This window comes from Plesiomonas sp. (genome assembly GCF_051650925.1).
Lineage (GTDB): Bacteria > Pseudomonadota > Gammaproteobacteria > Enterobacterales > CAMTGL01 > Plesiomonas.
Window position 1 is genome coordinate 1 of record NZ_JBOFRH010000188.1, and the last position, 46,001, is coordinate 46,001.

The window sequence follows — 46,001 nt, forward strand, 5'->3', positions numbered from 1 at the left end:
AGCAATGGCGCAGCATGGCTACAGTCAGCTAATGGTTGTTTGGGTAAAGCGTTTGTCGGAAAAATGCTGCCATACGCGCTGATCAGTGCGGTACAAGGGGCACTGTTTTTATGGGGCGTATTTGGTTGGTTGGACTGGCCGATTGAGGGCAGTATTCCAGTAATCCTATTGGCGCAGTGGCTGATGATTGGTGCCTATGTTGCTATGGGAACGCTGCTGTATTGCACTAGTTTTCACTATGGCCGAGCAGCCAGTACTGCGGCAGCCTACTCCGCGCCGGCATTTGCCTTTATGGGGGTGACCTTTCCGGCGGCTAATATGCCTAGTTTTGCAAAATTTTGGTCAGACATGTTGCCAATATCACACTACATTCAGGTGCAAATTCAGCAGGTAAATTATGCCGCATCGTGGGCGGTATCATGGCGTAGCATGTCTGATTTGCTGTGGTTTTGGTTGGTGATCCCGCTGGCATTGTTACTGTTGCGTGCTCGCTTACGTAAACTGGGGAGTCTGCAATGACATTGGGCCAAATTTGGCGGGAAGAGGTGCGTGCGCTGAGTAAAAATGCGGCCATTTTAATGACCGTTTTTGTCGGGCTGATTTTTTACTCGGTGCTCTATCCGCAGCCCTATTCACATCAGGTGGTTACCAGCATGCCGGTGGCGGTGTGGGATAGTGATCACTCAGCCTTAAGTCGGCAGTTTATCCGTATGGTTGAGGCAACACCACAAGTTGAAATAACCCATAATGCAACCTCACAGCAAGAGGCTGATCAGTGGCTGCAAAGTGGTGAGGTGCATGGCTTATTGGTTATCCCACAGCATTTTTCCCGTGATGTATTGATGGGAAAAAGCCCAGTAATTGCCGCTGCCGGTGATGCCAGTTATTTTCTTGTCTATTCATCCATTATCGAAGGGATTGCGCGTGCAGCCGGCACACTTGGCGCGCAGGTTAAGGTGACCAAAGAGCTGATGCAGGGTACACCTTATCAGGGAACGCTGGGAACTGCGTTACCGTTACGGGCACAAACTGAGGCGCTGTTTAACCCTTCTATTGGCTATATTGCCTATATTGTTCCTGCGGTATTTGTATTGATTTTACATCAGACATTACTGATTGCGGCGGGCATTCAAACGGCTGAATATAAAGAGCGGACACTCGGTGGTGAACGCGGTTACTGGCAAACTGTATCACCGTGGAAACTGCTGTTGGCGCGCGGTCTGGTTTTTGTGCCGTTGTATCTGGTGGCGGCTATGTACTATCTAGGGACATGCTTTGATTACTACAATGTGGTACGGCAGGCGAACCCGTGGATATTGCTGCTGCTTTGTACTCTGCTATTTTGGACGACCTACTGCTTTGCGGTGATGATTACATTTTTCATGACTAGGCGGGAAACGCCAACCCAAGCGGTATTGCTCTCTTCACTGCCGATGGTGTTTACCGCCGGATTTGTGTGGCCGATTATTGCTATTCCTGAGCCCATTATTTGGCTAGCGCGTTTAATCCCCGGTGTGAATGGTATTGAACTGATGGTGCAATATAACCAAATGGGGGCATCATTAAGTGAAGCGTCTGATCCGTTATTGCGTTTAGGCATACAAGCGGTGGTGTATACCGTTTTGGCAGGATGGGTGTTGTTGCACAGCCAGCGTTTAGCGGTGAATAAGGTTGTTAGCGTGTCGGCTGAAAAAGCGGTTTAACACTCAAATCGTAAGTGATCATCAAAATAAAACCCCACAGTAGAGTCATTATGCTGTGGGGTTTTTTATGTTTAATCGCGTGTTATCGGTGCGGCGTGGTGTATTTTACCGCTATTTCGTACCGTTATTTTGTACGGGCGATACCGGTAATGCGACACCACTCTTCACGCTCGGCAATCGGATCGAGGGCAAACTGGGCGCGGTAAGCATCGGCAACTGATTCAGCTTGTGACTCTAAAATTCCCGACAAGCCTAAATGACCACCGGCTTTTGGCAGTACGCTGATCAGCGGGGCCAGCTCACGCAGCGGGCCGGCCAGAATATTGGCAACCACAACATCACCTTGCAGATCGGCAGGCTGATCGTGCGGCAAATACAGTTCAAGGCGTTCAGATACACCGTTCCGCTGTGCGTTATCACGGCTGGCAGTGATAGCTTGTGGATCAATATCAATGCCGATGGCACGGGCAGCACCGAGTTTCAGTGCGGCGATGGCCAAAATGCCCGAACCACAACCGAAATCAATAATGGTTTTGCCTTCCAGATCCAGCCCATCAAGCCACTCAAGGCACAGCGCGGTGGTTGGGTGTGTACCGGTACCAAATGCTAGACCCGGATCGAGCATCACGTTGACGGCATCAGGTTCTGGGATATCGCGCCAGCTTGGGCAAATCCATAAACGGCGGCCAAACTGCATTGGGTGGAAATTATCCATCCATTCACGCTCCCAGTCTTTATCTTCGAGCTGCTCGATTTTATGCACAAAATCGGCAGGTAAAAGCGGGCTGGTGGTGAGTTGTTGCATGACGTCGGCCATGTTCATTTCGGCATCGAATAGCCCCATGACATCAGTATCGCCCCACAGACGGGTTTCACCGGGTAGCGGTTCAAACACCGGCGTGTCGTGGGAATCCATGAAGGTGACGGAGACAGAGCCGCAATCCATCAGCAGATCGCCAATGGCTTCGGCTTGTGCGCCGGTCGTGTTCAGTTTCAGTTGAATCCAAGGCATGCTGAGTACTCTCGGTTGATCCACAGCGTGATGGTGTGGATGAAAATGGTGTGAATAAAAAAGAGTTCTGTGGAGAAAAAACCGTTTGGATAGCCAGTACAAAAACTGGCTGGTATATCCCTAAGAATAACATGGCTGAGGTATGGCACTCATCTTATCGCCAGTCCGTCAGCCATGTTATTCGGTTTAACGCTTTAACTCTAACTCTCTGCCTGTATGCGCATCTGTTTACGCTGGTGGCATTCGGTCAACATATTTCCGACTAAAAAGGCCAACAGACCGAAAATCAAGGTTGGTACAATCGCGTGCAGACCCAGAGGTTTTGCCCCGATTAGATTCATGACCACATAGCAGCTACCGCCAGCGATCATCGAGGTCAGTGCGCCGCCTGCATTGGCACGATCCCAGTACAAACCAAACACCAGTGGCCATAAGAACACCGCTTGCAGGCCGCCAAAGGCGAGCAAATTTAGCCAGATGATCATTTCCGGTGGCTGCCATGCTGCCAGAATTAGCAGAACGCCTAAAATCAGGGTGCTCAGGGTAGAAAGACGCGAGATCCGCCGCTCATTTTGTTCATCCTGTGGGCGTAAACGCAGGTAGAGATCTTTGATCAGTGTGGCGGAAGATTGGATCAGTTGCGCATCAATGGTCGACATAATTGCAGCCATCGGTGCGGCTAAAAAGATCCCCGCGGCAATTGGTGGTAATACTTGAATCATCAGTGTCGGGATCACCTGATCTGGAATGGCTAAATCGGGTAATACTGCTCGTCCGAGTGCGCCGGTTAGGTGCATGCCGAGCATCAGAATACCAACAATGATAGTGCTGACAATCATGCCAAAATGCAGTGCTTTGCTGTCTTTGTAAGCCATGCAGCGCACGGCTGTGTGCGGCAGGCCGATAACACCAAAACAGACCAGTACCCAGAATGAGGCCATAAAAGGCAGATCGAGCATACCGTCAGGGCCGTGGGCACTGATTAAGTCGGGATCAATGGCACGTAAAGTGGTCACGGCATGGCTGATCCCGCCGGCTGCATGGATCACGGCAAACAGCAGGATCACAGTACCGATCATCATCACGATCCCCTGTAGGGCATCGGTCATCGCGACGGCGCGAAATCCACCAAACATGGTGTATAGGCCGACGGTAACGCCGAAAATCAGCAGGCCATCAAGATAGGGGATCCCCACGGCTGTCTGTAGCAGGCGGGCACCGCCGATAAACTGTACGGTCATTGCGGCAAAAAACGCGATCAGCATGCTGGCACAGGAGATCCAGACCACTGTTTTATTTTTGTAGCGTGCGTACAGTAAATCATTCAAGGTCAGGGCATTATATTTACGCGATAAAATGGCAAACTTTTTACCCAGCACGCCCAGTGATAACCATGCTGCGGGCAGTTGGATCATCGCCAGCAGCACCCAGCCTAACCCGTATTTGTAGGCGGCACCTGGGCCACCAATAAAAGAGCTGGCGCTGGTGTAGGTGGCGGTCAGGGTCATGGCGAGCAAAAAACCACCCATAGAACGATTCCCGACATAATATTCGGTCAGGAAGTTGCCTTTACTGCGCTGAAAGTAGGCATAAATGGCGACGGCAAATACCAAAACAAGATAGCCGACGAGGGGCAGAATAATTTCACTCTTCATCGGAACGCTCCAGTGAAATATCGCGATAAATGTGTTTCACCATTAATCCACACAACAAAATAAAAAACAGCGGCAGTAGCAGGCAGGCCATTTCAAACCAGTGCGGTAAGCCGGTAATGCCCAATTGGTTGCTTGGCAAATAGGCAAACAGTGACCAACAGACAAGGTAAGCAATGGTAAGCCATAATGCCCAGCGCGCTTCACGGTGAGCTTGTTTGAAGCGATGATCGTGCATGATCCGCAATGTCTCCATCACAGCTAACATTAAAAAAAGGCGGCAATTGTAGCGCAGATTACGAAAGGGATAAAAAAAAAGGCCGGAATGATTTCCGACCTGGATATTGGTGAACCCTATTTACTGCAAACCGAGTTTCTTTTCCAGATAGTGGATGTTAGTTCCACCCTGTTGGAAATGCTCGTCAGCCATAATACGTTCTTGTAACCCGATGTTGGTTTTGATCCCATCAATAATGGTTTCAGACAGCGCGTTACGCATACGTGAAATGGCAATTTCACGGGTTTCGCCGTAGGTGATCAGCTTACCGATCATGGAGTCATAATACGGCGGTACGGTATAACCGGTGTAAATATGAGATTCCCAGCGTACACCAAAACCACCCGGAGAGTGGAAGTGGGTAATTTTACCCGGTGAAGGTAAAAAGGTTTCCGGATCTTCTGCGTTGATGCGGCACTCAATGGCGTGGCCGTGAACATGCACATCAGATTGCTGAATAGAGAGCGGCATACCTGCGGCAATACGCAGTTGCTCTTTAATCAGATCAACACCGGTAATCATTTCAGTCACCGGATGTTCAACCTGAATACGGGTATTCATCTCAATAAAGTAGAATTCGCCGTTTTCATACAGAAATTCAAACGTTCCGGCACCACGGTAACCAATTTCGATACAGGCATTGGTGCAGCGTTCACCGATATTACGGCGAACTTCTGGCGTGATACCCGGAGCAGGTGCCTCTTCGACCACTTTCTGGTGACGACGCTGCATTGAGCAGTCGCGCTCAGCCAGATAAACAGCATGGCCTTGACCATCAGCAAGCACTTGGATTTCGATATGACGCGGATTTTCCAAGTATTTTTCCATGTAAACCATGTCGTTATTGAAGGCAGCTTTTGCCTCCGCACGGGTCATGGTAATGGATTGCGCCAGCTCTTTTTCACTGCGAACAACGCGCATACCGCGACCGCCGCCGCCGCCCGAAGCTTTGACAATGATCGGGTAACCAATGCGTTTGGCGATGGCTTTGTTTTTATCCATATCATCGCCCAGCGGGCCATCAGACCCCGGAACACAAGGTACACCGGCAATTTTCATGGCGCTGATCGCGGAGACTTTATCCCCCATCAGGCGGATGGTTTCTGCGCGTGGCCCGATGAAGATGAAGCCTGAGTTTTCCACTTGTTCGGCAAAATCGGCATTTTCTGACAAAAAGCCGTAACCTGGGTGGATGGCTACTGCACCGGTAATTTCAGCCGCTGCAATGATAGCCGGCACATTCAGGTAGCTTTTGGTTGACGGTGGCGGGCCGATGCAGACCGTTTCATCGGCCAGCAAGACGTGCTTGAGCTCACGGTCTGCCGTTGAGTGTACGGCAACAGTTTTAATACCGAGCTCTTTACAGGCACGCAAGATCCGCAGCGCAATTTCGCCGCGGTTAGCAATAACAATTTTATCCAACATGGCCACTCCTTGTTATTCGATGATAACCAGAGGCTCATCAAATTCCACTGGTTGACCGTTTTCTACCAGAATCGCCTTCACCACACCGGCTTTATCGGATTCAATCTGGTTCATCATTTTCATAGCTTCAACGATGCACAAAGGATCGCCAACGGCAACGGTCTGGCCAACTTCGATGAATGACTTTGCATCAGGGCTTGGTGTGCGGTAGAACGTACCTACCATGGGTGAGCGCACAACGTGGCCAGATACCGCTTCGGCAACTGGCGCTACAGGTGCAACAACCGGTGCAGCAGGCTGCGCCGCAGGTGCTTGCATTGGGTAAGGGGCATAGTGTGCCGCTGGTGCCGCGGTAATATTGCGGCTGATGCGAACCGACTCTTCACCTTCTGAAATTTCCAGCTCAGAAATACCTGACTCTTCAACCAGTTCAATCAATTTTTTAATTTTACGAATATCCATTAGCGTGGTTCCGTAGTGTTGTTAATTTTATGACAGACGGCGGATTGCCGCGTGTAACGCAAACTCGTACCCATCAGCGCCTAAACCGCAAATCACACCGACTGCGATATCAGACAAATAAGAGTGATGCCGGAACGGTTCACGTGCATGTACGTTGGACAAATGGATCTCAATAAATGGGATCGCAACACCGAGCAGCGCATCGCGTAGAGCAACGCTGGTGTGTGTGAATGCCGCCGGATTGATCAGGATAAAGTCTTGCTCACCGAGAGCCTGATGGATCTGCTCTATCAGTGCCGCTTCAGAGTTTGACTGAAAGTGGGTGAGCTGGACATTCGCCTGTGCCGCTACGCCGCTTACGTGCTCCACAATCTGTGCGAGTGTGCGCGAACCGTAGTGCGTAGGCTCCCGTAATCCTAGTAAATTAAGGTTTGGGCCATTTAAGAGCAATATACGACGATGTTGCGCCATTATGCTGACTTCTCCGGCAAACATGCTGTGATAAAACAAAATACGCTGATTTACGTGGATATACCAGATTAGACGTGCAAGTACACGTTTAAGTCGTGAGTAATGTGAACATTATAATGATATCGGCTCAATTGGCAGCAAAATACTGGTCTTATCAGCGAAGATGCTCTGATAATAACTAGAGCTATAACTCTAATTTTGCCTTTTCAGCCTATCTGCCGACAGGTATTTTTGGGGATGATGCGCGCTTGCGCATGGCCGATTTTTGCTGCCATGTACGCCGGACTCGCCACAGGAGCAACAGTAGCGCAATCAGCAGGTAGATAATCGGGCGTGGAGAAAGCACTTTGACTGACCACACGTAGTGTATTGGTGCAGCAATTGCCACCAGATAAACGCCAAAATGCAGTTGTTGCCAGTGGCGGCCAAGGCGAATTTGGGAGAAACGGTTGGAAGTGATCGCCAGTAACAGCAAGATAAGCCAACTGGCAGCACCGAGTACAAGATAAGGGCGTTTAATGATTTCACTGGCAAAGAGCGGTAGATCCCAGCCTAACTCCAGTGCTGCATAGGCCAGTAAATGCAAGCTGGCCCAAGCAAAACACCATAAACCCAGCATACGGCGTAACCGCAACAGCAGTGGTGCATGTAACAGGGCTGCTAGCGGTGAAATCAGCAGAGTCAGATAGAGCATCTCCAGCGCTGAACGGCCGATACCGTGCAACAGACCTTTGACTGGATCTGCCCCCAGTAGCCCGTGGCTGAGTTGATAATAGAGCCAGCCAATGACCAGCAGGTTATAGCCATGTAATGCCAGCTTTAGGCCGTTAATCTGCACCGGTTTGAGTTTTAGCCGCCATTCCATCAGAAGTTTTTCCGTAAATCGAGGCCCTGATACAGACCTTCAACCTGTTCGGCATACCCGTTAAAAGGCAGGGTAGGCTGGCGTTTGATATCTAACAACCCGCCGCTGCCGATGACCCGCTCACTGCCTTGTGACCAGCGAGGATGATCAACGGTCGGATTGACGTTGGCATAAAAACCGTACTCTTGCGGTGCAATTTGATTCCATGTTGTGGGAGGTTGTTTTTCGAGTAAACGGATATGCACAATGGATTTAATGCTTTTAAAACCATATTTCCACGGAACAACCAACCTGATTGGTGCGCCATTTTGCGGTGGTAACGTTGAACCGTACAAGCCGACCGCCAACATCGTCAGCGGGTGCATCGCCTCATCAATCCGCAGGCCCTCGACATACGGGTACTCAATATTACCGCCGATACCGGCATTGGCTTGACCTGGCATCTGAGCAGGATCATACAAAGTCTGAAACGCGACATATTTAGCTCGGCTGGTGGGTTGTACTGCCCGTAACAGCGCGCCAAGCTCAAAGCCTATCCACGGGATCACCATTGACCATGCCTCTACACAGCGCAGACGATAAATGCGCTCTTGTAGCGGAAAACGCGTCAGCAGATCATTGCTATCAAATACTTGTGGTTTCTCCACTTCGCCATCAATTTTTAACTGCCACGGCGTAGTGACCAGTTGCTGGGCATTGGCCTGCGGCGCGGCTTTATCCAGCCCAAACTCATAAAAATTGTTATAGCCGATTACTTTAGCTTCCGGTGTCAAAGCCAGCCCGTTCTGGTACTCGGCGGGTCGGCTAAAGTTCAGTGCTGAACGTGTGGCTGTGGCAGCAGATACCGGTTTATCTGCAAAAATATCGAGCAATGAAGCTTGTGCGCTGATGGGCAAACTGAGCGCCGTGGTGGTGATCCCCAGCGCTTTTAAAACATCACGGCGTGAATAGTAGAGGTGCTCAGGCGTGACATGTTGCTCGGTCAGGTGATCAGGGGCAATGCGTCGGATCAGCATAACAAATCTCCGGTTAACGTAAGGGAAAACCAACAGGTGTGGCCATGCCAATCAGCAAATACGTACTGTGCATACGGCAGTTATCGTTATGCAGATAAATTAACCGTTTTAATGTGTGCCGGTAAAGTTATTGTAGGTGTTATTTTGTGAAATTGTTTTAAATAAGTTATCGCTATAAAAGCAATAAAGCGTATTTATTTTGGAAGGATGCAAGCAAAGGATAAAACAAAAGACAAAAGCTTATTTACGGCGGGTGATAATTTTTCCGCATGGACTGAAGAGAGAGAAGAGAAAAGCTTAGAGAAATAAAACAATAAAAGGGATCAGAGAAGAGAAAAAAGATAAAAAAAACGGAGGCAAATGGCCTCCGATAAAATCAAACTGACTTAATTGCTGATAATTGTAAGTCTTTACGCATTAGATTCGTTGATATAGCGCAATATATTCAGACAATATTGTATTCATGGTCGATAAATATAAAACAGAGTGTTTTTATTTTGGCGTATCGACTGCAATATTATTGGCAATATTCACCAGCACGCGACCGGTAATTTGATTTGCCAAGAGTCGAGCGGCATAGTCTGGGGCCTGCTCAAGCGTAATTTCATGCGCTACCTGTGGGTAAAATGCCCGTGGCAGCAAAGTAGCTAAACGCTCCCACGCCGCAATACGCTGGGCATAAGGTACGTTGACAGAATCAACGCCTTGTAAACGCACGTTACGCAGAATAAATGGCATTACAGAGGTTGGTAAATCAGCGCCTCCTGCCAACCCACAGGCCGCAACGGTTGCACCGTATTGCATTTGTGCCAGCATGCTGGCGAGTGTTTGCGAGCCAACAGTATCAATTGCCCCCGCCCAGCACTGCTTTTCTAGCGGGCGTGATACCGCACTCAGTGTTTCGCGCGTAATTACCCGATGTGCGCCGAGCGCTTGCAGGTAAGCGTGGTTATCAGCCCGCCCGGTGACGGCAACCACCTGATAACCTAGCAGACTCAACAACTGCACGGCCACGCTACCAACCCCGCCGCTCGCGCCGGTAACGACTATCTCACCCATTGAGGGTGTAATACCGCCTTGTTCGAGAGCCATTACACACAGCATGGCGGTTAGCCCAGCAGTGCCGATAATCATGGCATCTCGCCCGCTTAGCCCGCTGTGTAAGGGAACAAGCCAGTCGGCGTTAACTCGTGCCTGCTCAGCTAATCCACCAAAGTGCTGTTCACCAACGCCCCATCCAGTCAGTACCACCTCATCGCCAACTTGATAGCGGGTATCTGCCGAGCTAAGTACCGTACCGGCAAAATCAATACCGGGGATCATCGGAAACTGGCGAATGATTTTTCCACTTCCGGTAATAGCCAGTGCATCTTTATAGTTCAGGGAAGACCATTGAACCTGTACTGTCACATCTTGTTCAGGTAAGAAAGAGCTATCAACCTCGGTGACCGTAGCCTGCGTGCGTTGCTGATGCTGTTCAAGAATAAGGGCTTTCATGCGGCGGACTCTCTTGGTTGGGAAATCAGTGATTACTGTATAATTCAATAATAATGAATGGCAAATTTATGCATAAAAAAACGTTATTTCGCTAAATTAAAAGAAGTCTCATTTCGATAGTCAGTAAACCTAGAGAAAAACCGTTATTTACTGCACAATAATAACAATACGGATCGTGCTGTAACGGGGTGCTCGTTACGTACTGTTCGCTCTCTCTTTTTTGATGTGGCCGTGCAACGTAAACATGGTTTGTTAAAGCGGGCAACGGCTGCAATGACACACGCCAACACAACTATTATGGAAGAACAAGGATGCGTTTTACCACTCGGTTTGTGGCATTTGTTACCTCATTTGTCGGTTTGGCCGTGGTTGTTATGCTTATTGGCGGTACTATCGGTTTTCGGCAGCTGGCCGAAGATCAGATAACCCACCGTTGGCAAACCGTGGTCACTGTGGTGGATCAGAAGACACATGAGCATGGGCCTTCTGATCTTAAAAACTGGTTGCCGCCGATTTTGATGGCCGCACAAGTGCGCTCATTAGTCATCACTGACGGAAAAAATGTGCTGTACCAGTATGATGGTAAAAGTCTCCATCACCTGCCCAATGATCTGTTGGTTCACTACAGCTACCCATTGCTGCTTGAACCGGGGTTAACCGTTAATATTACGGCCGCCGATCCGCTGGTGGACTACACCTATTCGATGGTTTCAATGTCATCTATCTCACTGGCTGCTGGGTTAGTGCTGATTGGCCTTATTTTGGGGCTAAACTGGCTGCGCGAACAGTTAATTGGCGCTGAAATTCTCGAAGATCGTGCTAGGCTGATTCTCAATAAAGGGATTGAAGATATCCCGCAGCGTGATCCCCGTGAATGGCCGCAATCGGCCAGTATTGTGCTCGACAGGTTGATGGTGGAGTTACAAGATGCTCGCCAAGAGCGCAGTCGCTTCGATACTTTTATCCGATCTCACACCTTTTTAGACCAGCTTACTGGCGTGTCTAATCGCATGTTTTTTGATAATCAGCTCTCAGCCTTATTGGATGAGCCTGACAGTCAAGGCAGCGTGATGGTCGTGCGTTTGGCCGATATTGATGTATTGCGCCATGATTTGAGCGATAAGGTGGCTGATACCCTGATTCAGGATTTGGTTGCTCAGCTTTCCACATTTGTACTGCGTATTCCAAATGGGTTATTAGCCCGCTATTTTGACGGTGATTTTGCCGCTATTTTACCGCAACAAAATATCAAAGAGGCAGGGCAGTTAGCCGAACAGATATTAAAAATGGTGCAGCAACTGCCTTTACCACATGGTGTGTATTCAGATGCATTTTTGTTTATCGGTATTGTCGGCTTTCATCAGGGTGACATGTTAGAAAACGTGATGGATGAAGCTGAAATGGCGGTACGCTCGGCCTCTTTACAGGGCACTAACAGCTGGTTTGCTAGCAGTAAGTCGGTGGCTGATGATCAGCCAAGCCGTGGTTCAGTGCGCTGGCGAACCTTGTTGGAAAATGCGTTGTCACAGCATGCACTGCACCCGTTTACCCAGACTATTTTTACCCGTGATGGCGCGTCAGAACAGGTTGAATTGTTTGTCCGCATTCGTGATGAACAAGGTAACTGGTTGCGTTTGGTTGAATTTATGCCAATGGTCAAGCAGTTAGGATTAGCCGAACGATTTGATCGTGAAATTATGTTGATGGCTATCCAATTGCTCGCCAAAATACCTGCGCATGAAGGTGTAGCCATTAGCCTGACTGTTGATGCATTATTGCGAAAATCGTTCCAATATTGGCTTCGTGATCTGCTAATGCAACAGCCCAGAGAGATCAGACAACGATTATTTTTGGAACTTGCAGAGGCAGATTTGTGTCAACATATCGATAGATTACGTGTTCCGGCCCGTTTTCTAAAAGGTATGGACTGTAAACTTGTTATTAACCAAGCAGGTTTAACAGTGGTTAATACGTTTTATATTAAGCTTTTGCAGATTGATATTATTAAATTACACCCAAGTTTGGTGCATAATATTCATCAAAGACCTGAGAACCAGTTATTTGTTCGTAGCTTAATTGGTGCATGTGCAGGAACATCGGCACGATTATACGCAGTAGGTGTACAATCTACACAAGAGTGGGCAAACTTACGTAAGTTAGGTGTTTATGCGGGGCAAGGGCTGTTATTCTCACCGGTTAAACCGGTGGTTGAGCGCAGCTTGTTACCGTTTCGCCGTCATCAGCCCTGACCACGTTGAGTGGCTATAACTGTGCTTGGTTACTGCATTGTTGTTAAGTGGTTATGAAGATGGTGTGTGAATATAACGCTAAGTAGCGTTGCCTGCACCAGCCGGTAGCCGGTACCGACAGTGGTAAAATAGTTAAATAAATATGATTGGTGAGGATGACCGCATTATTCTCATCGGAATTGCGTGATCAACCCCCTGTAGTCTTGAGCAGCTCAGTGGTGGTTGGTAGAGTAGCCCGAATTTTCCGGGTAGAGTTTTCAGGATTGGCCGTTAGTTATGTTTAAAAAGTTTCGTGGCATGTTTTCTAATGACTTGTCCATTGATTTGGGTACTGCAAACACCCTGATCTATGTGAAAGGACAAGGCATTGTATTGAATGAACCGTCGGTGGTTGCGATCCGCCAAGATCGTTCCGGTTCAGCTAAAAGCGTAGCAGCGGTCGGGCATGAGGCCAAACAAATGTTGGGCCGTACGCCCGGCAATATTGCGGCTATCCGTCCGATGAAAGATGGTGTTATTGCAGATTTCTTCGTTACCGAAAAAATGTTGCAACACTTCATCAAACAAGTGCATAGCAACAGCATGATGCGTCCAAGTCCGCGCGTACTGGTGTGTGTGCCTGTTGGTGCAACCCAAGTTGAGCGTCGTGCTATCCGTGAGTCGGCATTAGGTGCTGGTGCACGTGAAGTCTTCTTGATTGAAGAGCCGATGGCTGCTGCAATTGGTGCCGGTTTGCCGGTATCAGAAGCGACCGGATCAATGGTGATCGATATCGGTGGTGGTACCACTGAAGTGGCGGTTATCTCACTTAACGGTGTGGTGTACTCCTCTTCTGTGCGTATTGGTGGTGATCGTTTTGATGAAGCCATTATCAATTATGTGCGCCGTAACTACGGTTCATTGATTGGTGAAGCAACCGCAGAGCGCATCAAGCATGAAATTGGTTCGGCGTATCCGGGCGATGAAGTGCTAGAGATTGAAGTCCGTGGCCGTAATTTGGCAGAAGGTGTACCGCGCAGCTTTACACTGAACTCCAATGAGATCCTCGAAGCGCTGCAAGAGCCGTTGAGTGGTATTGTTTCTGCGGTGATGGTTGCCTTAGAACAGTGTCCACCAGAACTTGCGTCTGATATCTCTGAGCGTGGAATGGTGCTGACCGGTGGTGGTGCGTTATTGCGTAATTTAGAGCGTTTGCTGACCGAAGAGACCGGTATTCCGGTTGTGGTAGCAGAAGACCCGCTGACCTGTGTGGCACGCGGTGGTGGTAAAGCGTTAGAAATGATCGATATGCATGGCGGCGATCTGTTTAGCGAAGATTAAGCCGAGTTATCGGGTGGCAAGTGATTTGCCACCCTCTGCATACCGAGGGTTAACACAACATCATGAAACCGATTTTTGGTCGGGGTCCATCCCTACAGTTACGTCTTTTTCTTGCTATTATCGCCTCAATCAGTTTACTGATTATGGATAGCCGCGTGATTACCTTTAGCAGCGTGCGCTCTTCACTCGACACGCTGGTCAGCCCGTTACACTATCTTGCCAATTCACCACGCCAACTGCTTGATACCCTGTCTGAACGTTTAGAAACAAAAGAGCGCCTGATCCTCGAAAACCGTGCATTGCACCAAGAGTTACAGCGTAAAAACAGCGATCTGTTGATGCTCAGTCAGTTTAAGCATGAAAATAAACGCCTGCGCGAGTTGCTCGGATCACCGCTGCGCAGTGATGAGCGTAAAATGGTGACACAGGTATTAACGGCAGATACCGATCCTTACAGTCATCAGGTGGTGATCGATAAGGGATCTGATCAGGGCGTATATATCGGGCAGCCGGTGATCAGCGATAAAGGGGTTGTCGGACAGGTGATCTCGGTTGGTAAGATTTCTAGCCGTGTGTTGCTGATCTCTGATGCGACACATGCCATTCCTGTGCAGGTTTTGCGCAACGATATCCGGGTGATAGCTAGCGGCACTGGGCGGCGTGATGAGCTGCAACTTGAACATATCCCAAGCTCTACCGATATCCGTGCCGGCGATATGCTGGTGACATCGGGTCTAGGTGGCCGTTTTCCAGAAGGCTATCCGGTAGGGATTATTAAATCATTTGAAGTAGATAGCCAAAATGCATTTGCCGTGGTGATTGCAACACCAACAGCACAACTAGAGCGTCTGCGTTATCTGCTGCTGCTGTGGCCAAACAAAAGTGAAACGACACCACCGCCAACAGCTGATGATGTTCGTGCGGCCGCGCGTGAGCGTTTGCCAGATATTTTACCGCCATTACCTACGCCGGCTACAGCAGACACTGATGCCCAGCCACTGCTCCCAGCGGCAAATCCGGCGATGGTGGGTAAGGTTAATTCGGTGACTGCACCTGCTATTGCACCGGCAGCTACTTCAGCTGGTGGGGTGGTGAAAAAAACAGCTGTACAGAGTAAGCCTGTGGTGAATCGTTCACCGACAACGAGTGCAACACCAACATCTTTGGCTCCGAGGAAAGTACAGTGAATTTTTACCGTGCACGCGGGCAAATTATTATCGCCTTATCCTTTTTAATTGCACTGGTGTTGCAGATGATGCCGTGGCCACTGGAGCTTGATGCTGTGCGTCCTTCATGGCTGGCACTCGTGCTGGTTTACTGGGTGGTGGCATTACCCCACCGGGTTAATGTAGGCAGTGCGTTTGTGGTCGGGCTTTTGTGGGATTTGGCACAAGGTTCAACCTTAGGTGTGCATGCGCTGGCTTTGTCACTGCTGGCCTATGTCGTGGCATTTAATTTTCAATTGTTGCGTAATTTGGCCTTATGGCAACAGGCATTGGTGATCTTGATGTTATCCCTTGCCTGTAAATTAATTATTTTTTGGGCTGAGTTTTTGGTATCGGCCGTGCAGTTTCGTCCGGAAATGTTATGGGGCAGTGTGGTCAGCGGTATTTTGTGGCCATGGTTATTTTTACTGCTGCGTAAAGTACGCCGTCAGTGTAGCGTGCGATAAGAGGTATTATGATTTATTTAGCATCAGGATCACCGCGCCGGCATGAGTTATTAGCATTATTGGTCGCAGAATTTACAGTTTTGCGACCTGATGTACCTGAAATTTATGACTTTTCTGAATCGCCACAAGAATATGTGGTACGGTTAGCAAAGGATAAAGCGCTTGCGGGTGTAGCGATGGCTACCCATGATTATCCGGTTATTGGTGCTGATACCATTGTGGTCTTAGATCAACAAGTGCTTGAAAAACCGCGCGATAGCACACATGCCGCCGTAATGCTGCGTGCGCTATCAGGAAAGACACATCAGGTGATGACGGCCGTTGCCGTTGCCAACCGTCAGCAAATAGTTGACTGCTGTGTGGTGACTGATGTGACATTTCGCGCATTAACGGATACAGAAATTGCGCACTATATTGCGTCAGGCGAACCGGCGGATAAAGCGGGCGCTTATGGCATTCAGGGATTAGGTGGGCGTTTTGTGGCTCACCTGTCAGGCAGTTACCATGCTGTGATGGGCTTACCCTTAATGGAAACCGATCAGTTGCTGGCCCGTTTTGACGTGAAGCGTTAACACTCAACGCCGCCATCATGCGAAACGGGAGCAAACAAGATAAGAGTTGAGGAATTACCATGACGGCTGAGCTATTAATTAATGTTACGCCAAGTGAAACCCGTATCGCGATGATAGAGGGCGGCGTATTACAAGAAGTTCATATTGAACGCGAAGCCAAACGTGGCATTGTCGGCAATATTTATAAAGGGAAAATCAGCCGCGTATTACCCGGTATGCAGGCTGCATTTGTTGATATCGGCTTAGATAAAGCGGCTTTTTTGCATGCTTCCGATATTGTTCCACACACTGAATGTGTGGCTGATAACGAACAAAAGCAGTTTCGGGTACGTGATATTTCCGAATTAGTGCGTCAGGGGCAAGATCTGATGGTGCAGGTGGTGAAAGACCCACTAGGCACTAAGGGTGCTCGCCTGACTACCGATATTACACTGCCTTCGCGCTATCTGGTTTTTATGCCGGGTGCCAGTCATGTTGGTGTTTCGCAGCGAATTGAAAGTGAAACCGAACGCGATCGCTTAAAATCGATTGTGAGTGCATATTGTGACGATCTGGGCGGATTTATTATTCGCACCGCAGCAGAAGGCGTGGGTGCCGGTGAGCTAGAGCAAGATGCTGCCTTTTTGCGCCGCTTATGGAGCAAAGTGCTTGAGCGTAAAACCCGTTTGGGTAGCCGCAGTACTTTGTATGGTGAGTTAGCCATTGGCCAGCGTATTTTGCGGGATTTTGTGGGGACTGAACTTGATCGTATCCGAGTTGATTCCCGTCAAACCTTTGATGTGCTGACTGAGTTTACCCGTGAATATGTGCCGCAACTGACCGATAAGTTTGAGTTGTATAGCGGTCGTCAGCCAATTTTTGATCTGTTTGATATCGAAAATGAGATCCAGCGGGTACTTGATCGAAAAGTACAGCTTAAGTCAGGCGGTTATCTGATTATTGATCAGACTGAAGCGATGACAACCATTGATATCAACACCGGTGCATTTGTTGGACACCGTAATCTTGAAGAGACCATCTTCAATACGAATGTTGAGGCAACACAGGCGATAGCCCGCCAGTTACGCTTGCGTAATCTAGGTGGCATCATCATTATCGATTTTATTGATATGACCTGTGATGATCATCGTCGGCGGGTATTGAGCTCATTAGAGCTGGCGTTGAGTAAAGATCGGGTGAAGACCAACATTAACGGTTTTACCCAGCTTGGTCTGGTTGAGATGACGCGTAAGCGCACCCGTGAAAGCCTAGAGCATGTGTTGTGCGGAGAATGCCCGACTTGTCAGGGGCGCGGTACGGTGAAAACAGTCGAAAGCGTTTGCTATGAGATCTTGCGTGAAATTGTGCGGGTTCACCACGCCTATGATGCCGATAAATTTTTGGTGTATACCTCCGCTGCTGTTGGAGAGGTGTTGCGTGGCGATGAGTTTCATGCGCTTGCAGAGTTGGAGTTATTCATCGGTAAACAGGTCAAGATCCAGACTGAACCTTTGTATAATCAAGAACAATTTGATGTCGTCATGATGTGACGGAGCTTGCTGTGAAGCAACGAACACGATCCACTCTCGGGTTATACACTGTTGCCGGTGTGGTAATCGTATTCGCTTTGTTACTCAGTGCGTTGCGTTTTTCCCTGCCCTACATCAATCACTGGCGTGCGCCTATTGTGGCGCACTTACAGCAGGCAAGTCATCTACCGCTGCAAATTGGTCAGCTTTCGGCTCGCTGGAAAGAGGGCGGGCCGCAGCTCGTGTTAGATGATATTACCCTGTCTACGCCAACGTTAAATGTCAATGTTGGCCAGATGATGCTGCAATTAAATGTGTGGCAATCACTCTGGCAACAGCGTTGGCAATTTAACGAACTCACCTTTTCAAATGCTGATATCAATCTGAATGCAACCTTAGATGGTCGCACTTTTGAGCAGCGCCAGCCTGCTGATGAGGCGCAACTGCACCGTATCGGTGATTTGGTGTTTGAGCAATTGACTCGCTTTGATCTGCGTAACAGCCGGTTGGCCTTTTTAAGCCCGAACGGTGAACGTATCCGTTTGGATGTTGAGCAGTTACGCTGGCTAAACCGTAAAACCCGCCATCAGGCTGAAGGGGTTATTGCACTGCGCGGCGATGAGCATACCTATGGTCGGCTTGATCTGCGGCTGGATTTGTATGATGGTGAACGACGATTGGCGCGCGGGCAAGTTTATCTTCAGGGAAAACAGCTGAATATTCAGCCGTGGCTGACGGAAAAACTCGAAACGGTTACCGGTTTGCGCTCGGCTCAGGTGAGCGCTTCAGTATGGTTGGATATTGCCAACAACGATCTTCAGCAGGGTGTTATTCAGCTCGATGAGGGGTTGAGCCGTTGGAGTGATGCTTCAGCACAGCATACATTGGGCTTTTCGCGTTTACAGATGAACATCCGCCGCTCCGGTGAGATATTACAGGCGCAGATCCCCGATTTGGCACTCAATTCTGACGGCATCCGTTGGCCACTCAGTTCACTCTCATTTTCACTTAGCCCGACACTGTTTACCTTGCAATCGGGCGCACTTGATCTGGCGCGGATCACGCCGTTTTTATCATTTATGTCGATGCTGAGTAAGCCTACGGCGCACGTGTTGCAGCAAATTGCTCCGCGCGGGCAGATAGATCAGGTGCAACTTAGCCTACCTCGGGCAAATTCAGCAGCGTTCAGTCCAGCGCAGATCAGTGGTGATGTGCAGTTTAGCAATCTGGGGTGGCAGCAGTGGGGAGCATGGCCGGGGATCAGTACCGTATCAGGCCGCTGGCGTGGATCGCTGGCAAGATCGCAATTGCAGCTCAATACTGAAAAGGCACAATTTACCTATCCGGAACAGTTCCCTGAACCGATTACGCTACTCAACAGTGCGCTAACACTTGATCTGAAATCGGATACCGAAGGCTGGTCAATCTGGAGTACACATACAGATTTGCGCACGCCATATTTGCAGTTAAACGGGCAATTTCGTCTGAACTGGCCGAATAAACAACCGCCGTGGCTGAGTATTTTAGCGGGGATTAACTTAAATCAAGCGGCACAAGCGTGGCGTTATTATCCGCATGCGTTGATGGGAAAAGGGCTGACTGAGTATCTAACCCCTACACTAAAAGCGGGGCAGGTTAGTGGTGCTTCATTGCTGTGGGCGGGGAATCCGCTGCAATTTCCCTATGAACAAAAAGAGGGCGTATTTCAGGTAAAAGTGCCGGTTCGTCAGGCTACTTTTGAATTTGACCCGCACTGGCTACCGCTCACTGATCTTAATTTAGATTTGTTGTTTGAAGATGATCGTTTGTTGATGAGCAGCCGTCATGCCCGCTTAGGGGCTGCTGCGGCAACCAACATTGAGGCGAGTATTGATCCGCTGCACGCAGACTCGGTACTAAAAATTGCTGCCAATGTGCAAGGCAATGCGCCAGATGTTCAGCACTACCTCACCGAATCCCCATTACGAGACTCTGTTGGTGCGGCGCTGTCAGAGCTTGAGCTTACCGGCCCAGTAAAAGGCGCGTTTACTCTGGCGATCCCATTAACCGGTGAAGCGGTTGATGCTAAAGGCCAAGTCTGGCTGCCGGATAATCAGTTACGTCTGAAATCACTCGATTTACCGCTGAGTTCTGTAAAAGGCAATTTTCAGTTTGATAACGGTACTCTGACAAGCAGCCCGTTAACGGCCACGCTGTGGCAGCAACCGCTGAACTTAAGTTTTACCACTCAGCAACAGGATGACCGTTATCAAATCGGTGTGGATCTGGCGGGAAACTGGGCCGCATCAGCCTTGAACGTTCCTTACCCCTCTCCGGTATGGTCAAAACTGGGCGGACATTTACCGTGGACAGGCAAGGTCAGCGTCACTCTACCAGAAGGCGGTGGTGCAAATTACCAAGTCAAACTGCACGGCAGCACCGATCGGGTACGCAGCGCATTGCCGGCACCGTTTGGCCCAGCAGCTTGGCGTAAGGCAAATTGGCAGGCTGATGCGACCGGTAATTTGCAACAACTCACCATTAAAGCACAAATGGGGTCACTGGCCGCGTTTCAGGGGGCCTGGCGGCTAGATAAACGCGCGGAGTTGCAAAAGGCAACGGTCACGCTTGGCCAGCCACGATCAACCGTAAACCCAGCTACCCGTACTGCGCTGGTGGTGAATGTCCCTGAGATAGATGCCGACGGCTGGTTGCGTCTGTTAAATGTCGATCCATTGAGTTCAGTGGATAAGAGCAAAAGCCTGAGCGCTCAGATACAGCCGCTTCTGCCGGAATATCTGCAAGTTGATGTGGCAACACTCAAATTGGCAGAACAAAAGTGGGCAGATCTCTCTCTCAATGGTCAGCAAAGTGGTAAAGCGTATCGGTTAAATGCTTACGGGCAGCAGATCCGCGGGCACGCTATTATTAGTGCGAAAGCGCCGTGGTTGCTGAATCTGTCATATTTCTATTTTGATCCTGAACCAATTGATCCCGAATTGAACAGGCACCGTACATCGGGGGCGATTACGGCAAAGAGCAGTACATCAGCATCGGGTAATGTGGCAGATAAAGCGTCGTCAGCGATCAACTTTAGCCAGTGGCCAGCGGCTCAATTGCGCTGTAATAACTGCTGGGTAAATCAACGTTATTTCAAACAAATTCAGGCTGATATCACCCCTTCGCCACAGCAAATAACGCTATCAAATGGCCTGATTGATACCGGTTTGGGTAAAGTGACACTCAATGGCCGTTGGAGACGCAGTGTTGCGGGTAAAGAGTCAACCGAGCTGCAAGGGCGCTTACAGACCAACAGCTCTTCTGCCATGCTGGCCGCCTGGGGGGTTGCGATCCCTTTGCGCGATACCCCGACCGATATCAGCCTTGATCTGCGTGCTGTTGGTGCGCCGTGGCAACTGGCACTGCCTTCACTTTCAGGTTCGGTTGCCGTCAACATGCGCAAGGGAATGATTGCCGATGTTGGTGGCCGAGCCGGACAAGTTTTGCGTTTAGTCAGCACAGATTCACTGCTGCGGAAACTGAAACTAGATTTCAGCGATGCTTTCCAAGAGGGTTTTTTCTACGACAAGATAACCGGCAATGCGGTGATTAATCAGGGTATACTGAAAACCGATAACCTGATGATTGACGGCCTACTGGCCGATATCGCACTGAAAGGGTCAGTCAACCTTGTGCAGCGAACTATAAATATGGATGCCCTGATTGCACCAGAACTCGGTGCCGGTCTTTCCGTTGCGACCGCATTTGTGGTGAATCCGGTGGCGGGTATTGCACTGTTTACCGCCTCACAGGTATTGTCACCGTTGTGGAGCAAAATTTCGTTGTTACGCTACCATATTGGCGGTAGCGTAGATAATCCGGTTATTAAAGAGACGCAGCGTATAGAAAAAGGAGATTTCTGATGGGAACGCGCAAACCGAATATCGCCCTTTTACAATTATGCAGCGGTAATGATGTTCAGCTGAATCTATTACAAATTGAGGGTCAGCTGAAACAACTTGATGAATCCGTAAAATTGGTTGTTCTGCCGGAAAATGCGCTGCTGTTTGCCGATGCCATTGCCTATCGCGGCAACGCAGAAAAGCAGGGGCAAGGCCGTTTACAGCAAACATTGGCAACGCTGGCGCAGCGTTACAATAAATGGTTGCTGGTTGGCTCAATGCCGCTGTATCAGGCCGAACATACCCACCATCTCACCAGCAGCACTTTGTTATTTGATAATCTTGGCCACATTCAGGCACGGTATGACAAAATTCACCTGTTTGATGTGGAAGTTGCCGATCAACAAGGGCATTACAGTGAGTCTGACGTGTATCAGCACGGTCAGCAAGTGGTGGTGGTTGACTCTCCGGTGGGAAAACTCGGTTTATCTATCTGTTATGATTTACGCTTTCCGGGGCTGTATCAGCGCTTGCGGGAACAAGGTGCCGAGATTTTAGTGATCCCATCAGCCTTTACCACAGTGACAGGTGAAGCGCACTGGGAAGTATTACTGCGTGCGCGAGCAATCGAAAATCAGTGCTGGGTACTGGCTGCTGCTCAAGTTGGTGGGCACTCACCATCTAGGCATACTTGGGGTCACAGCATGGTTGTTGACCCGTGGGGCACGATTGTGGCTGAACAGCCTGAACGCGTAGCCCCGCTACAAACGTGCGTTGATGTATCCCTGTTGCCGGTATTGCGCCGCCGTATGCCAGTTTATCAGCATAATCGTTTTCAAACCCAATTTCGGGATAGTACTAATAACATGCACAGCACAGAGAAGACCGACAGCACCGCTGTGTCTGATTGAAATACCACAACCATAACCCTGTATCGGTGAGGTAATACTCAGCCATACAGGGGAAGTGATATTTTTCAGCCGATTATCGATGTGCTTTTCACTGTGCTATCCCGTAAAAAATTAAAGAGTACATTCAATGAGCCTGAATACCGTCAGTGAGCAGTTACTATCACCTACTGGTCTGGAAATTAAAGATCTCGAATCAACATTAAGCCTGCTGGCGGAGCGTCACATTGATTATGCTGATCTCTATTTTCAGTCGAGCTACCATGAAGCTTGGGTACTAGAAGACAGCATTATTAAAGATGCATCGTACAACATTGATAAAGGTGTTGGCGTGCGTGCCGTTAGCGGTGAAAAAACCGGTTTTGCCTATGCCGATCAGATTACGCTGGCCAGTTTGCAGCAAAGTGCGCTTGCCGCGCGCGGTATTGCCCAGCAAACCGGTTGCGGCACGGTGCAGCGTTTTGTACCGCAAAGCCACAGCGGTATCTACCTGCCGGTCAACCCACTCGGTAGTTTAAGTCGTGAAGATAAAATCGCACTGCTACATTTGGTGGATAAAGCCGCCCGAGCTGAAGACTCGCGGGTGTGTGAGGTTAGCGCCAGCTTAACGGCAGTGTATGAAGAGGTCTTGGTTGCCGCCACTGACGGCACATTGGCTGCCGATATTCGCCCATTGGTGCGTTTGTCGGTCAGCGTCTTGGTTGAGCATGAAGGGCAGCGTGAGCGCGGTTCTGCGGGCGGTGGTGCGCGTACCGGCTACAGCCATTTTATGGAACAGGAAAACGGCGAAATGCGCGCAACCGCCTATGCAAAAGAGGCGGTACGTCAGGCGTTGGTCAACTTGCGTGCAACCCCCGCACCAGCAGGTACGATGCCGGTCGTACTCGGCGCCGGTTGGCCGGGCGTTCTACTGCACGAAGCGGTTGGGCATGGCCTAGAAGGTGATTTTAACCGCAAAGAAGCCTCGGTATTTTCCGGTCGGATTGGTGAACTAGTGGCATCACCGCTGTGTACTATTGTGGATGATGGCACGCTGGCTCACCGCAGAGGCTCAGTGAATATTGATGATGAAGGGGTTGCCGGACAGTACAATGTGCTGATTAAAGACGGTATTTTGCAAGGATATATGCAAGATAAGCTCAACGCCCGTTTAATGGGGGTTGCACCAACCGGAAATGGCCGTCGTGAGTCATACGCGCACCTACCAATGCCACGGATGACCAACACCTACATGCTGGCCGGAGAGCACACCCCTGAGCAGATCATTAGCAGTGTTGAGTACGGTCTGTATGCGCCTAATTTTGGTGGTGGTCAGGTTGATATTACCTCCGGAAAATTTGTCTTCTCAGCTTCCGAAGCTTACCTGATTGAAAATGGGCAGATTACCCGTCCGGTTAAAGGGGCAACACTGGTTGGGTCGGGTATTGAAGCGATGCAGCAAGTTTCGATGGTCGGCAATGATTTGAAACTCGATCAAGGTGTCGGTGTTTGTGGTAAAGAGGGGCAAAGCATGCCAGTTGGCGTGGGGCAGCCAACCTTGAAACTTGATTCGATGACCGTTGGCGGTACCGCCTAAACACTCATCAGGCATTGCAGATACTATAAAAAATAGGTCTGCACTGAATACCAACAAAAGAGCCAGCAGAGTGATCTGCTGGCTCTTTTTTATGGCAACCTGTATCCGTTGTTTATTACATGCATAGCTGACGAGCGTTACGCCACGGTACTTTGATCACGGTACTTTGATCATGGTACTTTGGCCATGGTGCTTTGTCGGTTGGTAATGACTTACTTTCCACGCACGTTGAGTGCGTTGGAAGAGCCTCTATACGTAATGAATACAGGTATTATTGACGGTATACGGGTTGGTAGAGATTAGTGATCAGTCTCTGTATCGGCTTCATCGAGATCTGCATTTTCCGGCAGGTCACGCTGTTCAGCCAGCTCTTTTAAGTACTGGAAAATTTCACGGTAAGCTTTTGGTGGCTTACTTTCAGCACGCTCTTTCACCGCACTGCGCACAAGATTACGCAAATGTTGACGATCAGCATTTGGGAAATCATTCAGTACCAGTTGCAGATCCGCATCACCATTTTCAATTAGGCGGTCGCGAATGTGTTCAAATTTATGGAACAGTGCAATTTGCTGGTTGTGGCGGTTCTTCATTTTATCAAGTGCAGTAATGATAGGTTCTACATCACGAGAACGGAGCATTTTACCGATAAATTGAACCTGACGGCGCAACCCTTCTTTTTTGATTTTTTTTGCCAGCTCAATCTCAGCACGCAGCTCATCATCAAGTGGAACGCGGGCTAGCGCCTGACGACCCAAAGAGATAAGCTCTTGTCCCAACACTTTCAGCGCTTCTGCATCACGCTTGATTTCACTTTTACTGACCCAGATGATGTCATCGTCATCATCATTTTTTTGCCAATCTTGCTCATTACCGGGCTGCTTTTTCATGGTTGCACTCGCTACATCAAAGATAATAACCTGATTCTATCAGGTTAGTGCGACGGCTGCGAAATTGCTGAGTATTCCTGATATGCTTACACACAAATTTTTTAGCATGACAGGCTGGATCTATGGACGCAGTGACTCAGGTAACCAAGCAGCGGCAGGAATTGGAAAGCGCGGTAGCCCGCGCCTTAGCATTAGCGGCAAAAGAGAGCGATGCCGCAGAAGTGGCGATCACCAAAACAACCGGTCTTGGTGTTAGCACCCGTTTGGGTGAGGTAGAGAATGTTGAGTTCAATAGCGATGGTGCTCTGGGTATCACCGTATACCGTAATCAGTGCAAAGGCAGTGCATCAACCACCGATTTAAGTGAGCACGCCATTCGCCAGACGGTAGCGGCGGCACTCGATATTGCCAAGCACACTTCTCCAGATCCTTACTCTGGCCCAGCCGATAAAGCTCTGATGGCATTTGAGATCCCTGATTTGGATCTGTTTCACCCGATGCATATTGATCCCGATATGGCTGCCCGTTATGCGATTGAAGCAGAAAAAACCGCATTGGCCGCTGATCCACGTATTACCAACAGTGATGGTGCAGCATTTAACAGCCATTATGGTGTGAATGTGTATGGCAATAGCCATGGTTTGTTGCACAGTTACCCATCGAGCCGACACTCCTTGTCGTGCAGCATGATTGGTGAGCAAAACGGGGAGATGGAGCGAGATTACAGCTACACGATAGCCCGTGATGCAGCAGATCTGATGAGCGCCGAGTGGGTTGGGCAAGATTGTGCACGCCGTACTCTAAGCCGTTTGGGAGCACGCAAAATTGCAACCACCAAAGCGCCGGTTATGTTTTCAGCTGAAGTGGCAACCGGTCTGATAGGCCATATGGTTTCTGCGATCAGTGGGGGCAATCTATACCGTAAATCCTCATTTTTGCTCGATCATTTGGGTCGTCAAATTTTACCGAGCTGGTTTAATATTGCTGAACGGCCACATCTGTTAAAAGGGCTGGCCTCGACCCCATTTGACAGTGAAGGCGTACGCACTCAAGATTTGCAAATCATTCAAGACGGTGTTTTACAAACATATCTGCTAACCAGCTATGCTGCTCGTAAAATGGGCATGCAGGCCACCGGCCATGCGGGTGGTATTCACAACTGGAAGGTACAACACAGCGGGCAAAATTTCAGTCAGCTGTTGCAGCAGATGGGTACCGGTTTACTGGTGACTGAATTGATGGGGCAAGGCGTAAACAGCGTTACCGGTGATTATTCACGCGGTGCCGCTGGTTTCTGGGTTGAAAATGGTGAGATAGCCTATCCGGTATCAGAAATTACCATCGCTGGGAATCTGAAAGATATGCTGGCTAATATTATTGCTGTTGGCAGTGATTATGAGCTGCGGTCTACTATTCAAACCGGCTCTATTTTACTTGATACAATGAAAATTGCGGGTAGTTAACTGTTTTTTAATTACGTGGTTTGAGTAAAATATATTGTTATATGCTGACGTGATAATCAGAGCGCTTGTTTAGTTATCGTCAGCTATAACAATATTTAAAAAGTAATGTTATCTGAATAATGCCTGCAAAAAATAGGCTTTAAACCTAATCAGCAATATAAAGAAGATAAGTATAAAATAAGAAAAAGCTTCTAATGATTTAGTGATGGCGTTAAGTTAAATAGAATAAATCAAAAGAACGGTATTAACAGCACCAACTCAGTACTGATACCGTTATATCAGGCTTGGTCAATATAGCCTTACTGCCAGAAAAAATATTACTTTTATTGAATTTCAAACCAGTCAGCAATGGCTGGTTTTTTTCTCTAATAAAATAATTGTGACTTATCGGTGAATGGTTATACTAGAGATGTTTTATTTTTGTTTGTTTTGTGTGATGCATAGGAGCGTGCAAAATGAGTACAACAATGACAACAACAATAGGTACAACCAAAATGCGTAAAGTCAGTAAATTACTGATGTTAACCCTCGGTGCCGTATTATCGCTGTCAGCGGTGAGCCTGCCTGCACACGCTGATGTTGAGTCTTCCATGAAGACCATTGCCCGCAACTACCGTGCTGCCGGAAAAGCGGATACGCCTGAAGCGTTGAAAAAAGATCTACAAGCAATCAAAACGGCTGCATTGAAAGCCAAAGAACAAATGCCGACCAAACCAAAAGGTATCACTGAAAACAGTCATGCTCATCACACCTATATCGAGGGGTTAGATAAGCTGCTTGGCCAAACGGATCAGGCTATTGCCTTGGTGGATACCGGTAAAATGAAAGAAGCTAAAGCGATGTTAGATGAGATGAAATTTGCCCGTGATCACTACCATAAAGAACTGAAAGTAAAAGATTAATATGCGCGAGCATTGGGATAGTGTAGTGAGAACAACCCACTGGTTAATTGCAGTGGGTTTTATTGCCAATCGTTTTATTAATGAACCGGGTGAATTGGTACATGAGCGTATTGGCTGGTTAATTTTGGCATTAGTGATAATACGCTTGCTGTGGGGTGTCAGTTTTGCGCCTCAACCTGCACGATTAGGCCAATTTTTACCTAGCTGGCGTGGATTGCGGCATCATTGGGGGGAGATAAAAACCCGTCAGTTCTCTTCGGCATTAGGCCATAATGCGTTGGGTGCGCTTGCAGTCTGGGCATTCTGGTTTGGCCTAATCCTAATGGTGTTGACTGGTTGGGCACAAGATACCGAATTGGGCGATAACTGGCCGATCAGCACGTTACACAGTGGCTTAGCCAATGCGTTAACCGTATTGGTTGTTGTGCACATTATCGGTGTTGTGGTTATGTCATACCTGAGTAAACGTAATCTTGTTGCAGCAATGTTGCCTGATATTTCGGGGCCTGATAAAAATAGGCCGGATAAATAAATTATTGCAAACTCACACAGGAATAGACTGAGCGTATGTTTATTTCTGTGTTTTATTTATTTCCCATTGTATTTTATTTTTAGTATTAATATTAGCTACTGTACTTATTATTGATTAAAGTTATTACTCTCTAATATGAACAATAAAAAGATATTTCCTGGCAATTATCGAGTTCATTATACTTGTATGATGGAAATATAAAATAGATGGAATGTATGAGCAGATTACTGTCGAATAGATATTCTGGTTTAATTTTAAAAAATAAAAAATAAAAAATAAAAAATAAATGATCAAATCAGCGTAAAGAGCGATGCGTCTGCATCACTCTTCATCAAATCCGGCATTAATCAGCTCAACCACTGCATGCAATGCCTCTGCGGCCTGAGGGCCGTTGGCTTGAACTTCAATGGTTTGCCCTTGTGCTGAAGCTAACATGATCATTGCCATGATACTGCTACCCTCAGCCTCTTTACCATCATCACTGCGCAGCCATATGTCTGCATCAAAGCTCTGCATTAGTTCAAAAAGTTTCATCGCTGGCCGGGCATGTAAACCCAGCCGATTTTTGATTTCAACTGTTGTTTTGAGCATCTTTTGGCCGTTTTTCTAATGTTCGGTGGCGCGACTGCACATTTTTACCCCGTGTACGGAAGTAATCAGCCAGTTGCTCAGCAATATACACAGAGCGGTGTTTACCACCGGTACAACCAATAGCAACGGTAAGGTAGCTACGGTTATTGGTCTCGAGCATCGGTAACCACTGCTCAAGATAGCTGCGCGTTTGGTAGATAAAGTTGTGCACTTCAGTATGTCGAGCTAAAAAGGCAGCAACCGGTTTATCCAGACCTGTCATCGGGCGCAGTTTTGGATCCCAGTGCGGGTTAGGCAAAAAGCGCACATCAAAAACATAATCAGCATCAATCGGAATACCGTGCTTAAAGCCGAATGACTCAAACACCATGGTCAATTCACGCTCGCGTTTACCCAGTAGCCGTGAACGTAGCATTTCAGCTAATTCATGCACCGACATCTCTGTGGTATCAATCACCAAATCGGCACGTGAGCGTAGTGGCTCTAGTAGCTCATTTTCAGTATCAATGGCACTTTCAAGGGATAAACTCTGGCTAGAGAGCGGGTGCAAACGGCGGGTATCACTGTAGCGTCGAATTAGTGCATTGCGGTCTGCATCTAAAAACAGCAGTTGTGGAATAAAGCCTTCGGGTAGATCGCTCAACGCTTTATCCAGCTCGGCCGGAGAGTCGGGCAGGTTACGCACATCAATACTGACTGCGGCAGAGGTTTGTCGATTAAGCAGCGTTTTTGCTAACTCAGGTAACAGAGCTACCGGTAAATTATCGACACAGTAAAACCCCATATCTTCAATCGCCCGTAAGGCGACTGATTTTCCTGAGCCTGAACGTCCACTGACGATCATTAACACCATGATCGCGACCCCTTATTCTGCAATCAAAATCTGATACAGCTCTTCATCGGTTTGAGCTGTTCTTAAACGCCGGCAAACGGCTTTATCTGACAGTCGTTTTGCCACTGCCGATAAGGTCTCTAAGTGTTCTTTACACTGATCTTCTGGCACTAACAGTGCAAACAGCAGATCAACCGGTTGATTATCAATTGCATCAAATGGAATAGGCTGCTCGCTACGCAAAAAAACGGCAACAGTAGCACTGCCTATTTCGGTTTTTCCGTGCGGGATCGCAATGCCGTTTCCAATGCCGGTGCTGCCCATTTTTTCACGGGCCAGCATCGCCTCAAACAGTGTTTGAGCAGGGATGTTGACGCGTTGCGCTGCCAGCTCACTGATAATTTCCAGTGCGCGTTTTTTGCTGGAGCAATGGACTGCACTTCGCGTACAGTCCAGTGAAAGCACAGTGCTTAGTTGCATAATTACTGCTTGTGTAGTTTATCTTTATGTTTAGTTAGCTGACGGGAAAGCTTATCAATCAGCAGATCAATGGCTGCATACATAGTTTCATGCTCGGCAGAAGCGTGTAGCTCGCCGGCATTAACATGCAGAGTGGCTTCAGCAATTTGAATATTTTTCTCAACCGTTAAAACCACATGTACATTGTTAATATGCTCAAAGAAGCGTTCAAGCTTACTGAATTTTGTACTGACATAGTCGCGTAACGCTTCTGTGATTTCTACATTATGACCTGACAGATTAATTTGCATAAGCGTCTTTCCTCATCCTGTTGTATCAAACCAAGCGTTTACGCTGATTAGATGGGGGTATCGCAAGTGATTCACGGTATTTGGCAATAGTCCGCCGTGCAACCATGATCCCCTGATCCGCAAGCATTGAGACGATTTTACTGTCGCTCAGCGGTTTTGCGGGGTTTTCTTCTGCAACCATCCGTTTTACAAGAGCACGGATCGCCGTAGAGGAACACTCGCCACCGTCATCGGTACTGACGTGGCTGGAAAAAAAATACTTCAGTTCAAAAATGCCGCGTGGGCTGTGTAAAAACTTTTGTGTAGTGACGCGGGATATGGTCGATTCATGCATTTCCACACGTAACGCTACATCAGCAAGTACCATCGGCTTCATGTGTTCATCGCCATACTCAAAGAAATCTTGCTGATGTTCAACAATACAGCAAGCCACCTTGAGCAGCGTATCATTCCGACTCTCTAAGCTTTTAATCAACCACTTTGCATCTTGCAAGTGGGATCGAATAAATTGTGAGTCAGCGCTGTTATTTGTTTGGCGCGACATTGCCGCATACTGCGGATTGATTGACAAACGCGGTGTTGCATCACCGTTGAGTTCAACATGCCACGCGCCGGCCATTTTCCTGACTGCCACATCAGGGATCACATACTCGGTTTCGCGTTGGCATACGCTGTGTCCGGGTCGTGGGTCTAGCGTTTGAATTAATGCTATCGCTACTTTCAGATCATCATCTTTTAGTCGAGTTTCGCGGGTTAATCCCCGAAAATCGCGGTTTGCCAGCAGATCAAGATGATCACTGATGATTATCTGTGCTTGTTTGCGTGCTGGAGTTTGCTTTGGCAGCTGCTTTAACTGCACCAGTAAACATTCACGCAGATCTCGGGCAGCAACGCCGAGCGGATCAAAATGTTGCACCCGAGTCAGTACCGCTTGTATTTCATCGATATCGATACTGTTGTCACCAAGGCTTACTCGGATCTCCTCAAGTGACTGCGTAAGGTAACCCGCATCATCTACGGCATCGATCAATGCAACTGCAATGGCATGATCAATATCACTCATGCGTGACAACTGTGCCTGCCAAAGCAGATAGTCATGCAGACTTTCACGCGTCTCACCTTGGTAAAGCGGTGCATCACTGTCTACAGTATGGCTGCCACTGACCATTGGTGCACTGTTTGTGCTGTAAATATCATCCCACGATGCATCAACAGGTAACTCTTGCGGCAATTGTTGCTGATCGAGTGCATCGCGTGAGTCAAAATCGTGTTCAGCTTGCTCTTCATGATACGTCTGCTCATGTTCATCGGCATTGAATGCTTCAGACTGAGTATACGTTGACTCCGATATCTCGGATGACATTTCTTCAATATCATCGGCAAGTTCAAGCAGAGGGTTACTGTCAAGCGCTTGTTGGATCTCTTGCTGTAGCTCAAGCGTTGACAACTGCAACAGGCGAATAGCCTGTTGTAGCTGAGGCGTCATCGCTAATTGCTGGCTAAGCTTGAGCTGTAAACTTGGCTTCATGTAACCTCAAATATCTGTTACACCTTCAACATGAAGGGAAAATGCAGTATGCAGCATTGATGTGAAATCAATATACAACATGCAATCAACACGTAATCAAATAGAGACTCTGTTGTGCAGATGATAATACGTTATAAACGGAATTGATCACCTAGATATACGCGTTTGACATGTTCGTCGTCTAAAACTTCTGCAGGAGTCCCGTGCGCAATCATATGGCCTTGACTTACGATGTAAGCATGTTCACACACATCAAGGGTTTCACGCACGTTATGGTCGGTAATCAGTACACCGAGGCCGCTATCACGCAGATGTTCAATGATTTTTTTGATATCAATAACCGAAATCGGGTCAACACCGGCAAACGGTTCATCAAGGAGGATAAACTTAGGGTTAGCTGCCAAGGCGCGGGCAATCTCAACCCGCCGGCGCTCACCGCCTGATAAAGCCTGACCTAAGCTATCGCGAATATGCTGAATATGAAACTCATCAAGCAGCTCTTCAGCGCGATCAAGGCGGCCTTTATCATCTAAATCCTGTCGGGTTTCGAGTACCGCCATTAGGTTTTTATAGACACTCAAGCGCCGAAAAATAGAGGCCTCTTGCGGCAAATAGCCGATCCCTTTGCGTGCTCGCGCATGCATCGGCAACAGGCTAATATCTTCGTCATCAATACGAATGCTGCCATTATCACGTGCAACTAAACCAACCACCATATAAAAAGTGGTGGTTTTACCTGCACCATTCGGGCCGAGTAAGCCGACAATTTCGCCGGATTTCACGGTCAGACTAACATCGACCACCACTTTGCGGCCTTTATAACTTTTGGCTAAATTTTCTGCGATCAACGTTGCCATTTAGTTGCTACTTTTCTTGTTGGAGTTATTGAGCTGAGCCGGTTGCAGCACAGTGACAACCCGCTGACCTTTATTGCTGAACGCTTCCATTTGCTGCTTTTGCATCAAATAGGTTATGCGGTCGGCCTTCACGCTGCTGTCTAGTTGTTTGAGTTCTGCGTTATCGATCAGTTCCACAAAATCAGTACCTAAATCGTAACGCATTTTATCGGCGTAGCCATCAACCGGTTTGCCGTTATCCTGCATTTGATAGAAGGTGGCCGGTTTACCAAAGGCTTCGATAATTTCTTTGCCTTTCTCATCTTTTGGTCTGATAACAACCACTTTATTGGCGGTCACTTTGATTGTGCCTTGTGTGAGCACGACATTACCGGTAAATACCACGGTATTGGTCGCCAGATCGAGAGACTGCTGCTCTGAGTTGATGTTAATTGGCTGGTCGGTGTCGCCTTTGACAGCAAATGCGGGGCGGCTCAACATCACCAGAGTAAAAGCGGCCAGTAAACTACGGTTTTTTAATTTCATAATACGATTTTACCTGCTCTTGAAGTGCTGCCGTTCGATTGCGTAAGTTACCGACCATCTTCAGACCGGTCGAGGTGAAGTTGGCACCGTATAGTTTCACTTCGGTATCAGAGGTTATATCTTGCGTCTTCAGATTGATGGTCGCCTGTGCGGTTTCAAGGCGCTCAAGCTGTGATTCTGGTGTTAGGCTGTTAACCTCAACGTTGTTCTTCAGATACAGCATCCGATCTTTGGTTAATACGGCACTGTCGGCACGCACCATCCAGATGGGAATTCCTGTTTGTGAATAGAGCGTCATCAGGGGTTGGGTAAAATCAGTATCCCCCGTTTCAGCGTAATATTTCACCTTGGTTGAGACCAATTTATAGTGCAGTTTCCCTTCTGGATCATACACTACGGTCAGCATATTGTTGCCCCAAAACGAAGGATCGCCTTTTACTGTACCCAGCGTCGGGGCGACCTGCTCAGAGGTGGCGACAAGCCACCCGACAAGTACGATTGCAATCGCGCCGAGAAACAGACTCAGGCGGACATTCATATAGAGTGCCCCTGTGCGCTTTCAAGTTTACCTTGTGCCAACAAAATCAGATCGCACAGTTCACGTACTGCACCATGCCCACCTTTAAAATTGGTGGTGTAATCAGCGCGAGGCAGCAACAGCGGGTGGGCATCTGCCACACAGACTGACAGTCCAACCTCTTTCATTACCGGCCAGTCAATTAGGTCATCGCCAATATAGGCTACCTGCTCGGGGCGTAGATCCAAGGTACTTATCAGCTCACGAAAGGCGATAATTTTATCGAGTTGCCCCTGATACAGGTGGGTGATCCCAAGTGTTTTAGCGCGGTTAGCAACCAGTTGTGATGAGCGGCCGGTAATGATCCCGACTTCAATATCAGAGGTCAGCAGACAGCGAATGCCATAACCATCACGCACATGAAATGCTTTTAGCTCTTCGCCCTGATTACCCATATAAATTAACCCATCAGACAGCACACCATCAACATCGCAAATAAGCAGTTTTATTTGCGCGGCGCGCTCCAGTACCGAACGCTCTACGGCACCGTAACAGGTATCAATTAACATTATACTACTCCGGCTTTTAACAGATCATGCATGTGGATAACGCCCACAAGCACATCATTTTGTGTCACCAACAGGCACGAAACACAACGCTTTTGCATCATATTGAGTGCCTCAACAGCTAATGATTCAGGGTCAATGCGCAGGCCACCGCGTGTCATTACACTTTCGATGGCAATATTATTCAGATCGTGGTGTAAATCGAATACCCGACGCAGATCGCCGTCAGTAAAAATGCCCTGAATATGCATCATGTCATCACAGATTACTACCATTCCCAGTTTCTTGCGGGAAATTTCCAACACGGTATCGCGTAAACTGGCTGTTGGCGCGATAAAGGGCAGATCATCGCCGGTATGCATAATATCTTTTACTTTCAGCAGCAGCTTACGCCCGAGTGCACCACCGGGGTGCGACAGTGCGAAGTCATCGGCGGTAAAACCGCGTGCTTTGAGCAGTGCAATGGCAAGAGCATCACCCATCACTAAGGTTGCAGTGGTGCTTGATGTCGGGGCAAGACCCAGTGGGCAGGCCTCTTGCGGTACATGAATACACAAATGAGCATCTGATAGCCGACCCATGGTGCTGTCAGGTTTACTGGTCATGCAAATCAACGGGTTACCAAGACGCTTAATCACGGGGATCAGGGTTAAGATCTCGTGCGCTTCACCGGAATTTGAGATAGCCAGAACCACATCATCTTTGCTCAGCATCCCTAAATCGCCGTGACTGGCTTCGCCTGGATGAACGAAAAATGCAGGCGTCCCAGTGCTGGCAAAGGTGGCGGCAATTTTGCGCCCAATATGGCCTGATTTCCCCATTCCCATGACAACCACTTTGCCGCTGCATTCGTAAATTAATTTACAGGCGTGCGCAAAATTGGCGTCAATATACTGATCGAGCTGATCAATACTGTCACGCTCAATAGTCAGAACGTGGCGTCCCCAGTGCTGGAAGTCAAAAGCATTTGGCATCATGGCTCTCGCAAATTTAAAAGAGTTTTCGCAAAAAGTGTGCAACACCACCATCGTTTATGGTGTGGATTGTCTTACGCCTGCATCTGTTGCAGCAGCATGGTCAGATAAGCAATGAAACTGCCCAATAACAGCACGCCGGCAATACGGCCAATGCGATGGCTGCGACGCAGACACAGTGCCGCTAAAAACAGGCTAGCCCCCATCATAACCATAAAATCGCGGCTAAATGCTGCGGGGTCGGTTGCAAAAGGGGAAATTAATGCTGGAATACCCAACACAGTCAAGATGTTAAAGATATTTGAGCCAATGATATTGCCCAGCGCCATATCATCTTCACCCTTGAGTGCGCCGGTAACTGAGGTTGCTAGCTCTGGTAAACTCGTGCCAATGGCGATCACGGTCAGGCCAATAATCAGCTCGCTCATACCCAATGCATGTGCAATCACGGTGGCATTATCCACCATCAGTTTTGATGAGAGAGGCAGCACAATGAGGCCAACAATTAACCAAAAACTGGCCCGGCCACGACTGACACCTTCAGGAATATCATCATCGGGCTCAGTACTGCCGGTGCGTGCCGCAGAGCGGGCAAGGTGTGTCATATAAAGCATAAACAGCGCAAACACGGCTAATAGGATAAAAGATTCTATTCTGCCCAAATAATTGTTGTACAACAAAATGCCGGCCAGTACAGAAACGCCCAACATAATGGGTAATTCACGTTTAATAATCGTTGTGTTGACTTTTAGCGGGCAGATTAGCGCCACTACACCTAAGATTAACAGGATATTGGCGATATTCGAACCAATCGCATTCCCGACTGCCGTATTGCTGTGCCCACTGAATGCGGCTGTGGCAGAAACCACCATTTCAGGGGCAGAGGTGCCCATACCGACGATGGTCATACCGATAATCAGTGGCGGAACATGAAAGCTTTTTGCTAATGCTGCAGCGCCGTAAACAAGGCGGTCAGCACTCCAGACCAATAAAACTAAACCCAGCACTAATAAAGAAACGGCAAGCCACATTAAGTAAATCCTGTTGTGATAATTTGTGGTTTAATACATCTGCAATGTTGCAGTACAATTTGTAGTCATCACACTGATGTAGTCATCTTGTTTAATTACAGCATGTAATGATCATCTGTAATAGACATTGATAGGATAAGTGATGGCTAAATACCGCCTTAGCATGTGGTATTGCGGCTAATTTTGACTGCCGAACGGCAAAAAGTAAAACGGCAACATTCATTCATGGGTGTGTTGAGATATTAGCGTGGAATGCCTATCATGCCCGCGGCCTAATTATCTCGGTTATTTAAAGAGAACGTGATGACTCATACTCAGACTCACTTGGTAGAAGTCCGCAATATGAGCTTCTCCCGTGGCGATCGGCCGATTTTTGAGGATATTAACCTCAGCGTTCCCCGTGGCAAAATTACTGCCATTATGGGGCCGTCAGGGATCGGCAAAACAACATTATTGCGCTTAATTGGCGGGCAATTACAGCCTACCTCCGGCGAAATTTGGTTTGATGGCGATAATATACCGTCATTGTCGCGCCGTCAGCTGTATGACGTGCGCAAAAAAATGAGCATGCTATTTCAATCAGGCGCGCTATTCACTGACTTAAATGTCTTTGAAAATGTGGCATTTGCACTGCGTGAACACAGTCAGCTACCCGAGCCTTTATTACGGCAAGTTGTATTAATGAAGCTCGAGTCAGTGGGATTACGTGGTGCTGCTGATTTGATGCCGGCCGAGTTGTCAGGCGGCATGGCCCGCCGAGCAGCACTTGCCCGCGCGATAGCCCTCGATCCTGAACTCATCATGTTTGATGAGCCTTTTGCGGGGCAAGATCCGATCAATATGGGGATCTTAGTCACGCTGATTCGTCAGCTCAATCAATCGCTGGGCTTGAGTTGTATTGTGGTATCGCATGATGTGCCGGAAGTGCTCAGTATTGCAGACTACGCCTATATCGTTGCAGAACAACATGTGATTGCTCACGGCGCACCACAAGCGCTGCGTGAGCATACTGACCCTCGGGTTCGCCAATTTCTCGATGGAAAAGCCGATGGCCCAGTGCCATTTAGTTTTCCCGCTCAGGATTACCGTACGGAGTTATTTGGCTAATGTTACTCGATACGCTGGCTTCATTTGGCCGCAGCGGGCTGCAAACCTGTGCTACCTTCGGGCGGGCAGGAATAATGCTGGCTGGTGCGCTAATTGGGCGGCCACAACCGCGTAAACAGTTCCCATTGCTACTGCGTCAGCTTTACAGCATTGGCGTGCAATCGTTACTGATTATTTTAGTCTCGGGGCTTTTTATTGGCATGGTGCTGGCCTTGCAAGGTTACATCATTCTGGTTGATTTTGGCGCAGAGACAAGCCTTGGGCAGATGGTTGCCTTATCGCTGTTTCGTGAACTCGGGCCTGTTGTCACCGCCTTGCTGTTTGCTGGGCGTGCCGGCTCTGCTATCACCGCAGAGATAGGTTTGATGAAAGCCACTGAACAGCTCTCTAGCCTTGAAATGATGGCGGTAGACCCGTTACGCCGAGTCATTGCTCCGCGCTTTTGGGCCGGTGTCATCAGCATGCCAATTCTTTCAACCATCTTTGTCGCTGTAGGGGTATGGGGTGGTTCGGTGGTGGGTGTTGACTGGAAAGGCATTGACCACGGTAGTTTTTGGTCAGTGATGCAATCTTCGGTCAGTTGGTCATATGACCTGCTGAATGGCTTTTTAAAAAGCGTGGTTTTTGCCATTACCGTGATGTGGATTGCCCTGTTTAATGGATACGATGCCGTCCCTACGTCGGCAGGAATTAGTCAGGCTACGACTCGCACAGTTGTGCACTCGTCGTTAGCCGTATTAGCATTAGATTTCGTGCTTACCGCACTGATGTTTGGGAACTGATCTGCATGCAGCAAAATAGACGATTGGAAATATGGGTAGGTATTTTCATGTTAGTAGGTTTAGCCGCTCTGGTTTTTTTAGGGCTAAAAGTTGCTGACATTAAAGCCTTGGGCAGTGAACCGACATACCGCTTAACCGCCACCTTTGACAATATCGGCAGCCTCAAGCCACGTTCACCGGTGAAAATTGGCGGAGTGGTTATCGGTCGGGTCACCGCTATTTCACTGAACACCAGCAGCTATCTGCCCCAAGTGGAACTGAGTATTTTAGCCAAATATAACGATATTCCTGAAACCAGCTCACTGTCGATTCGTACCTCAGGGCTGTTAGGTGAGCAATATTTATCACTGACGCCAGGTTTCATTGATACCGATACCGCCATTTTGAAAGATGGCGATAAAATAGAAGACACCAAATCCGCCATGGTGCTTGAAGATCTGATAGGTCAGTTCTTGTACAACACCGGTGGCAGTAACAACACAACCAATGCGGCAGAAAGTTCAGCTGGCGCACATTAAAGAATAACGTTTAGGAGATACCGAATATGTGGAAGCGTTTTATGATGCTGGCTCTGCTGGTTATCACCCCTTGGGTGCATGCTGCTGACACCAGTAACCCGTATGTATTAATGAACCAAGTGGCTGATCAGCTGTTTACTGATTTGAAAAACAAACAGCCACAGATTAAGCAAAACCCTAATATGCTTAAGGATATTGTACGCAAAGAGCTGATGCCTTATGTGCATGTGCGTTATGCCGGTTCACTGGTGCTTGGCCGTTACTTCAAAGAAGCCACTGAAGCCCAGCGTACAGCGTACTTTGCCGCGTTTGATCAGTATCTGGTACAAGCCTATGCACAGGCACTAACCTTGTACTCAGGCCAGAATCTGAATATTGAAAAAGAGAAGCCACTTGGTGACAGTAACATCGTTTCCATTCGCGTTGATGTGCTTGAGCCTGGCAAAACGCCAACCCGCCTTGATTTTAAGTGGCGTAAAAACAGCAAAACGGGTGAATGGCAAGCGTATGACATGATTGCCGAAGGCATCAGCATGATCTCTACCAAACAAAATGAGTGGGCCGGTGTACTGCGCTCTGGTGGTATTGATGCACTGACTAAAGTACTGAAAGATTCTGCCGCCGTTCCTATCACATTAAAGCAGAAAAGCTAATGACAGCACGTGTACAATGGCTGCCGGAACAATCAGGTCGTGTTCTCCTTACTGGAGAGCTCGACCGTGATTCTCTACTCGATTTTTGGGCCGAGCGTGATAATCTCATCCCCGCGCAGCAGGCGTATGAGATTGATCTAAGCCGATTAAAACGGATTGATTCAGCTGGGTTGGCATTTTTGATGACATTGCTGGTAGAAGCCAGTGAAAAGGGCAGCATTTGTACACTGGTTAATATACCAAGTGCCCTCGTCACACTGATCGATTTATCGAATCTGACTAAGATTATGTCGCCGTATATCAACATGCCTGAATCTAAAACAGACAGTCACCTTGTGTAGCACCACCCAAAGTAATCGAGCATAAAATAATCGAGAGTAAAATATGGATAACAATGAAATTAAAAACATCCTGATCAGTGCGTTATCTCTCGATGATGCTTACGTGACCGGTGATGGAAGCCATTTTCAGGTTATTGCTGTTAGCGAACAGTTCACAGCAATGAGCCGCGTTAAAAAACAACAAACCGTCTATGCACCTTTGATGGAATATATTGCAGACAATCGCATTCATGCGCTGTCTATAAAAGCATTGACCCCAGACGAATGGCAACGTGAGCGAAAGTTTCTGCTGCCAAGCTAGTTAATCGAGAGCAGGATTAATGGATAAATTTCAAGTAACAGGGCCTACCCGCCTACACGGAGAGGTGAACATCTCCGGTGCGAAGAACGCTGCATTGCCTATTTTATTCGCCGCGCTGTTGGCTGAAGAGCCGGTAGAAATTCAAAATGTCCCGCACTTGCGGGATATCGACACCACCATGAAACTGTTGCGCCAGCTTGGTGCAAAAGTGGAACGTAACGGTTCGGTACACGTTGATGCTCGTGATGTTAACGAATTTTGTGCGCCGTACGATCTGGTGAAAACCATGCGTGCCTCTATCTGGGCTCTGGGCCCGCTGGTGGCACGTTTTGGCCGTGGTCAGGTATCACTGCCGGGCGGTTGTGCCATTGGTGCACGCCCTGTTGATCTGCATATCAGCGGCTTACGCCAGCTTGGGGCAGATATCCAGCTCGAAGAGGGGTATGTTAAAGCCTCGGTGAATGGTCGTCTGACCGGTGCACATATCGTGATGGATAAAGTCAGTGTGGGTGCTACGGTTACCATCATGAGTGCTGCAACACTGGCTACCGGTACAACCGTGATTGAAAATGCCGCACGTGAGCCGGAAATTGTTGATACTGCAGACTTCCTCAATACCCTTGGTGCTAAAATTTCCGGTGCAGGTACTGATCGTATTACCATTGAAGGTGTTGAGCGCTTAGGCGGCGGTGTGCATCGGGTTGTTCCTGACCGCATCGAAACCGGTACTTTCTTGATTGCGGCGGCAATCTCCGGAGGCCGTGTTGTTTGCCGTAATGCCAAACCTGAAACGCTCGATGCTGTACTGGCAAAACTGCGTGAAGCCGGTGCTAAAATTGAGACCGGAAAAGACTGGATCAGCATCGATACCGAAGGGAAGCGTCTGAACGCGGTCAATATCCGTACCGCTCCGCATCCGGGTTTCCCAACCGATATGCAAGCACAGTTTACCTTGCTGAACATGGTTGCAGAAGGCACGGGTGTAATTACCGAAACGATCTTTGAAAACCGTTTTATGCATGTGCCTGAACTGATGCGCATGGGAGCACGTGCCGAGATCGAAGGCAACACCGTTATCAGCAAAGGTGTGGCGACACTCAGCCATGCTCAGGTGATGGCAACCGACTTACGCGCATCAGCAAGTTTAGTCTTGGCTGGTTGCATTGCCAACGGTGTGACAGAAGTTGACCGTATTTATCACATCGATCGTGGTTATGAGCGTATCGAAGATAAACTGCGTGGTTTGGGTGCAAAAATTGAACGTGTAAAAGCTGACGCATAATCTGCGTACTTTTGTACCTTAGAAAATAAAAAAGGCCTGTCGGGGTTTATCCGACAGGCCTTTTTTATTGCAGAGAGACTTAACTGCATACGTTTCTATACGCGCGTTTTATGGCTTATCTCCCCAGTATACAAAACCGCCAATATTGCTTTTGGTTGTCAGTCATTGGCGTTCACTGGGGGTTATTCAATGCGTAGGCTCAGAGTCAATGAATGGGGTATTCACTGACCGTAACCGGAATCGTCATCTCTTTACCATCACGGATCAGCGCAACCTGAATGGTTGATCCTGGGCGGATCTCTGCCACCTGATCCATCACACCAACGGCACTGACCGCTACCTTGCCATCAATGGATGTCACAATATCACGCACCTGCAAACCGGCGATTGCCGCAGGGCTGGTTGGTTCAATTGCGCCGATAATAATGCCTTGTACCCGCTCAAGGTTAAAATGCGGACTTCTTGCCGGAACAACCTCACGGCCCTGAACCCCGATATAACCGCGGATCACCCGTCCATCCCGGATCAGCTTATTCATGATTTTGCTGGCTAGCGCCACCGGAATAGCAAAGCCAATGCCTTCCGCCGCCTCACCAGAGTTGCTCTTATCTAGACTGAGTGTGTTAATACCCACTAACTCGCCCAGACTGTTTACCAGTGCACCGCCGGAGTTACCACGGTTAATTGATGCATCCGTTTGCAGGAAATTTTGTCGGCCAAACGTACTCAAACCGATACGCCCAGTGGCACTGATAATACCCTGTGTAATAGTTTGCCCCAGATTATAGGGGTTACCGATAGCCAATACGACATCCCCAACACGGGCAGGGCGCTCTGAGTTTTGCGGAATTTCAGGCAGACTGGTTGAGTCAATTTTCAGTACCGCCAGATCTGTCATCGTATCAGAACCAACTAACATCGCCTCAAACACACGGCCATCTTGTAACGCGACAATAATCTGATCAGCACTGGCAATAACGTGCTGATTCGTCAGAATATAACCACGTGGGTCCATAATCACGCCGGATCCCAGATTGCGGATCCCCAGCGTTTGATCTTCGCTGGTTTTACCCATGCTGCGGTTATACACATTCACCACCGCAGGCGCAGCGCGGCGTACTGCCGAATTAAAACTGATGGGTTGCTCTGTGCCGATGGATAAATGCGGTGCAGGCAGCACCATAGAACTTTTACGTATTTCAGGATAGAGCCAGAGCACCAGCAAGGCAGCCAGTATTCCCAGTACAATCGCTTTAAGTAGCTTTGCAAGCATAATGGCAGTCAGTTGATGTTGTGAAGCAGAAAGAGAAAATCAGGATACCGTTACGGCATCCTGATTCGGTAGAGTATCGCAGCATATCAGGCCAGATGGACATGATATGCCGCCATAAAACCCCACAGGGTTGTGCTGTTAACGCAGCAGCACATACAGTGAGGCATCCCCACGCAGAATATTCATCGCAATAACCGGTGGCTTGCTGTCTAACACTTTGCGTAGCTCACCGAGATTTGCTATTGGCTGACGGTTGATACCAATAATCACATCACCATTTTGTAAGCCAATCCGCGCAGCAGATGAGCCTTTCGTCACTTTGGTGATCTGTACGCCGTGATGTTCACCTTTGCTGTAGTTGAGCAACTCAGCGCCTTCTAATCCCGGATACAGATTTGATGCGTTAGTCTGCACATCATCACTTTGTGCCAGCGTCACATCAGCATCAAGCGGCTTACCATCACGCAGCAGACCGAGTTTTACGGTTTTACCTGCGCCCATCGTTGCAATCTTGGCACGCATCTCAGCAAAGCTGGCAACCGGCTGGCCGTCCATCATCACAATCACATCACCGGCTTTAATACCGGCTTTTGCGGCGGCTGAATTGGGTACAACCTCACTGACGAATGCCCCTTTTTGCGCATCCAAATTGAACGCTTTGGCCAGATCTGGGTTCATTTCACCGGCTTTAATACCCAAAATACCGCGGCGTACACCACCAAACTGGATTATCTGATCAACTAAGTTTTTCGCCATGGTACTTGGAATCGCAAAACCGATACCGACGTTACCGCCGCTTGGCGCTAAAATAGCCGTGTTGATACCAATGAGCTCACCGTTTAAGTTCAGCAGCGCGCCGCCTGAGTTGCCTTGGTTTATTGCTGCATCGGTCTGGATAAAGTTCTCAAAGTTCTCCAGATTTAATCCGGTACGGCCCAGTGCAGAGATAATCCCAGACGTTACAGTTTGCCCCAAACCAAATGGATTACCTACTGCTACGGCAAAATCACCCACTCGTAAACCATCTGAATTGGCCACTTTAATTGCGGTCAGATCTTTTGGGTTCTCCAGTTGCAACAAGGCAATATCAGATTGCTTGTCTGCACCGAGTAATTTTGCTTTAAACTCACGGCCATCTTTCAGTTGTACACTGATTTTATCAGCCCCATTAATCACATGGTTATTGGTGATGACATAACCTTTCCCAGCATCAATAATCACACCAGAACCGAGTCCGCGAAATGGGCGCTCGCTCGACTGTTCAGTCGGGAAATCAGGGCCAAAAAAGAACTTAAACTCTTCCGGTAAACGCTGACGCTGTACCTGAGTACCTTCCACAGAGATTCCGACAACAGCAGGAAGTACTTTTTCCAGCATAGGGGCAAGGCTTGGCATCTCTTGCCCGTTGACCGCCGCAGGAAGCGCTGCAAGCGCCGGAACCGGACTCAAAGATAAGCCTAAACTTAACGTTAAAGCGCTCAGTAATAGCACTGGTTTTTTCATAGCAACACATCCAACAATCAAGAAAACAGAATTCAGTAAGGAAAAAGCAATACCGCCGTTCAAAAAGAACAACTTACCACTAAGACTACTGATGTTTTGCTTAGTTCACTAAGTAACCGACTTCCCCAGTGTTTTTTAAGCTTGTGGTTTTTTAGGGTTGAATATGCCGGTGTGTTGATCAGGGTAATCGCGCGGCATACTGATTGGCGCTTGATCATTATCAGCTTCGGTTAAACGATAGCGGAATGGATTATCCTGTTTTGGCAGCTCAGGCAGCAGTTGATTCGAGGTTTTTGCCATATGCTGATACAGCTTACGGTAATCATTAGCCATGTTATCCAACAGCTCTGCACTGTGTGCAAAATGATCAGTTAACTCTTGGCGATACTGCTCTAACTCGTACTTATTTTTTTCGAGTTCAGTTTGTATTTTTTTCTGCTTACGCAGATCTTTTTGCGTAAAACGGGCCAGAATCATACCCAGCGCCAAACCAAGAATGAAAATAAGCGCACTAATCCAAGTCATAATTACTCCTAGGGAAAACCAAGCTTAATCAGCAAGGTGGCTATTATGCCACTGTCTTTACTGCTGCCACTATACCTGCTCTTGCAGGCTGCGTGATACTATAAGCGTTATCTTTTAGCGTGATAGAAAGCACGTTAAGACTATAACGAATATTTATACAGGAAGTGGTCGAACAATGGACGTGACTCCACCTAGCCAACGTTATCAGCAATTGTTGCTAGAGCCGCAATTCAGCCCTGATGCAGCTCAACAGCAAGCGGTACAGGCGTTAGATCGCCTTTTTCTGCAATTAGTTCAACATACCACTACGTCAGCACCGTTGAATACCCTGTTTTCCTCACATAATACGCCTTTAAAAACAGAGCCTGAGCAAAAGTGGGGAATAAAGTTCTGGATGCGCCCGTTTGCATTGTTGCAGACCCGTTTTTCGCCTCCGATAACACCAGCCGAGCCGATACTGGGCGTATACCTGTGGGGGGGCGTTGGCCGTGGAAAAACATGGTTGATGGATCTGTTCTACGATGCTTTACCCGGTAATCGCAAATTGCGTATGCACTTTCACCGTTTTATGCATTACGTACACAGCGCATTAAATGAGCAAAAAGGGCGTGCCGATCCGCTTATTCATATTGCGCAGCAACTGAGTGAGCAGTATACCGTTATCTGTTTCGATGAGTTTTTCGTTTCTGATATTACCGATGCGATGTTGCTCGGTGGATTGTTTGAAGCCTTGTTTGCGCGGGGTGTGGTGCTGGTGGCAACCTCAAATGTGCAACCAGACGATCTTTACCGCAATGGATTACAACGTAGCCGGTTTTTACCGGCTATTGCACTGATTAAACACCATTGTCAGGTGTTATCGGTCGACAGCGGCATAGATTACCGTTTACGTACACTGCAACAGGCTGAAATTTACCATTGGCCGCTTGATGCGCTGGCTGAAAATAATATGCAACACTATTTTTCCCGCCTAAGTACTGAGCAACCTTTGCGTGATCATGCCATTTTAATTAATCAGCGGCAGATTTTGGTTAAGGCCGAATCTGCCGGTGTGCTGATGGTTACTTTTAACGCATTGTGTGAACAACCACGTAATGCGGCTGATTTTATTGCACTCTCACAGCGTTACCATACTGTGTTATTAACGCATGTTTGCAGTATGTCAGAAGAGAATAATGATACCGCTCGGCGTTTTATTGCCTTAATCGATGAATTTTACGAACGTAAGGTAAAATTAATTATTTCGGCTGAAACCGCGCCAGAACAGCTCTATCAGGGGAATTTATTGCGTTTTGAGTACCAAAGATGCTTTTCCCGCTTGCAAGAGATGCAGAGCATAGATTATCTTGCGCAGCCTCATTGGTCGTAATTGCAGATGTGATGCAAAAAACAGTCGATTTTATCGGCGGTCTTCACTATAATCTTGCGACCCCACGTTACATTGGTAGTCCCCGCCAATACGGTGCTAGCAAACTCAACTCGAAGGGGTTGTTGTGCTTGGCATGTGAGCGTGAATTTTCATCATTCCCGACGTTAATTCACCGGGTGTAACTTTTTTATTGGGTAAGCTATTTCATGAAAACTTTTGTAGCTAAACCAGAAACCGTTAAGCGCGACTGGTATGTAGTAGACGCAAACGGCAAGACTCTGGGTCGTCTGGCGACCGAGCTGGCTC

General features: G+C 48.2%; 46 protein-coding genes and 1 pseudogene. 23 read left to right on the top strand and 24 right to left on the bottom strand.

What is annotated here, in order from left to right:
- Both ACRC27_RS04390 and ACRC27_RS04395 read left to right on the top strand, forming a co-directional pair.
- A partial coding sequence (locus tag ACRC27_RS04390; protein ID WP_438639284.1) for an ABC transporter permease occupies positions 1 to 519 on the top strand: 519 nt, incomplete at its 5' end.
- Positions 516 to 1,703, top strand: a complete 1,188-nt coding sequence (locus ACRC27_RS04395; protein WP_438639285.1) for an ABC transporter permease — start codon at positions 516 to 518, stop codon at positions 1,701 to 1,703. The genes ACRC27_RS04390 and ACRC27_RS04395, both read left to right, overlap by 4 nt.
- A 124-nt stretch (positions 1,704 to 1,827) precedes the next feature.
- Here ACRC27_RS04395 and prmA read toward each other — a convergent pair whose 3' ends face one another.
- The 9 genes from prmA to acuI form a co-directional block, all read right to left on the bottom strand.
- Positions 1,828 to 2,715 (bottom strand): 50S ribosomal protein L11 methyltransferase, encoded by an 888-nt coding sequence (gene prmA / locus ACRC27_RS04400; protein ID WP_438629486.1) that lies wholly within the window; start codon positions 2,713 to 2,715, stop codon positions 1,828 to 1,830.
- Between the two features lie 200 nt (positions 2,716 to 2,915).
- Positions 2,916 to 4,370, bottom strand: coding sequence for a sodium/pantothenate symporter (gene panF / locus ACRC27_RS04405; RefSeq protein WP_438622237.1), 1,455 nt, complete (start codon positions 4,368 to 4,370; stop codon positions 2,916 to 2,918).
- Positions 4,360 to 4,605: a YhdT family protein gene (locus ACRC27_RS04410; protein WP_438622238.1), complete on the bottom strand. Its 246-nt coding sequence runs from the start codon at positions 4,603 to 4,605 to the stop codon at positions 4,360 to 4,362. Before ACRC27_RS04410 ends, panF begins: the two co-directional genes overlap by 11 nt.
- Positions 4,606 to 4,725: 120 nt before the next feature.
- A complete protein-coding gene (gene accC / locus ACRC27_RS04415) occupies positions 4,726 to 6,069 on the bottom strand; it encodes an acetyl-CoA carboxylase biotin carboxylase subunit (RefSeq protein WP_438622239.1) in 1,344 nt (447 codons plus the stop codon).
- 12 nt (positions 6,070 to 6,081) lie between these two features.
- Positions 6,082 to 6,531, bottom strand: a complete 450-nt coding sequence (accB, locus tag ACRC27_RS04420; RefSeq protein ID WP_438622240.1) for an acetyl-CoA carboxylase biotin carboxyl carrier protein — start codon at positions 6,529 to 6,531, stop codon at positions 6,082 to 6,084.
- A gap of 27 nt (positions 6,532 to 6,558) precedes the next feature.
- Entirely contained in the window at positions 6,559 to 7,002 is a 444-nt protein-coding gene (gene aroQ, locus ACRC27_RS04425; protein WP_438622241.1) for a type II 3-dehydroquinate dehydratase, read from the bottom strand.
- Between the two features lie 211 nt (positions 7,003 to 7,213).
- Positions 7,214 to 7,867 carry a protein-methionine-sulfoxide reductase heme-binding subunit MsrQ gene (locus ACRC27_RS04430; RefSeq protein WP_438639286.1) on the bottom strand — a complete coding sequence of 218 codons (654 nt, stop codon included), beginning with the start codon at positions 7,865 to 7,867 and terminating at the stop codon, positions 7,214 to 7,216.
- Positions 7,867 to 8,883: a protein-methionine-sulfoxide reductase catalytic subunit MsrP gene (gene msrP / locus ACRC27_RS04435; protein WP_438622243.1), complete on the bottom strand. Its 1,017-nt coding sequence runs from the start codon at positions 8,881 to 8,883 to the stop codon at positions 7,867 to 7,869. The genes ACRC27_RS04430 and msrP overlap by 1 nt, the downstream gene beginning before the upstream one ends.
- 492 nt (positions 8,884 to 9,375) lie before the next feature.
- A complete protein-coding gene (acuI, locus tag ACRC27_RS04440; RefSeq protein WP_438639287.1) occupies positions 9,376 to 10,380 on the bottom strand; it encodes an acrylyl-CoA reductase (NADPH) in 1,005 nt (334 codons plus the stop codon).
- A gap of 311 nt (positions 10,381 to 10,691) precedes the next feature.
- Here acuI and csrD point away from each other — a divergent pair, with 311 nt between their 5' ends.
- The 9 genes from csrD (at position 10,692) to tldD (ending at position 24,066) form a co-directional block, all read left to right on the top strand.
- A complete protein-coding gene (csrD, locus tag ACRC27_RS04445) occupies positions 10,692 to 12,629 on the top strand; it encodes an RNase E specificity factor CsrD (RefSeq protein ID WP_438631469.1) in 1,938 nt (645 codons plus the stop codon).
- A 276-nt stretch (positions 12,630 to 12,905) separates the two neighbouring features.
- A complete protein-coding gene (gene mreB, locus ACRC27_RS04450; protein WP_438622246.1) occupies positions 12,906 to 13,949 on the top strand; it encodes a rod shape-determining protein MreB in 1,044 nt (347 codons plus the stop codon).
- A 62-nt stretch (positions 13,950 to 14,011) separates the two neighbouring features.
- The gene (gene mreC / locus ACRC27_RS04455; RefSeq protein WP_438622247.1) at positions 14,012 to 15,136 is read left to right on the top strand and encodes a rod shape-determining protein MreC; all 1,125 of its coding nucleotides are present in this window, start codon (positions 14,012 to 14,014) and stop codon (positions 15,134 to 15,136) included.
- Positions 15,133 to 15,621 carry a rod shape-determining protein MreD gene (gene mreD / locus ACRC27_RS04460; RefSeq protein ID WP_438622248.1) on the top strand — a complete coding sequence of 163 codons (489 nt, stop codon included), beginning with the start codon at positions 15,133 to 15,135 and terminating at the stop codon, positions 15,619 to 15,621. Before mreC ends, mreD begins: the two co-directional genes overlap by 4 nt.
- Positions 15,622 to 15,629: 8 nt before the next feature.
- The gene (locus ACRC27_RS04465; protein WP_438639288.1) at positions 15,630 to 16,193 is read left to right on the top strand and encodes a Maf family protein; all 564 of its coding nucleotides are present in this window, start codon (positions 15,630 to 15,632) and stop codon (positions 16,191 to 16,193) included.
- Between the two features lie 59 nt (positions 16,194 to 16,252).
- A complete protein-coding gene (gene rng / locus ACRC27_RS04470; RefSeq protein ID WP_438622250.1) occupies positions 16,253 to 17,722 on the top strand; it encodes a ribonuclease G in 1,470 nt (489 codons plus the stop codon).
- 11 nt (positions 17,723 to 17,733) lie between these two features.
- Positions 17,734 to 21,603 (top strand): YhdP family protein, encoded by a 3,870-nt coding sequence (locus tag ACRC27_RS04475; RefSeq protein ID WP_438639289.1) that lies wholly within the window; start codon positions 17,734 to 17,736, stop codon positions 21,601 to 21,603.
- Entirely contained in the window at positions 21,603 to 22,493 is an 891-nt protein-coding gene (locus tag ACRC27_RS04480) for a carbon-nitrogen hydrolase family protein (RefSeq protein WP_438639290.1), read from the top strand. The genes ACRC27_RS04475 and ACRC27_RS04480 overlap by 1 nt, the downstream gene beginning before the upstream one ends.
- Positions 22,494 to 22,620: 127 nt before the next feature.
- The gene (tldD, locus tag ACRC27_RS04485) at positions 22,621 to 24,066 is read left to right on the top strand and encodes a metalloprotease TldD (RefSeq protein WP_438622253.1); all 1,446 of its coding nucleotides are present in this window, start codon (positions 22,621 to 22,623) and stop codon (positions 24,064 to 24,066) included.
- A gap of 299 nt (positions 24,067 to 24,365) precedes the next feature.
- On the opposite strand, the gene yjgA is transcribed toward tldD, so the two are convergent.
- Complete coding sequence (gene yjgA / locus ACRC27_RS04490) at positions 24,366 to 24,953, bottom strand: ribosome biogenesis factor YjgA (RefSeq protein WP_438622254.1); 588 nt, start codon at positions 24,951 to 24,953, stop codon at positions 24,366 to 24,368.
- Between the two features lie 122 nt (positions 24,954 to 25,075).
- On the opposite strand from yjgA, the gene pmbA reads away from it, so the two are divergent.
- From pmbA to ACRC27_RS04505, 3 genes are all read left to right on the top strand, one after another.
- The gene (gene pmbA / locus ACRC27_RS04495; RefSeq protein ID WP_438631714.1) at positions 25,076 to 26,416 is read left to right on the top strand and encodes a metalloprotease PmbA; all 1,341 of its coding nucleotides are present in this window, start codon (positions 25,076 to 25,078) and stop codon (positions 26,414 to 26,416) included.
- Between the two features lie 467 nt (positions 26,417 to 26,883).
- Positions 26,884 to 27,318 (top strand): cytochrome b562, encoded by a 435-nt coding sequence (locus ACRC27_RS04500; RefSeq protein WP_438639291.1) that lies wholly within the window; start codon positions 26,884 to 26,886, stop codon positions 27,316 to 27,318.
- Between the two features lies 1 nt (position 27,319).
- Positions 27,320 to 27,850, top strand: a complete 531-nt coding sequence (locus tag ACRC27_RS04505; RefSeq protein ID WP_438639292.1) for a cytochrome b/b6 domain-containing protein — start codon at positions 27,320 to 27,322, stop codon at positions 27,848 to 27,850.
- A gap of 321 nt (positions 27,851 to 28,171) precedes the next feature.
- Here ACRC27_RS04505 and npr read toward each other — a convergent pair whose 3' ends face one another.
- From npr to ACRC27_RS04560, 11 genes are all read right to left on the bottom strand, one after another.
- The gene (gene npr, locus ACRC27_RS04510) at positions 28,172 to 28,441 is read right to left on the bottom strand and encodes a PTS phosphocarrier protein NPr (RefSeq protein WP_438622258.1); all 270 of its coding nucleotides are present in this window, start codon (positions 28,439 to 28,441) and stop codon (positions 28,172 to 28,174) included.
- The gene (gene rapZ, locus ACRC27_RS04515; RefSeq protein WP_438622259.1) at positions 28,422 to 29,294 is read right to left on the bottom strand and encodes an RNase adapter RapZ; all 873 of its coding nucleotides are present in this window, start codon (positions 29,292 to 29,294) and stop codon (positions 28,422 to 28,424) included. The genes npr and rapZ overlap by 20 nt, the downstream gene beginning before the upstream one ends.
- A gap of 12 nt (positions 29,295 to 29,306) precedes the next feature.
- A complete protein-coding gene (ptsN, locus tag ACRC27_RS04520; RefSeq protein WP_438622260.1) occupies positions 29,307 to 29,753 on the bottom strand; it encodes a PTS IIA-like nitrogen regulatory protein PtsN in 447 nt (148 codons plus the stop codon).
- 2 nt (positions 29,754 to 29,755) lie between these two features.
- Complete coding sequence (hpf, locus tag ACRC27_RS04525; RefSeq protein ID WP_438622261.1) at positions 29,756 to 30,043, bottom strand: ribosome hibernation promoting factor; 288 nt, start codon at positions 30,041 to 30,043, stop codon at positions 29,756 to 29,758.
- Positions 30,044 to 30,068: 25 nt separating this feature from the next.
- Positions 30,069 to 31,571: an RNA polymerase factor sigma-54 gene (locus tag ACRC27_RS04530; RefSeq protein ID WP_438622262.1), complete on the bottom strand. Its 1,503-nt coding sequence runs from the start codon at positions 31,569 to 31,571 to the stop codon at positions 30,069 to 30,071.
- A gap of 131 nt (positions 31,572 to 31,702) precedes the next feature.
- On the bottom strand, positions 31,703 to 32,428 hold the full coding sequence (gene lptB / locus ACRC27_RS04535; protein WP_438622263.1) for an LPS export ABC transporter ATP-binding protein: 726 nt from the start codon (positions 32,426 to 32,428) through the stop codon (positions 31,703 to 31,705).
- Complete coding sequence (gene lptA, locus ACRC27_RS04540) at positions 32,429 to 32,953, bottom strand: lipopolysaccharide ABC transporter substrate-binding protein LptA (protein ID WP_438622264.1); 525 nt, start codon at positions 32,951 to 32,953, stop codon at positions 32,429 to 32,431.
- On the bottom strand, positions 32,934 to 33,491 hold the full coding sequence (gene lptC, locus ACRC27_RS04545; RefSeq protein WP_438622265.1) for an LPS export ABC transporter periplasmic protein LptC: 558 nt from the start codon (positions 33,489 to 33,491) through the stop codon (positions 32,934 to 32,936). Before lptC ends, lptA begins: the two co-directional genes overlap by 20 nt.
- Positions 33,488 to 34,039 (bottom strand): 3-deoxy-manno-octulosonate-8-phosphatase KdsC, encoded by a 552-nt coding sequence (gene kdsC / locus ACRC27_RS04550; RefSeq protein WP_438639293.1) that lies wholly within the window; start codon positions 34,037 to 34,039, stop codon positions 33,488 to 33,490. Before kdsC ends, lptC begins: the two co-directional genes overlap by 4 nt.
- Positions 34,039 to 35,013, bottom strand: coding sequence for an arabinose-5-phosphate isomerase KdsD (gene kdsD / locus ACRC27_RS04555; protein WP_438622267.1), 975 nt, complete (start codon positions 35,011 to 35,013; stop codon positions 34,039 to 34,041). Before kdsD ends, kdsC begins: the two co-directional genes overlap by 1 nt.
- Before the next feature lie 71 nt (positions 35,014 to 35,084).
- Entirely contained in the window at positions 35,085 to 36,041 is a 957-nt protein-coding gene (locus ACRC27_RS04560) for a calcium/sodium antiporter (protein WP_438622268.1), read from the bottom strand.
- 303 nt (positions 36,042 to 36,344) lie between these two features.
- Here ACRC27_RS04560 and mlaF point away from each other — a divergent pair, with 303 nt between their 5' ends.
- From mlaF to murA, 7 genes are read left to right on the top strand one after another with little or no spacing between them, the layout of a single operon-like run.
- Positions 36,345 to 37,148 (top strand): phospholipid ABC transporter ATP-binding protein MlaF, encoded by an 804-nt coding sequence (mlaF, locus tag ACRC27_RS04565; protein ID WP_438630244.1) that lies wholly within the window; start codon positions 36,345 to 36,347, stop codon positions 37,146 to 37,148.
- The gene (gene mlaE, locus ACRC27_RS04570; protein ID WP_438622270.1) at positions 37,148 to 37,930 is read left to right on the top strand and encodes a lipid asymmetry maintenance ABC transporter permease subunit MlaE; all 783 of its coding nucleotides are present in this window, start codon (positions 37,148 to 37,150) and stop codon (positions 37,928 to 37,930) included. Before mlaF ends, mlaE begins: the two co-directional genes overlap by 1 nt.
- 5 nt (positions 37,931 to 37,935) lie before the next feature.
- Positions 37,936 to 38,448 (top strand): outer membrane lipid asymmetry maintenance protein MlaD, encoded by a 513-nt coding sequence (mlaD, locus tag ACRC27_RS04575; RefSeq protein WP_438630246.1) that lies wholly within the window; start codon positions 37,936 to 37,938, stop codon positions 38,446 to 38,448.
- 26 nt (positions 38,449 to 38,474) lie between these two features.
- Positions 38,475 to 39,101, top strand: coding sequence for a phospholipid-binding protein MlaC (gene mlaC / locus ACRC27_RS04580; protein ID WP_438639294.1), 627 nt, complete (start codon positions 38,475 to 38,477; stop codon positions 39,099 to 39,101).
- The gene (locus ACRC27_RS04585) at positions 39,101 to 39,442 is read left to right on the top strand and encodes an STAS domain-containing protein (RefSeq protein WP_438622273.1); all 342 of its coding nucleotides are present in this window, start codon (positions 39,101 to 39,103) and stop codon (positions 39,440 to 39,442) included. Before mlaC ends, ACRC27_RS04585 begins: the two co-directional genes overlap by 1 nt.
- A 43-nt stretch (positions 39,443 to 39,485) precedes the next feature.
- Entirely contained in the window at positions 39,486 to 39,743 is a 258-nt protein-coding gene (gene ibaG / locus ACRC27_RS04590) for a BolA family iron metabolism protein IbaG (protein WP_438622274.1), read from the top strand.
- Between the two features lie 19 nt (positions 39,744 to 39,762).
- Positions 39,763 to 41,025, top strand: a complete 1,263-nt coding sequence (murA, locus tag ACRC27_RS04595) for a UDP-N-acetylglucosamine 1-carboxyvinyltransferase (RefSeq protein ID WP_438622275.1) — start codon at positions 39,763 to 39,765, stop codon at positions 41,023 to 41,025.
- Positions 41,026 to 41,230: 205 nt separating this feature from the next.
- Here murA and degS read toward each other — a convergent pair whose 3' ends face one another.
- The 3 genes from degS to zapG form a co-directional block, all read right to left on the bottom strand.
- Positions 41,231 to 42,298, bottom strand: coding sequence for an outer membrane-stress sensor serine endopeptidase DegS (gene degS / locus ACRC27_RS04600; protein ID WP_438622276.1), 1,068 nt, complete (start codon positions 42,296 to 42,298; stop codon positions 41,231 to 41,233).
- 138 nt (positions 42,299 to 42,436) lie between these two features.
- Positions 42,437 to 43,801: a Do family serine endopeptidase gene (locus ACRC27_RS04605; RefSeq protein ID WP_438631042.1), complete on the bottom strand. Its 1,365-nt coding sequence runs from the start codon at positions 43,799 to 43,801 to the stop codon at positions 42,437 to 42,439.
- A 135-nt stretch (positions 43,802 to 43,936) separates the two neighbouring features.
- A complete protein-coding gene (gene zapG, locus ACRC27_RS04610) occupies positions 43,937 to 44,326 on the bottom strand; it encodes a Z-ring associated protein ZapG (protein WP_438622278.1) in 390 nt (129 codons plus the stop codon).
- Positions 44,327 to 44,501: 175 nt separating this feature from the next.
- On the opposite strand from zapG, the gene zapE reads away from it, so the two are divergent.
- Together zapE and rplM are read left to right on the top strand one after the other, a co-directional pair.
- Positions 44,502 to 45,695, top strand: a complete 1,194-nt coding sequence (gene zapE, locus ACRC27_RS04615; RefSeq protein WP_438639295.1) for a cell division protein ZapE — start codon at positions 44,502 to 44,504, stop codon at positions 45,693 to 45,695.
- A gap of 206 nt (positions 45,696 to 45,901) precedes the next feature.
- A pseudogene (gene rplM, locus ACRC27_RS04620) lies at positions 45,902 to 46,001 on the top strand (50S ribosomal protein L13); the annotation flags it as partial.

Excerpts from the sequence above, each read along its gene's own strand:
- ACRC27_RS04395 (WP_438639285.1), top strand. The coding sequence starts at position 516 with ATGACATTGGGCCAAATTTGGCGGGAAGAGGTGCGTGCGCTGAGTAAA.
- prmA (WP_438629486.1), bottom strand. The coding sequence starts at position 2,715 with ATGCCTTGGATTCAACTGAAACTGAACACGACCGGCGCACAAGCCGAA.
- panF (WP_438622237.1), bottom strand. The coding sequence starts at position 4,370 with ATGAAGAGTGAAATTATTCTGCCCCTCGTCGGCTATCTTGTTTTGGTA.
- ACRC27_RS04410 (WP_438622238.1), bottom strand. The coding sequence starts at position 4,605 with ATGCACGATCATCGCTTCAAACAAGCTCACCGTGAAGCGCGCTGGGCA.
- accC (WP_438622239.1), bottom strand. The coding sequence starts at position 6,069 with ATGTTGGATAAAATTGTTATTGCTAACCGCGGCGAAATTGCGCTGCGG.
- accB (WP_438622240.1), bottom strand. The coding sequence starts at position 6,531 with ATGGATATTCGTAAAATTAAAAAATTGATTGAACTGGTTGAAGAGTCA.
- aroQ (WP_438622241.1), bottom strand. The coding sequence starts at position 7,002 with ATGGCGCAACATCGTCGTATATTGCTCTTAAATGGCCCAAACCTTAAT.
- ACRC27_RS04430 (WP_438639286.1), bottom strand. The coding sequence starts at position 7,867 with ATGGAATGGCGGCTAAAACTCAAACCGGTGCAGATTAACGGCCTAAAG.
- msrP (WP_438622243.1), bottom strand. The coding sequence starts at position 8,883 with ATGCTGATCCGACGCATTGCCCCTGATCACCTGACCGAGCAACATGTC.
- acuI (WP_438639287.1), bottom strand. The coding sequence starts at position 10,380 with ATGAAAGCCCTTATTCTTGAACAGCATCAGCAACGCACGCAGGCTACG.
- csrD (WP_438631469.1), top strand. The coding sequence starts at position 10,692 with ATGCGTTTTACCACTCGGTTTGTGGCATTTGTTACCTCATTTGTCGGT.
- mreB (WP_438622246.1), top strand. The coding sequence starts at position 12,906 with ATGTTTAAAAAGTTTCGTGGCATGTTTTCTAATGACTTGTCCATTGAT.
- mreC (WP_438622247.1), top strand. The coding sequence starts at position 14,012 with ATGAAACCGATTTTTGGTCGGGGTCCATCCCTACAGTTACGTCTTTTT.
- ACRC27_RS04465 (WP_438639288.1), top strand. The coding sequence starts at position 15,630 with ATGATTTATTTAGCATCAGGATCACCGCGCCGGCATGAGTTATTAGCA.
- rng (WP_438622250.1), top strand. The coding sequence starts at position 16,253 with ATGACGGCTGAGCTATTAATTAATGTTACGCCAAGTGAAACCCGTATC.
- ACRC27_RS04480 (WP_438639290.1), top strand. The coding sequence starts at position 21,603 with ATGGGAACGCGCAAACCGAATATCGCCCTTTTACAATTATGCAGCGGT.
- tldD (WP_438622253.1), top strand. The coding sequence starts at position 22,621 with ATGAGCCTGAATACCGTCAGTGAGCAGTTACTATCACCTACTGGTCTG.
- yjgA (WP_438622254.1), bottom strand. The coding sequence starts at position 24,953 with ATGAAAAAGCAGCCCGGTAATGAGCAAGATTGGCAAAAAAATGATGAT.
- pmbA (WP_438631714.1), top strand. The coding sequence starts at position 25,076 with ATGGACGCAGTGACTCAGGTAACCAAGCAGCGGCAGGAATTGGAAAGC.
- ACRC27_RS04500 (WP_438639291.1), top strand. The coding sequence starts at position 26,884 with ATGACAACAACAATAGGTACAACCAAAATGCGTAAAGTCAGTAAATTA.
- ACRC27_RS04505 (WP_438639292.1), top strand. The coding sequence starts at position 27,320 with ATGCGCGAGCATTGGGATAGTGTAGTGAGAACAACCCACTGGTTAATT.
- npr (WP_438622258.1), bottom strand. The coding sequence starts at position 28,441 with ATGCTCAAAACAACAGTTGAAATCAAAAATCGGCTGGGTTTACATGCC.
- rapZ (WP_438622259.1), bottom strand. The coding sequence starts at position 29,294 with ATGGTGTTAATGATCGTCAGTGGACGTTCAGGCTCAGGAAAATCAGTC.
- ptsN (WP_438622260.1), bottom strand. The coding sequence starts at position 29,753 with ATGCAACTAAGCACTGTGCTTTCACTGGACTGTACGCGAAGTGCAGTC.
- hpf (WP_438622261.1), bottom strand. The coding sequence starts at position 30,043 with ATGCAAATTAATCTGTCAGGTCATAATGTAGAAATCACAGAAGCGTTA.
- ACRC27_RS04530 (WP_438622262.1), bottom strand. The coding sequence starts at position 31,571 with ATGAAGCCAAGTTTACAGCTCAAGCTTAGCCAGCAATTAGCGATGACG.
- lptB (WP_438622263.1), bottom strand. The coding sequence starts at position 32,428 with ATGGCAACGTTGATCGCAGAAAATTTAGCCAAAAGTTATAAAGGCCGC.
- lptA (WP_438622264.1), bottom strand. The coding sequence starts at position 32,953 with ATGAAATTAAAAAACCGTAGTTTACTGGCCGCTTTTACTCTGGTGATG.
- lptC (WP_438622265.1), bottom strand. The coding sequence starts at position 33,491 with ATGAATGTCCGCCTGAGTCTGTTTCTCGGCGCGATTGCAATCGTACTT.
- kdsC (WP_438639293.1), bottom strand. The coding sequence starts at position 34,039 with ATGTTAATTGATACCTGTTACGGTGCCGTAGAGCGTTCGGTACTGGAG.
- kdsD (WP_438622267.1), bottom strand. The coding sequence starts at position 35,013 with ATGATGCCAAATGCTTTTGACTTCCAGCACTGGGGACGCCACGTTCTG.
- ACRC27_RS04560 (WP_438622268.1), bottom strand. The coding sequence starts at position 36,041 with ATGTGGCTTGCCGTTTCTTTATTAGTGCTGGGTTTAGTTTTATTGGTC.
- mlaF (WP_438630244.1), top strand. The coding sequence starts at position 36,345 with ATGACTCATACTCAGACTCACTTGGTAGAAGTCCGCAATATGAGCTTC.
- mlaE (WP_438622270.1), top strand. The coding sequence starts at position 37,148 with ATGTTACTCGATACGCTGGCTTCATTTGGCCGCAGCGGGCTGCAAACC.
- mlaD (WP_438630246.1), top strand. The coding sequence starts at position 37,936 with ATGCAGCAAAATAGACGATTGGAAATATGGGTAGGTATTTTCATGTTA.
- mlaC (WP_438639294.1), top strand. The coding sequence starts at position 38,475 with ATGTGGAAGCGTTTTATGATGCTGGCTCTGCTGGTTATCACCCCTTGG.
- ACRC27_RS04585 (WP_438622273.1), top strand. The coding sequence starts at position 39,101 with ATGACAGCACGTGTACAATGGCTGCCGGAACAATCAGGTCGTGTTCTC.
- ibaG (WP_438622274.1), top strand. The coding sequence starts at position 39,486 with ATGGATAACAATGAAATTAAAAACATCCTGATCAGTGCGTTATCTCTC.
- murA (WP_438622275.1), top strand. The coding sequence starts at position 39,763 with ATGGATAAATTTCAAGTAACAGGGCCTACCCGCCTACACGGAGAGGTG.
- degS (WP_438622276.1), bottom strand. The coding sequence starts at position 42,298 with ATGCTTGCAAAGCTACTTAAAGCGATTGTACTGGGAATACTGGCTGCC.
- ACRC27_RS04605 (WP_438631042.1), bottom strand. The coding sequence starts at position 43,801 with ATGAAAAAACCAGTGCTATTACTGAGCGCTTTAACGTTAAGTTTAGGC.
- zapG (WP_438622278.1), bottom strand. The coding sequence starts at position 44,326 with ATGACTTGGATTAGTGCGCTTATTTTCATTCTTGGTTTGGCGCTGGGT.
- zapE (WP_438639295.1), top strand. The coding sequence starts at position 44,502 with ATGGACGTGACTCCACCTAGCCAACGTTATCAGCAATTGTTGCTAGAG.